Source organism: Acaryochloris sp. IP29b_bin.148, from assembly GCF_028285565.1.
In the GTDB taxonomy this organism is placed as follows: domain Bacteria; phylum Cyanobacteriota; class Cyanobacteriia; order Thermosynechococcales; family Thermosynechococcaceae; genus Acaryochloris.
In genome coordinates this window covers 1-46,512 of the sequence record NZ_JANQOY010000083.1, presented here as the reverse complement: position 1 = coordinate 46,512, position 46,512 = coordinate 1, and the positions used below count along the sequence as shown (strand labels likewise).

The window sequence follows — 46,512 nt, the reverse complement described above, 5'->3', positions numbered from 1 at the left end:
TTCTCAAAGTTGCTTAATACGGATGTGGGTAAGTCTGTCTGGGCGGCTCCCTTGCCGCCTCTTCCTCGTACAGATGCTGTCACAACTGTTGTCCTCTTTTCTCTTGTGTTAACTGAAAAATAATTGTTTATGACGACAAAAATTTCTTGAAAGACTCAAGCCAGAAACATCATGGAAAGACCAAAATGATGAGGCTGAGATACGGATATTAACTGTTTAAGAACCTGGACTAGGAGGATCCGCAACCATTAGTGGTCAACTTGGTTTAGGCATCAACCTAGTCCAACAGATCAATAGAATCCTTAAAACCAAGCTGGCTCAAAAGAGCCAAGCCTGGATGGAACTACACTTCAGCATCGATCTCGATTGGGTCGGGTGTGAAGAACCGTTGAAGAACACGGAAGTCAAAACCTGAAGCACGCAAACAGTGGAACAGATGACCTTGTAGGCAATAGAAGGCCCAGAAGTAGTGGATGTTAGAAATCCAGAACCGAGTTGTATGGCCACTTGCTGCGACATCTAAAGTATCCGCGAAGTTGGGAAGGAATCCTAAGTTAGGTTGTAAGACAGGGCCAAAAAACTCAACAGGGAAAACAACGTCATTAACGGAACAGAAGTAAGCAGCATTAAAGCCAGCAAATGCAAGTCCACCTAAGGCATAGGCGAGCAAGGCTTCTGCGTTTTTAACGTAGATTCGATCTGTGTAGGGCCAAGGCTTAACAAGAATGTGGAAAATTCCACCAAATGTATAAAGTGAACCCACAAATAAGTGTCCGCCAATCACATCTTCGAGATTGTCGACGAAATAAGGGTTGAAGCCAGGTGTTGCCCAACCATACTTGAAGAATCTAACAACGTTAAGAGTTGGAGAAATGGCTCTAACTTGTCCGGCGTTGGGGTCGTAAACACCATGAGTCATTGCCCAGCCAGCAAATAAGAATGTGGCTAAACCGAGGAAAATGAGATGGTGGCCAAGGATTCGACCTTGAGTTTCAAAATCATCCCACTCGAAATGAAACCGTCGGCCTGCGTCTGAGTCGCTATCAGCAAAGCTCTTAGGACCTGTCAAAATATGAAACAAAGCGCCAGAGCCAAAAATTGCTGCGGCAACTAAGTGGATCATGCCCACTGCAAAAGCAGGGTAAGTGTCTAGAAGGACGCCACCTTCACCAATTCCAAAGCCTTCACGGGCTAATTGGGGTAAACAAACAAAGTTTTGAGCGTATAAAGGAATATCAGGGTTGTATCGGGATAATTCAAATAATGTAAAAGAACCAGCAAAAAAGCACATAGAGGCAATTTGGCCGATGTGGGCTGCTAGAAATTGAGCGCTATAGTCTGTGTAGCGCGAGTTGCCCGCCCACCACTTATATTCAACGTTTGGATTTCCATAAGTTTGCATTGTTAAGCTATCTCCTCCTCTGTTATCGGTGCCACCTTAACTTTAATTATCAAACTTAATACAAAATACTATCAGACCTCGCCCTCCAAGTAATACTTTTGGCCCTACAGAGTAGATGTCTCTAGCTCATAAGACGAGTCTTAGTATCTTCTATATCCTATCACTGGTAAGCTTTTCATCCATTCGCGATTAGATTGGCTTGAAATTGATGCTCAATGAATAGGAATTTCGTTCTATACCCTGCGATAAGTTTGAGGGTATTTATTTTGAACCGTACTATTTGTTCCCTTCTTTACTATACTTGACACGTTGACCGGACCAACCCGGATTTGAGATTTTGTCTGAGTCAAAAATTTGGGCTTGCAGCCCGTGAGGAGACTCGCTAACTGGGTTGGTATGCACGAGCTAATATGAGTTAATCAAGGTTTAGCGAACTCTCTCAAGCTGCTATGAGTTAGGCCAATCTATTTTTAACGGATTGAACGTAGCATCAACTTTTTAACCTTCGTCACCTCACTTTTCCCACCCCTGTGCTGACCACTTTTGATGAATTTCTATGGGCGATCATCGGACTCTTATTAACGATCAATGGTGTTTTTATCGAGGTTGCAGTTCCTTTCCCTTCGGACTGGCCAATTGACTGGAATCAACTCGATCTCTATTCACTGGGCACAACCTTACAGGTCGGTGCTGTGTTGTTAGTGAGCTGTTTAGGAGGTAAAAATGCCGGGGCGCTCTCTCAAATTGCCTATCTGGTCTTGGGATTGAGCGGAGTGCAAGTTTTTTCCCAAGGGGGTGGATTAAGCTACGTGCAAGAGCCGACGTTTGGATATTTACTGGGTTTTTTGCCAGGTGCCTGGATCTGTGGCTACTTGGCCTTTCGCAAGCCGCGTCGCCTAGAGATTCTCTTGCTCAGTTGTCTATGTGGGTTGCTCGCCATTCATGTTGTGGGAGTCCTGTATCTAACAGGGTTATCGCTTCTTCAACTGTCATCTTTGAGTTGGGGCGCATCCATCTGGCAGTATTCCATTTTGCCATTACCAGGGCAGTTGATGGTGGTCTTTGCTGCTACGCTAATGGCGTTTGTTCTGAGATTAATCCTGTTCTATTAAACTATGCGCTGGAAGAAACGGCTGTTTTGGGTATCCGCCCTGTTAGGTTTAGGAGCCGATCAGCTCACCAAGTTTTGGGTCCTACGAAATTTTGAACTCGCAGAAACCCGTCCCTTTATCAGCCGAGTGCTGAACTTAACCTATGTCCAAAATCGTGGGGCGGCCTTTGGTTTGTGTGAGGATTGTCTCTGGTTGCCTTGGCTATCTGCCTTGGTTTGTATTGCTCTGCTGAGTCTAGGGATTTGGGGACCCCGCTTAACCCGATGGGAACAAGCTGGATATGGTTTCCTTTTGGGAGGGGCGGCGGGGAATGGCCTCGATCGCATTCTTTTGGCGTATGTGGTTGATTTCTTACAGCTACCTTGGCTGTACTTCCCCAAGTTTATGTTTACAGGGGGTTCGATTCAGCTTCGGTGGCAGTTATTCCCAGTGTTTAATATTGCGGATATTTGTATCAATGTGGGTCTCATCTGTCTATTAATCGCAACGTGGCAGAGTAGTCGTAAAAAGCCTCGCAAACCGTTGGTCTGATGTGGATAAGGCTATTGGGTGAGGCGGTTACACTGCTTCGATCTGGATCAAGGACTTGAGGCGATCGCCAGTGGTGCGCAATAGAACGATAGGAAGAAGAGCGATACCAACTAAGAGTAAACTAGCTAGTCCAAACATCTGAGATGGATTCGCGATGCCGCCCATGTAGGTCAAAAGTAGGGTGGATGGAATCATGCCCACGAGTGTGGCAACGGCATAAATAGGAAAGGATAATCCTGCCATGCCAGCGCCATAGCTGACTAAATCGAAGGATAGGACCGGCAGTAAGCGACTGATAAAGATAAACCAACCCATCAGGTTCGTGGCTAAATCAGGTGAAAGAGTGATCTTTTTACCTGTGAAGGTTTCGAAGAAGGATTGTCCTAAATACTTGCCCAAGCCATAAGCGAGTAATGCGCCTAAGAATCCGCCGATGATGGTATAGATGCCTGCCGTTAACGGTCCCCATAAGGCACCCGCTGCGATCGCAAGCGGTGCACCGGGAATTTGACTGGCCACCACCGAAATAATCAGCAGCCCGATGTAAGCAATCGGTCCCCAGGGTCCTATTCGGCCCACTAGGTTCTGAAAGCCCTCAACCGTGAATATATGTAGGTCAAAGGTGGGGAAGTGATTGGTCATCGCCAAGACACCTAAGCTTCCTAGCGTTGCCATTACAGCCCAGAACCAGGGAGAGGTGAGTCCATACCGTTTCTGGTTCAGATTTGATTTCAAGGCCAAGGTGCATCCGTTCATGAGGGGTTGCCAGGGATTAACTTACAGTCCTTAGCTTCGCTAAGGGGACTGAGGAAACCCCGATACCTATCTGAGGAAACGATAAGAACTCTGTGAACGGTTCTCAGAAAAAGTATCCTTTAGCCCTATACCGACGACCAATACTGATCGCGCACCTGTGACATCGCCATCGCCCAACCCTGAGCGCCTGGGGCAGGGGCAATCTGCCAGCCTTGGTGAGCTAAGCCGGGATGGGGACCCTTTGTACCTGGAATTACAATCGGGATATCGACGACTTCCAACATGGCTAAATCATTGGGGCTATTGCCGAGTCCCACGGTCTTAATGGGGGGCTGAAGAGTCTGGTAGCACTGAACCAGCAGGTTGACGGCTTTACCCTTGCCCGCCCCCAATCCGATTAAATGGCAAAATCGATCGCCCACTAAGATCTGGAATCCCATCTCAGCCACCTGCTGTGCCAATGCTGAAGCTGCTAAGCCAGGATTGACAAAGGGCTCTGTAAACTCGCGAGTTTGGGCTTTGAGGGCATCTTCTGAGTTGAGTCCTGTTAAAGCCATCAGCTCATCTACACTCATATCTCCAAAGCCCTGTAGTGGTTGACTCAGCCGTTGGGATAGGGTTTGCAATCCTATTCTGGCTTGATTATAGGTGCAACCTAAACAGAGACGCTGATGCTGATTCCATACCTGCTGAGAGACCTCTGTTTGGGTGAGATCAAATCGCTGATCGTTAGCAGGGATAAATACGCCGCTGCCATTTTCGACGACAAAAGGTTCTTCAAACGATAGCGCTTGCAGGAGTTCTTCCACCTCGACTCGCGTTTTACTGGTGACAGCAATAACGGGGATCTGATGTGCTTTTAGCCACGCTAGCATCGGTAAGGCGGCATCATATCGATAATCATCATGATTTAAGAGGGTGCCATCTAAGTCCGTAAAGACTAAATAAGAGGCTGGATTAGTCATTGTCTCCTTCGACTCCTAGGCTGCAGGCTTGCCCCTCGACTTCGATGCCCTCAAATTTATTGGTAATCCATAGGGATTGGTAAGGTTGCAAGATTACGGTGTCGTAAATGCCACGGATACAAGACCCGCTAATCAGGTCATACCATGGATCGATGGTCACCAAGTTAAGGTCAGAAAGTCTTAGTTTCTGCTTGCGATCGCTCAAGTTATGGATCGAGAAAATGCTTTGATCCCGGGCCATGCTTTGCCGCCAAAACGCAAAGAGCGCCTTATTGGGCAAATGTAGGGTGTATTGGGTGGCGTTGGGATGAAAGGCATCTTGCTGGCGGCGAATTTTAATTAGCCGGGTCAGCTCTTTCAGAACAACAGCATGGGGGGACGTTTCGTCCTTTAACTGCTGCTCTAGCTCTACTAGAGGCCATTGATGGCGATTAATCGACCGTTTACGTCCCGTGCGATGAACGTTCTCCCAGTCATTATGGGTGGCCAGCAGGCTGTGGATATAAAAGGCTGGAATCCCTTCCAAGGACATCATGATCGTTTGTGAGCAGATAAAGCGCTCAATTTGCCACTGATCTTTGCCTTTGGCCGTCCCTTGCAGGGCGTCAAAGAAGGAAATATTGATTTCATAGGGTGAATCAATCCCTTCAGCATTGGTGCGCATACTGATAGTGCCACCAAAGTCCTCCATACATTGGAGCAAGGTTTGATATTCTGTATCAGTTAACAGTCCCTCTGTGGGACGTAAACCGATGCCATCGTGGGAGGCCGTGAAGTTGAAGTAAGCGCACCCTAAGGGAGCTGGGGGCATACTCATCATCCAGGTTTGTAAATGTTCAGCCTTGCCTTGCAGTAAGGCGTTCAAAATCAGCGGTGGCAAACTAAAGTTGTAGATTAAGTGGGCTTCGTTGCGATTGCCAAAGTAACTGAGATTCTCGCGATTCGGCACATTGGTCTCGGTAATGAGCGCCACTGACGGATCGACCATTTCCAGGATTTCTCGGAAGAGGCGGACCATCGCATGGGTTTCAGGCAAGTGGATGCAGGGCGTCCCTAATCGTTTCCATAGGTAACCAATGGCATCTAAACGAATATACTTGGCACCCATCTGGACATAAAACAGCAGAATTTTGACAAATTCTAGAAACACCTCTGGATTAGCAAAATTGAGATCAATTTGATCTTCACTAAAGGTGGCCCAAACATGCTTGGGGCCTAAGGATGTCTCCACTTCTACGAGTAAAGGGGAACTGCGGGGACGAACAACACTGGAGATATCCGTGGTGGGATCAACTTCGACAAAATAGCCATGCCCCGGTTTAGCACCTTGAAGATAATTCTGAAACCATTGACTTTGGCTGGAGACATGGTTCAGTACCAAATCAGCCATCAGTTCAAAGGATTGAGCAATGTGTTGAATATCTTCCCAGGTCCCTAACTCGTCATTCACCGCTCTATAGTCAATGACCGAAAAACCATCGTCCGAGCTGAAGGGACAAAAGGGCAGGATATGCACTCCGGTCACGACATCTTGGAGATGCGTCGTCAGGAAATGGTTTAAGGTGACTAAGGGCGGGGTAGCATTCAGCGGGCGTATGGTATCTCCATAGGTGATTAAGAGAATGTTGTTTTGGCTCCATTTGTACAAATTCTCAGAAATAGAATCTGCAAAATGAGGCTGTAACAATTCAAAGAGCTTGGCCAACAGGGATTCCAGTTGGTCTGGGCCATAAATCCTTTCGAGCAGCGTTTTGACTTTAATCGTGAAGGCTTGATGCTGTTGAGCTGGATCAATCATACGCATCCCAAGTGAGGACAGTTGTGGTTACGGCTGGGAATGATGGAGTTAGCCTGATCTAAATTAGAGTGGATAATTGTATCGCATTAATCAGTTTTTAACGTCGGCTATGATTGGGGTACTGATTGTTCCTAGATCATCTGGAGAGTCTCTGGTGATGAGCAACATCTGCAATATCGGAGAGAGGATTGTTTGGCGTTTTGTAGCAAAACTGACATTGACATCCAGCAAAAAATTTAACAATGTGTTTATAAGCATTTACCGCCCAAGGACTCAGGTCATTGCATGGACTATAAGCAAGACTTAATCACGACCATTCACGATTTTGACTGTGATTTGGAGTTTTTGGAGACTCGACTCACTGAACTGACCCAGACGAACCCCACGGCTGTCCTGATTCCCGCCCTTTACTCAGAATTGGAACGACCCGCTTTAGGTCAGATTTGCGATCACCTTAAGGACTGTGCATTTGTCCAAACGGTGGTTATCTGTCTCTACGCTGATAGTCTGCAGCAATATGCCCAGGCGGTTCGCTTCTTTAGCATTCTGCCGCAAAAGACTTACGTCGTTTGGGAAAATGGCCCTGCGATTAGCCAGGTCTTAGAGAACCTGAAAGAAAAAGGCTTAGATTTACTGAAATACAAAGGTAAAGGTCGAGCAGTATGGCTGGGCTTAGGAGTTGCCTCTTTGGAAGCCCATGCGATCGCACTGCACGATGCCGACATTACCACCTACGACCGCTCCTACCCTCTGAAGCTTCTCTATCCCCTCCTAGAGAAGGAATTCGGCATTTCCTTTAATAAGGCCTACTATGCCCGCTTAGGCCACTATCCTCGCAGCTTATATGGCCGTGTCACCCGTCTCTTTGTTGCTCCGCTGCTCACATCATTAACGGCGTTACTGGGTGATAGAGATTATCTCCGATACCTCCATGCGTTTCGCTATCCCCTGTCTGGCGAGTTTGCTCTCACCCATGATCTGGCCTTACAAACCCGCATCCCCGGCAATTGGGGTTTAGAAATTGGTCTGTTGTCTGAGGTTTATCGGAATCTGGCCCACCGCCGCATTTCCCAAATTGACTTGGGCATATTCGAGCATAAACATCAGCAAATTGGCACGTCGGATCAGTCAGGTTTGCAAAAAATGTGTCGCGATATTTTGGGGTCTGTCCTTCGTACCCTTACAGAAACGGAACAGGTGGTCCTAACCAAAGATCATATCCATGCGCTACAGGTCAAATTTCGCCGCTCTGCTCAAGATTTTGCCCATCAATATTTTATTGATGCTAGCTTTAACAACCTCCACTTTGATCGCCATCAAGAAGAAGTCACGATTGAGACCTTCGAGAAGATCATCCTAGAGGGAGGCGAAGCGTACGTCACCGATCCCAGAAACTCGCAAATTCCGGCTTGGACGAGAGCATTGGCGGTGATGCCTGATTTGCGTGAGCAGCTCCGAGAAGCTGCCATCCTTGATGCGGCTGAGGTGAATGCCTTGCCCCTTCCTGTGACTGTTCCTCATTCGGTCTGATAAGGAACCTGAGTTTTGAAGCACAATTGCCGAGGCTCTTTCACGCACGTTAACTATCGATGCTAGTCTCAATTAGGACGGTGGCAGTTCCGAATTCCCGAACCAAAGGGAAGAATGGAATAGGTCCCCACTAAATTATTCGAGCATTGATCTGGGTTATGCATAACTTCTTGCCAACTGCCTACTTTGAGCACCAGTTCGTTCCCTTCAAAGAGGCGAATATCTCCATTGCCACCCATGCGCTTCACTATGGCACGGGTGCTTTTGGTGGACTGCGTGGCATTCCCGATCCACAAAATCCCAATCAAATTCTGCTCTTTCGGCTGGATCGACATTGCCACCGCCTTAGTCAAAGTGCTCGTTTACTTCACTTCGATTTACCCGCAGATAAAATCGAGCAAGTAATCAAGGAATTTGTGCAGAAGAACCACCCACAGACCTCCTTTTATATCCGCCCCTTTGTCTATACCTCCGACCTAGGAATTGCGCCCCGACTCCATAACATCGAAAAAAACTTTTTCGTTTACGGCATCGAACTGGGCGATTATCTCTCGCCTGAAGGGGTGAGCTGCCGCCTTAGTTCTTGGTGCCGTCAGGAAGACCGCAGCTTACCGTTGCGAGGCAAGATCAGTGGGGCTTATATCACTTCGTCATTGGCTAAAACAGAAGCCGTTGAATCGGGGTTTGATGAGGCGATTTTGATGAATGCCCAGGGCAAGGTGAGCGAAGCCTCCGGCATGAATATTTTTATTGTCCGGCATGGCAAAATTATCACCCCAGGCTTTGAACAAGATATTTTGGAAGGCATTACCCGTGATAGCGTCTTGCAACTTGCCCGTGACTTGGGCATCACTGTCATTGAGCGTCCAGTCGATAAGTCAGAATTGTTTATTGCGGATGAGGTTTTCTTGAGTGGAACAGCAGCCAAGATCACCCCAGTGAAGCGAATCGAAAACTATACGACGCCTAGCGACCGACCGATTACTGAAAAGCTCCGGGATAAGTTGACAGCCATTACCGAAAATCGCGACTCTCAATATCAGCAATGGGTTTTCCCCATTCCTCTCAAGTAACCCGTGGAAAAGGTTCCTTCTGACTTTATACCTATTAATTTTTTTAGGTGTATAACTGCTTGGCTTTAAGGAGCGGGCCGTTAGCATAGGAAGAAAGGGTGTTCCTTGCATGATCGCGTGCCTCAATCCAGCTTGTCATCACAGCAATCCTGAAGCTGCAACGGTTTGTGAGCACTGCCAGATAACGTTGCGATTGTGCGATCGCTACCGCCCTACTCAACTCCTCGGTCAAGGCGGATTTGGCCGTACCTTTCTCGCCGTTGATGAAGGCCAAGTGAATCATCCCGCCTGCGTCATTAAACAGGTGTGGCCCACCCAATTCCCGGATCCAGATAAGATTATTGAGTTATTCCATCAGGAAGCGCAACTGCTCAAAGAACTGGGATGCCATCCCCAAATTCCTCAACTGTTGGCCTCCGTTGAACAAGATGACAAGCTTTATGTGGTCCAAGAGTATATTGACGGCCAAAACTTGGCTCAAGAACGCACCGAAGTAGAGCGTTTTAGCCCCAAACAAATTCAGCAGTTACTCGCTGAGTTATTGCCCGTCTTGGGCTTTATCCATCAACATCAGTTGCTCCATCGTGATATTAAGCCTGCCAATATCATTCGACGGTCAACCGACCAGCAGCTTGTCCTAGTCGATTTTGGGGCAGCTAAACGGCTGACGGGTACTGCCATCGCTAAAACAGGCACTAGCATCGGCAGTGCAGAATATATCGCGCCCGAACAAGCCCGTGGCAAAGCTCAGTTTGCCAGTGATATTTATGGTTTAGGCGTGACTTGCATCCATCTACTGACGGGACTTTCGCCCTTTGATTTGATGGATGGTGATGGTCAATGGATCTGGGAATCGCTTTGTGACCAGCCGATTAAACCCGATTTAGCGACCGTTTTGAATAAGATGATTGCCCCGGCTGTAAGCCAGAGGTATGGGAGTGTGGAGGATGCGATCGCGGATCTCCACACTCCTGCAGAACTCAAACGGTCTCGCCTTCATCAGCTAGTCTATGGTGTTGGTCTTATAATCAAATTGTTTCTGGCGAGCTTGTTAGTATCAGGAGGATTCGGTATTCTTCTGCTCCTTCCTAAAACATCTTCCCCTCCCTCTATCCCTACCGCCATAAACACTCCGCAACCTTCTCCACTGATCCCTATTCCCGAATCTCCATTACCAAAGATCCCCACCCCTGTACCTGCCACAAGTGCAGAATTAAAAGCGTTGGAAAACCTAATTCTTATTGCCAATGCTAGCGGCCAATACTATCAAGCTCATGGTCAGTTTTTAACTGACTTATCCCGCCCGCCTGCTCTAGATCAATACACGCTCCAAATTACAAAACTAGGCAAACAGGGCCTCCAGGTATCCGGTATACCAACCACAGAGAAGTTGCGGAGTTTTATCATTCTGTCGTGGGGTGGGCCTTCCTCCGCTTCCCAGAACCAACCTACTTCTGCAAAAATGCAACCTAGCAGCAATCCTCTGGATGATGTCGGTTTATTTCATTTACCTAATCGGAATCGAAGTGGAAAAGCGGCACCCCATCTCGTGATCGCGAACTATTGTGAGAGCTTACAACCGAGCCAAATGCCACCCCCAAAAGCGGATTTACCGATACGACAACCCAAAACCTACAAAGACTGGCCTTGTCCAGAGGGGTATACCTTTGCCTTCACTGCAACAGAAATCATTGGCAAATTAGCCGCAACTCAAAGTCCTAGCGTGCTGTTTCAAATCCCCCAATCAGATCAGCGTTGATTCGCCTCCCACTATTGACGGCTTTGAGCAGGGTTAATAATAGGTTGAAGATCGAGGTGGGCGGCAATGGCGTCAGTGACTTGATCTAACCGTTGGTCACGATAGACCTCGTAATCGGGAATATGAATGGGTAAAGGAGGTAGATTCTTCTGAGCGCGCAGCTGATTTAACCAAGCACGTCGCCACGGTCCATTGTTAAACAATCCATGCAAGTAGGTGCCTAGCGTATTTTGGCGGGCTATGCCGAGGGTTGGATCCTCAAACCAAGCTTGCACTGCCTCTGGATGGAGCACCTCGGTCTGTCCTTGGTGAATTTCATACCCTTTGATGGTTTTTGCTGCGGGCAGCAATGATGCATAGGTGGGCAAGATCATCTGAACTTGGCGCTGGCGAGTGATCTTGTCGCCCGTCATCGTGGTTTTAAGCGGCAATAAACCTAAGCCAGAGAACTCACCGGGTTGGCCTTCTGTACCCTCAGAGTCAATAAGGGTTTGTCCCAACATTTGGAGACCACCGCAAATCCCTAATACGGTTCCGCCTGTTTGACTATAGGCTTGAATCTGAGTGGCCATGCCCGAGGTGTGGAGCTGTTGTAAATCGGCAATGGTGGTTTTAGAGCCAGGAAGGATCACGGCATCTGGCTGTCCTAAGGACTGATAAGGCGCAAGAAACTGTAGACGGACAGAGGGTTCGGCTTCCAGAGGGTCAAAGTCGGTAAAGTTCGAAATTCGCGGTAGACGGATAACGGCAATAGTCAGCTCAGCATTGGGTTTAGTTCGACGCCGTTCAAATAGATCTAGGGAGTCTTCGGCAGGGAGGGTCTGCTCCAGCCAGGGAATAACACCAACCACAGGAATTCCAGTCCGTTCTTCTAGCCAGGTAATGCCGGATTCTAACAGCGATCGCTGGCCACGAAACTTATTAATCACAAATCCTTTAATCAGAGCGCGCTCATCCGGGTCCAGCAGTTCCAAGGTGCCGACGATATGGGCAAAAACACCGCCTCGATCAATATCCGCAACAAGCAGCGTCGCGGCATTTAGATGTTTAGCCACCCGCATATTGGTGAGATCTCGGTGCTTGAGATTAATCTCAGCGGGACTGCCTGCGCCTTCACAGACAATCCAGTCAAATTCCTGCTGGAGCGTGGCTAAGGCTGCCGTAATCGCCTGCCACCCCCGATCAAAATAATCCCGATAATAATCGGCGGCTTGGGTCCGGCCCACGGCTTTGCCATTAAGAATCACCTGGGAAGTCATATCCCCTTGGGGCTTGAGCAAAATGGGGTTCATTTCCACCCGCGGCTCCAGATCAGCGGCCCAGGCTTGGACGGCTTGGGCATGGCCAATCTCATCGCCGCTATGGGTGACGTAGGCATTCAATGCCATATTTTGTCCCTTAAAGGGAGTGACTCGATGACCTTGACGCTTAAGCATCCGACAGATGGCGGCGGCCATAATTGATTTTCCGGCATGGGAGGTGGTCCCCACCACCATAATGGCGCTCATTAAACGGGGATCCGAACCCAGCGCTGGATAAGGTTTTGGAATCGGTCTGAGAGAGAAGGCTTGGGCAGATCCTTGCCCTGGTGCTGCCATTGGTCCATGAGTTGGCGTCCCAAGGGGGTGAGGCGAAAACTATCTGTCAGCCCCTGCCCATCCACCTCTCGACGCAGAAGGCCCACTTGGATCAGCCATAGTAAGCTATCTTCGGCTTGTCGCTCAGATAGGGCCGTTTGGGTATAGCCGGCGGTGACCCCGCTGCGATCGCACATCTCTGGCAGCGATACACTTTGCGATCGCATCGTCGCTAATAAATGGATCGTAAACGGACTGCAGGCCACGGCCCGGACTGCTCGGTTAATCGTGGAACGGGGATAATGCATAAATAGCGTGAACAGACTATGTATCTAACTGTAATCTGAATTAGGGTGAAGAGAGTTCAGAACTGGTTGGATCGGCGGTGGGTGCGCTCGTTTCGGGGGCCACAAAGGCGGTCGGCAAACCTTCGGGCAGGACGGCTGCCTCCTTCTCGCCTGAGGTGGAGGAGGATTCCAACTGTTGTTTTGCCGCTTGCCATAGGGCTTCTAATTCTTCAAAAGAATGCTCGGCTAAGGGTTTGGTGGTTTGGGTCTCAATAGTGGCGATCCGGTCAATCAGCTTTTTATTAGTACTGCGCAGCGCAGAGGTCGGGTCCAGTTGGCACCAGCGAGCGACATTGACCAGCGTAAAAAAGAGATCGCCCAGTTCAGACAGTTGATGTTCCGTATCGCTCTGTAACAACGATTCCTGAAACTCGGCTAGCTCCTCATAGAATTTGGTCCAGACATCGTTGAGATCTTGCCATTCTAGACCCGCAGCGGCGGCCTTCTCAGATAGTTTTAACCCGGCCATCAGGGGTGGCAAGCTACGGGTATACCGCTGCAGCTTGTCGCTCAGGGCTTGGGGTTGCTCGGTCGATTCACCTTTTTCGGCCGCTTTGATGTCTTCCCAGTTGGCCCGCACTTCTTCGACACTGTTGGCTTCCACATCAGCAAATACGTGGGGATGGCGACGAATCAGCTTTTTGGTAATGCCTTGGGCAATTTCTTCTAGACTAAACTGGTCTTGTTCGCTGGCAATTTGCGCTTGCAGCACGACTTGCAGGAGTAAATCCCCTAACTCTTCGGTAATGGCCTCTGGGCTGCCGGATTGGATGGCATCAATGGTTTCGTAAGCTTCTTCAATAATGTAGGGGGTCAGGCTTTGAGGCGTTTGCTCTAGATCCCAAGGACAGCCACCATCGGGCGATCGCAATTTGGCTACCACTTCTACCAGTTGCTGAACTGCGATCGTCACTGCCGATACCTGAGCAGGCAAATACACATTGGCAGGGTAAGAGATGCCTTTCTTTTCGCCAATTTGCTCTAGGGTTGTTTGCGAGAGCTGGGGGGCTTCAGGGGTTAGCTCTCCTACAATGCTGACGGGATAATCTAAAGGAAATGCGGCCTGCAAAGCGGCATGTAAGGTCCGCATCATGGAGGCGGATTCCACTTGAGTAATCAGGACGGGAACGTGGAGCTGGACGCCTTCAGTCAAGACACTGGCTGCCGTGACAATTTGCAATCTGGCGGGGGCTTCAGGACTAGGCATGGCGTCACAATTGTGAGGGCTAACCATATGATGCGTTATTTACCAGCCATATAGCCAGTAATTCAAGGGAAGTGATCAAGATTGCTGATCTAGGGGCGCAGCATCTTAGAACTTCAACCGTTTGAAGGTTGATTTGCATAGCGAACTGAGGCCATCACTAAAGGAATGGCTCATGGCTCCTAATTCTAGTCCCAATAGAATAGCGAGTCCTTCAGGCAAATAGCGTTGGCGGTATTGTTCGACCTGTTGCAAAAGACTCTGGCTTTCAATCGAGATATCCCCAACTTGAGTGAGTAGGACGCCTGTCAGCGCAGCGCCCATTCCCAGCCAGAGACCCAAATAGAACAACCGTAGTAGGGTGCCGATAATGGGGCCATGAGAGAGCCAAGAACGGTGGTGCAGTAGCTTTTGGTAGGGCAACCAAATCCCTCTGAGCCATCCCCACCGTTTGTATTGAACGGAGTAAATATCAAGATCGGGGCCAAACATCAGCCCACTAAATAAAAAAGCGCTACTTAAACTTAGGGTCAAGCTGGCACTCCGACTGAGGACCAGGGTAATGATGGTAATACCGGGAAGCATCCCTAGGGTAATTTGGTCATGGGTGCGGCCAGAGGGCATGGGAGAGGTGAGGGAAAAGTTGCATCCATTATGCTGGATTTATTGATTTTGTGGGTAAACCTAGCAACGGTCTGCTACAATACATCTTCGATTGCTTCAATCGTAAGGGCGATTAGCTCAGTTGGTAGAGCGCTTCGTTTACACCGAAGATGTCGGCGGTTCGAGCCCGTCATCGCCCATTAGTTGTAAAACTTAATCTTGATAAGGCTTGAAGGCTTTTATAACTAGCTTTCAGGTCTATTTTTGAGTGAATCGCCACATCGAATTTATGTTTGTTAAAGCTGGTTAGTTTGTAACAAGTGACCGGAAAGGATTAACCCATGAGAGAAAAGAAGACCTCTTGCAATATTCATTTCATGATGTGCTACTTACGCAAAGAATGTCGCGATCTGACTCGAATTTTAAGTCCTCTACCAAATCGTTAGTTGAATTATGCAAGAGGTCTAGAATAGAGATAAAGTCCAGGTTGTGTATGACCGAGGATAAATTAGGCTACGTTGGACCTAACCTGTCAGTAAATGAACAAGCCTTAATCTAGGTATGAACTATTACAGGCGATCATGGACCCAAGCCAGAATAGGCTCTTTATGTTTGGTTGTTTTAGAGGATGTTCGAAGAGGCCAGTCAGTAGTCTGTGATCTCTCGTTGGGATACAGAGCCTAAAATGCATGTTTTTCGTAGAAGATAGGTTTTAAAAACAGCCTTTTAGAGAAATGAATTCCCAAAAAGCATTCACTAATATGAATAGGTTAGAGTAGCTATCGTTTTATCTTTGGATATGCATCATATATCGAAGAATAATGGACTCAAAAATTAAAATTTTTGGCGATACAGCTGAAAACCAACCAAAGAACTGAAACAACACTGAATTTGAATCCATGCCAATCCACCCAGTATCAGGTTGATTCTTTGAATTAATTCTTTGATATGCTCCTTTCCCATCTCCAAAGTTAATAGCCCATCCTCTATTGAGGACAAATACAGCATCAATTAGTTCATATCTGCATTTGTTTTTCAATTAATAAAAATTTTTCTTTAAGCATATACTTCCTCAAAAAACATGTATATAACTTAAAAAATACATCAAAAATAGAAAAAATAAGAAAATACTGCAAATTTCTATGCTGGTATTGAAAATGCCATCTCTCATTGGTTTAAGTGAAAATTAATTGTAACTTTCTAACAGAAAGAAAAATCAAAAATATTTTTTGTAATGGTAAGTTTTTGTAGCCTGATTCTGTCTGTTCTTTTGTTTTGGCAAAAATAAAGGGCAGCATTGATTTTTTTGTGAGCTAATATTTTTTATAAAGAAAAAGCTAATTTCTGCAAGCTTCAAAGATGCTATATTGTTGTATACAATAGTTTGTAGCTTATGGGCAATCCAAACCCAAACCCTAACCCTAACAACCTCAAGTCGATACCTCGCATGGACGATACAACAGAGCCATTAGGAGCGACGGCTCTAATGGCGAGAGTACCTGTGGATGTAGATGCTGCCGTTCGTGCCCTTCCTAATCGTTCTGCTTGGCTTCGTCGTGTGATTACTGAAGCAGCCAAGAAGGAACTTATGGGAGGTCGTGAATGACGACTCGGCTTGACCGCATTGAGGCTGTTGTAGAGGCTAATGCTAAAGCTATCCAGGCCAATCGGCAGGCCAACCAGCAATCCCTCACGGAAATGCAACAAGCCATTGCTGAGACCCAGCGGCAATATCGAGGTATGGTTCAGGCCGTTGCTGCTATGGTTGATGCACACCGAGAGTTCATGCAACGCCCAACTGATCGCTTGGATCGCATTGAAAAGATTGTTGAATCTAATGCAAAGTCGATTCAATCGTTATCTGATTAGTGGCTGAATGAGATAGGACTATACCCCAACCACTCAAACAATATGGAAGGTGATGGATGGCTAGCGAATTGGATTGGCAACGGCGTGTGGCTGCGATAGAGCGCCGAGTTGCAAAGTTAGAGTCGGGACTTCAAGAGATAGATCATGTTGTTGATCCACAGGGTTGGATCGGTGAAGCATTTGAGACATTAGAAAATCATTTTGACTCCCGAATGGATGTGCTGGAGTCAAAATTGGATACGATGTTGCAGCACTTAACGGGTTATAAGGATTAGAATTGAGTGCAGGACAAAACTCTTTTAAGTTCGCTAGGGGTAGATTTTTAAGGAAACCACGATTTCTCAGAACTAGATACAATGCTCATGCTATTTTTCTAGTCAATAGTCACAATTATGCTGCATTAGCCCCCTAAATCCCCCAAAATGGGGGACTTTGAGATTTTTGATTATCTTAGATGTGAGACAGGGTTAGGGGTAACAAGATGCGAGAGAAGCAACGGCAACACTACCGCATTCGCGGCACGACCCCAGCAATCATTGCCGCCGCACGACGACTGAGACTAAATCTAACAACCGCCGAACAAAAGCTGTGGAAAGCACTGCAAAAACGTCAACTCAGCGGTCTGAAATTCCGCTGTCAACATCCCATCAGTTCGTTCATTGTCGATTTTTACTGTCCCCAATGCCGATTAGTGATTGAACTAGACGGCGACATCCACAATCAGCAGGTAGAGTACGACGAAGCCCGTACCGAGCAACTTAACCAGCTTGGTTACCGAGTGATCCGATTCCACAACTCAGACGTTATGCACCACCTAGAGCATGTACTTCAGCAAATCCGACATGCGAGTGAGCAAAGCATTGCTCTACAGTCAAAGTCCCCCAGAATGGGGGATTTAGGGGGCTAATGCAGAATTAACTGGAGCTTCTCAAGCCCATAATAACGACAGAGGGTGGGGGCTTCAATTTTCGTCTTATATTGAGGGATTAGAGTAGCATCAGTTGGTTTACTCCAGTGCTTTATTGGGAACGCTCAAAAGCTTTGTTGGCTCCTATAAAAAACCCAGGGAAAGATTCCCCTGGGCAGACTCCTTGGTGTGAGAAGTTAATCTCCTTCGATTGTAAAGATGGAATCTGAATGCTGAATGATGGGATTCTGAGAATAGAGCAAGGATTCACTGGGAATTTGGGATTAGCCCAACAGGTTTAGCTTTCTGGGGCTTCAGTCTCTTCAGAGGTCTCAGCTTCTACAGGAAAAAACTGCAACTGCTTATGGGATTTGACGCTTTTGTCCCCTTGTTGCCACTGCACCCGAGTAATTCTGATTCTGCCATCGGTGTTCAGCTCCTTTTGGAACGTCCCGACTTCCCCTGCGGGTAAGACCTTTGGCTCAATGGTGACGGTGCCTGCCTCGACGATTCGATCCGTCGTTTCCGAGTAAATTTCGTAATAGACCAGGGGCGTGAGGATGGTGGCCTCGGATTGATTCTTTAAACTTCCCCTCAGGGTATAAAACCAAGTGTCAGCAAGATTCTCTTTGAGGATTTCAACCTCTGTGACCAACGCATCTGGCGGCTTTTCTTCCTTCTTCGCTAGATGGAAGGATGGTTCAGATGTGGCTGGGCTGGCCGGAGCGATCGCACCTGTAACCAGGGTCGTAATCAGGAGGGGATAGAGTAAACGGTTTGGCATAGGGCAAGTGCTTAGATTAAAACCATCGACGCAGAGGGGGGAATAAAGAGTTCCGCTTTCAACTCACAAAACAGAACAATCCCGAACATTGCTAAGGGGATTAGCGCTGTTCAGGATCGCTGCAATAGGGGAGTACAAGGGTCGAGCACTCCCTGTGATTTGGAATTAAGCGAGACCCAGCCAGGAAAAAATGCCTTGACCTGTCACGGCTTCAAACACGATCGCTGCAATAAAAGCGAGCATGGCCGCACGACCACTAAACCGCTCTGCAAATTCATTGAATCCAATCTTTGGAGAATAGAGTTTAGGAACGCGGCTGGGTTCAATCATGGTTCGCAGGAAAATGTTAAGAAAGTTTACTTAAGACTCAGAATAAGAGTCTGAGGGTTTCTAAGTCAATTTTAACAAAAAGAACAGTACTGGAGTTGCAGTGATTACCTAACGCCAGATGGCATCGGCCACTTGGCAAACCTCTCGCATCGCCGCGCCATCGTGGATGCGAAGTAGGTCCGCTCCCCCTTGAATGGCTGCACAGCAGGCCGCAGCAGTCCCCCAAACCCGTTTCTGTGGGTCAGGTTGGTTCAGAATGTGACCAATAAAGCTTTTCCGCGATGGCCCTACCAGGATTGGGCAGTGCAAGCGCTGTAGTTGAGGTAGCTGGCGCAGGAGTTCTAGATTTTGGGGACCTGTTTTCGCAAAGCCAATGCCTGGATCAATGGCTAGGTGATCTGGGGAAATACCTGCTGCTAGCGCCGCGTGAATTTGCTGATCTAAAAAGCGAATAATCTCTTCAAGTAAATTGTCGTAGTCGGTCAGCTGCTGCATGGTTTGGGGTGTGCCTCGCCGATGCATCAAAATGATGGGCACCTTCAGTTTCGCCACGATGGGGAGCATCTTTGGATCGTCTATACCGCCTGAAACGTCATTGACGAGATCGGCTCCGGCTGCGATCGCAGCCTCTGCTACTGAGGCGCGAGTAGTATCCACCGAGATGGGAATGGACAGCTGAGTCCGAATCGCCTGGATTACCGGAATCACCCGTTCTCGTTCTTCCGCTTCCGGGACTTCTACGGCTTGGGGGCGGGTGGATTGACCGCCAATATCGAGAATATCCATGCCCGCTTGCACTAGATGATGGGCCTGCTCGACTGCCGCTTGCCGCGAGTTAAACTGGCCACCATCACTAAAACTGTCGGGCGTAACATTCAAAATCCCCATTAAATAGGTGCGAGTACCCCAGTGAAAGGTGTGTTCACGCAGGGTCCAGGGAGGGGCAGGGGCAACAGAGGTCATCAGGGTCGTGTTCTGGTCGAGAGGGGCATCATATCCAGGTCTCTGGGCAGCTGCCCTGTGGATTGACCCAGATGTTTTCTTAGAATAGCAATCGGCCTAGCTGGCTTAGCTCGACTGTGATTTAGAAGGATTGCAAGAACTGTTTTAAGGTCTTTTGCAATGGATCCAGGGGCGAGTCATTCAAAATCAAGACGAAGGGTTCCACGGCTTGATGGTTTGGCTGGGTGGAGATTTTCCAATACAGAATGCCCTGCAACAGATGGGGATAGTGCGCTTTAACGGTCTTGTAGAGAGCTTGCACGGCTAAGACGCGTTCTTGAGGATTCGTCGGTTGCATCGTCCACAGGATCACCTTTTGTTGGCCAGGTTTTCCCACCAAAGAAAAACCGCTATAGCTCCAGGGGGCGAGGGTGTTTTGCTCCCAACGGGTGTATCCTAATTCCGTGAAAATCACGGGCTTGTCCGTAATCGACTGAGCTTGGCGAAAGGTCTCTATATCGCTGAGAACTTGATGCCAACCGGTGGTTAACGCCTGTTGCAGTTGCCGCTGGTTTTGAGAATAGGGCTGCGATCGCAACGGGAAATAGGCATTCACACCAATAAAATCCAAGGCATCCCAAAATCCGATGGACTGATACTGATCAAAATTAGCTGCATAGGTAAGCTTGCCCCGATAGACCTGACGCGTTTGCTGAATCAACTGTCGCCAGTGGTGGTCTAAGCGTTGACGGCGACGATTAATGTTGGCAATGGCGGCCGATCGGTCTCTGTTCTGTCGACAGCAAACAACAGCCGTCGCCTCTGAGTCCAAATAACTGACCTGTTTGGCCCATGTCTGCCAAGCTTGTAAGCGTTGTTCTAAAAACGCTTCTAAGCTGGCAAATCGATGGCCGTCTTTTAGCTGAAGTTCAGAAAAGGGAATCCGTTCCTTGTGTTTTAGCAGGTTATGGATCAGTGCGCGCTGCTGAATCGGATCGAGATAGTAGCGTTCTAGGTCGGGTAGATCTGTGACCGGCTGTGTCGAGGTGAGGGCATTCATTTCACTCCCAAGCCCGAGAATATCAACGCCCTCAGCCTCCGCAATCACGGCCCATTGGTGGACAAAGGCCGTATATTGCTCGAACCACTCGGTCAGTTGTTGATCGGTGTGGGGCAGAATCAGCCCATGCCAGAGGAAATGGTTGCGAGGATAGGCATGATCTAAGGCAATGCGCAGAATTAACACCACGTTCAGCCCTGCTGCTTTGGCGGCCCGAATTTCCTGGATAATCCCCTGATCCTCAGCCTCAAATTTCAACTGGGCTGAATCCCATTCTGCTTGCGTGGCATAGACGGTGACTTCCACGGTATTCATATCGGCGGTCTTTAATGCCTGAACCCAGCGGGAGGGATTGGGTTCATTGACCTGAATCCCTCCCAAGTAAAAGGGCCACACAGGGCTGGCTTGATTCAGAATTATCAAAATAGGTAACAGAAACGCCAGAATGACCCACCGCGATCGCATTTTCATTTAATTAATTGACCGATTATTTTAGACTGACCCTTGATCCAGTTTGCCACCCAACGCTGCTGTGTTTAAATCAGACTCAGCAAGCGTTTTAGAGTTTTTAAATTCCCCCGCTCTGGGTGTGAATCCTCGTTTGCCTCCGTAGATCTGCGGACTAATCACAAATCGAGGATGCTGATATTCCCGTATTTTAACGATGGTTTTCCTCAGCCAGTGTCAGCATAATGATTTTCAGATACAGGCAAACAGGACTAAATACAACGATGGCTTATCAAACTTCTCTTCAATCGCAAACCATGGAATTGCTGGTCGCTTATCGCCAGAAGCCCTCTGTACAATTACGAAACCGCCTCGTGCGATTGAATATGGGGCTAGTCCGCAAAGTTGCTCATCGTCTGACTCACCAATGTGCTGAGCCCTATGAAGATTTGGAGCAATGTGGATTCCTAGGTTTGATTACCGCCATTGAACGATTTGACCCCTCTCAAGGCTATGCCTTCAGCTCCTTTGCCGTCCCCTATATCCGAGGCGAAATTCTCCACTTTCTCCGCGATCGCGCCAATACCGTCCGCATTCCCCGCCGCTGGCAGCAGCTCAGCCGCGATGGTGCCAAGGCTCGCCAAGCGTTGACGATGGAACTGGGTCGTCAGCCCAGCGATCAAGAGATTGCCGATGCCCTCGACTTATCCATGCAAGAATGGCGCTCGGTCAAGCTTGCCACCACCAATCGTGTTCCCCTTAGCCTCAATGCTCGGGTTTCCTCTGGTCATCAGTCTGATTCAGCGATGACTCTGGGCGACACCCTGATGGATGTACACAGCCAAATTCTCCAAGCCAACCAAGAAGATCGAATTGAACTGCAGCAAGCCTTAAATCAACTCGAAGATCGCACTCGCATCATGATTGAGTCTGTCTTCTTCCATCAGCTCTCCCGCCAGGAAGTCGCCAAGCGAATTGGGGTTAGCTCGGTTACCGTCACCCGCAATATGAAAAAAGGAATTGATAAATTAGTGGACTTGCTCCAGCAGCAGCCCAACGCCTTGCAAACAGAGCACTAAACGGTTTCTTCTCCACAGTAGGACATGCAACGCCCCTACATGCTTAAAGCGTGTAGGGGTTTACTTTTTAATGGGGTTTGATCACTTAGAGCGCTAGCCCTGCGTATAGACTGAAAAATAAGACGTCTTACCAGGGGTTTATATGTTGAGGCGAACGCTCAATCGAACGGCGACTGGTTTTCAGGCCGGTTATGTATCTAGACCAAGGGATGGGACAGCAAAACAGTCTGTCTCGGGCTGGCGACGGATGGTGATATTGACCAGCCTTTGGATGGGACTGGGGGGCCTCTGGCCGAGTGCTGTGCCAGCAGCAAAGCCTGTTTTGAGTGCCTCCCAGCGGTTTTTGGCGATGGAGCGGAGCTTTGAGGAAGAGTTTGAAGACTTTTTTGAAGACGATATGGCTGAGGTCACCCAGGACCCCAAAGCAGTGGCCCAAACTCTAACGCGCATTAGCCAAGAATCAGGGACGAACCCTGGCGTCATCTGGGTGATCCCCCGTGAAGATCATTTACATCTCGTGTTGCTGCTGCCGGGTGGCAAACCCATTGTCAGGGATTTATATGATGTGTCCCGTGCCAAGTTGCTGAAAACCGTTGCCGCCTTCCAGACGCAAATTGATAATCCTGACGAGCCGTGGAATCTAGACCTCGCCCAGCAATTGCATCAATGGTTGATTGAGCCATTTGAGAAAAAACACCTGCAAGCTGGGGATATTGATACCCTCCTGTTTTGTCTGGGCAATGGTCTGCGAGGATTGCCCTTAGCCGCTTTACATGATGGCGAACGCTATTTGGTCGAAAAGTACAGTTCCAGCAATATTCCTGCCTTCAATCTGATTCAAACGGACTACAAGCGCCATCAACAAGGAAAAATTCTAGCTGCGGGTGCTTCCGAGTTTCTACTACAGGATCCCTTGCCCTCCGTGCCCACAGAAATTTCAGCAATTCTCAACTTTTTTAGAACCCAACGCTTAGGGCAAGCCCAGTGGCAAGGGCAATTGTTGCTCAATGGCAACTTTACCCTCCAAAACTTAAAGTCTCAGTTGGAGGACCAAACCTATAACATCGTCCATTTGGCAACTCATGCTGAGTTTAAGCCGGGGCGGCCTCGCCAATCGTATATTCAATTGACCGATACTCGCCTCCGTTTAGACGAGATGGGCTCAATCAACTGGTCTAATCCTAGTCTGGATCTATTGGTGCTCAGTGCCTGTAAAACCGCGCTGGGCGATCGCACTGCTGAATTAGGTTTTGCAGGTATTGCGCTGCGGGCTGGGGTGAAAACGGCGCTGGGAAGCCTATGGTATGTCAGCGATGTGGGCACCCTGGCGATTATGAGTGAGTTTTACCAGCAGTTACCTCAGCGTAAAACCAAAGCGGAAGCCTTGCGTCAATCGCAACTGCAAATGCTCCGAGGCCAGACTCGGATTGAACAGGGCCAGTTAATCTTGTCTGGTTCACCCATTGTGTTACCCCGTGAAGTGGCTGAAGGGGCCGATATTGATTTTTCCCATCCTTTTTATTGGTCAGGTTTTACGATGCTCAGTAGTCCTTGGTAATGTCTAATTCAACTCAGGAGACGCCAATTCAAGAGCGGCTAGCGCTGCATTTAGCTCACTTAGTGCGGGAGCGAGATCCTTATTTGGCCACTGAGGGGCATTTCTATGCCAAAACCTATATTGCCCAAGAGCTGAGCCAGTTCGGTACGGTCCACAAGCATCCGTTTCAAACCCTGAAAAAATATGCAAATAGCATCCATGAAAACTTGATCTTGTCGCTCCCCGGAACTCAGCCATTACCGCCGATTTTGATCGGTGCCCATTTTGATACGGTTCCTGGATCGCCGGGGGCGGATGATAATGCCTCCGGCCTTGTGGTTCTCCTGGAGCTGGCGCGATATTTTTATCACCATCCTGCTCGTTATCCGCTGCAAATAATTGCCTTTGATCTAGAAGAGTATGGATGTCTGGGAAGTCAGGCCTATGCCCAAGATCTCAAGCGGAATCAGACTCGGATTACAACCATGATGAGTCTGGAAATGTTGGGTTATACCGATCAAACGCCCCATTCTCAGAACTATCCCGCTGGATTGGAGTATTTGTATCCATCCACAGGCAACTTTATTGCTTTGTTAGGGAATTTGCGGTCTATCCCCACCATGTTTAAACTATCCCATCATCTGAAACAGCAGGGAGCCCCTTGTGAATGGCTACCTGTACCGTTTCGAGGTACGATTCTTCCCGATACTCGCCGTAGCGATCATGCTTCATTTTGGGACCAAGGGTATGCTGCGCTGATGGTGACCGATACCGCCAACTTAAGAAATCCGCACTATCATCAACCCAGTGACACCCTTGATACGCTCGATTTAGACTTTCTGGAGGCCGTTTATAGGGGGCTTGTGCAAGCCCTGCGTTGGTTCTAACGGTTAGTGCTCAAGGATTGAAAACGTTGGTCCCCCGCATGGTGATGTATTGACTGCTTACCACCTCAAGCTCTTGGCTGTCGGTCTGATGCTCATTGATCATGTGGGACGGCTGTTTTTCCCCCAAGCTCACTTTATGGTGGCGATGGGACGCTCTAGTTTTCCGTTATTTGCCTTCTTAGCAGCAACGGGCGAGAAATATTCTAAAAACATTAAGGGGTATCTGCTGCGGTTAATTCTGCTGGGTCTTTTGACTCAGCCTATTTATGCCCATTTCTTCCAGCTGCTGTTTGAGAAGGACGCACCCTTGAACATTTTATTTGGTTTAGCCCTGGGGGTGGTAACGCTGCGCCTGGCCAAACGATTGGGCAGGCCGCTGCAAAAGCTAGCCATTATTCTTCTTTTTTCAGGTATTGCGGCCTTGGTGCCTGTTGAAGGGGGATTAACCACCATCCCCACCATTGTGGTGATGTCTCTGTTTCAAAACACCTTAGGATGGTGGCTGAGCTATGCCCTCTTGGAAATGGCGAGTGTCTGGATCTTGTCCTATTCCCCCATCTCGTTGTTTAGCCTTTGTGCTCCCCTGTTCCTGATTGCATACAATGGCAAACAAGGCCCCAAAACGCGTCTCTTTTATGGGGTTTACCCCCTTCATTTTCTAGTCCTGATCGGTATCTATCGATTGTTGTAAAACCAGGCGTACTGTCCCCTACCGATTCGTTCACGGTTGAGCAAGGCGATTTGGCCTCGGGCCTAGCCTTTGCGCGTTACGATCATCAACTGGTCTGGGTTGCTGATAATCCAACCTTGGATGCGATCGCTACTAAATTCCGCGGTGCGGGTTTGGCTTTTTTGATCCATCAGACGTTTTAAGGTTGCTTGAGAGTCCTGGATAGCGCTCTGAGGACTCCCTTGCAGAATGTGGTTGAGGCGAGCAGCGATAAACTTATCGTCAATATCGCCGCGACGATAGATTTCTGCCGTTTGTAAGACGAGATTGGACTGGCACCCATACATCACTTCCAAGGTCATGCCAGGGGCAATTTGATAGCGCTCAAACCAGGGGTCATACCAAGATTTGGGATCTGCTGCATAATCTGCATCGGTGGGCTGCCGATAGATAGGCCAATCTGCGCTATACACTTGAATCGGGGAGTAACCGAACTTCGTTTGGATTTGTTGGGCTGTGGTTTTCGTCTCTACGTCTGCTAAAGATATGGCCCCAATGCCCGCTAAGCTACGCTTGGGTTTACCGGGAGGTTTTTCCAAATTGATGGCATCAAGTTCCTGATCCATGGTTTGGCCCAACTCGATATGAGTGAGAGCTGCAAATTTCTGCCGAGCTTCCTGTGCATGTTCAGAGGTGGCGGGGACGCTCAATAGGGTTTGAATGGCATCTCGTTCTTTGCCTTGAGCTGTAAAGGTATTGGCTGCTTGGACTAGGGATTGGCCGGTATCTGTATCATGGGTGGCTTTCACCGCTTTTAGGTCCAATCCTTGGGAGCTGATTGCGATCGCAACCCCAATCCCTCCGACTAACATTGCAGTCATGGCGGCAGTGGTTGAGACCTTGACTTTTCTGAAGCCCCTCTCAGAAACTTGGGTCACCGCTGCTGGGTCGACGTTCAATGTGGCTTCTTCGGGTTCAGGCAGATCTAATAGGGTAGGCCGTTCATGAATTGACTGCTCTGAAATAACCGTTGCAACAGTACTTGTATTCTGTAAGGTCATTGCGTCTAGCATTTCGCTGGCCGTATGGAAGCGATCTTGAGGACTAAACTCAGTGGCCTTATTCAAAATAGTGGCCAGGTGATCATTGACGTGGGGGGCATATTGCCGCCAGTGGAGTTGGCCAGTATTGTAGTCTGCTTCCATCTCCCCTGGGAGTTTGGCCGTCAAGGCATAGATGGCTGACATGCCCAAGCTATAGAGATCGCTGGCATACACCGTGCGTTGGGCGGCTTGCTCAGGGGCCATAAACCCCTCAGTGCCGATCACAATCGAATCGATAACATTGCCGGAAAAGCTAATGCGAGTTTTAAGATGCTGCTTCATGGAGCCAAAGTCGATCAGCACAGGGCGACGGTCGGTTTGGCGCAAGATCAAATTGTCCGGTTTAATATCCCGATGGATGACTTTGAAGCTATGGAGATAGTTGATGACGGGCAATACCCGCAGTAATATTTGCTGGACTTCTTCAGCAGAGAGCTGCCCCAAGGTTCTGACTTTCTCTCCTAAGGTGGGGCCATCGACCCATTCCTGGATCAGGAACAAACGGCCATTCTGCTCAAAATAACCATAGAGTTGAGGAATTTGATCGTGCTTCAGCTGCTCTAGTAAGATGGCTTCCTCTTTGAATTGCTTGAGTGCGATCGCATAGCAGTCTTGGTTAGGAACGTCAGGCTGTAATTGCTTTACGACACAGTGACGCCGAGACAACATATGGGTGTCTTCCGCCAAGAAGGTCTCTCCAAACCCACCTTTGGCAAGCTGTTTAAGGATACGAAAGCGATTATTCAAGAGCATAGGGAGGAATCCTCCAGAGAATTCAAGCTGCGAGCCGTTGACTCGCGGAAAATTATGGTAGAAGGGGTGTGCCTATAAGATATACAGCCTTTCGCTTTTGCGCTCAGTGATGACCATCAAAGGGGGGGGTGATGACTGTCACTGGGGTACCCATCTGTATGGGGGTGTGTATGGGTTCGCGAATTCAGGAAGAGAACACCTGTCTGACTCTCCTCATCCAGCAAGATGACCCTCGTCGGTTATCTTCCCCAATCTTGATATACGTTCAACATCGTCTTGATATGCATTGAACAGTGCGGACTGATAGCTAGATCAATGCCAAGACAAGGTGTTGAGCCTTGGCATTGATCGGATTGCCAACAAAAAGGGGGGGACTAATGCTGGCTGGTCTATAAGTCTCGATAAATGGCAGCAATGTTCCCGTGATCGGGGTTGAATTTTTCGATAAATGTTCTAATGAAATATTAGGAAAAAGTTAAGACTCAGGTTTTTCCGTAGTTCTAAATAGCTAATTTGGACAGATGTAAAAACCAGAGGTGTTCTCTAGAAAGAATAAAAAATTTTCTTTGGCTCGTGATTCAAATAAAATAACTAACCTTCTATATTCCCTTTTGTAGAGGATTATAGGCTTATTTTTTGTTTAATAGAAAAGTATTTTTGCTCTAGGATCACTCTGTGAATCTCGAACTATCACGCTTTCTATGTGATCCAGGTTAGGGGGGATTGCAATATTTCTCGATACGTTACTGAAAGAAGGCGAAACAATAAATTATTAGCTTGTTGGATTTCTATTAATACAAAAATAGAACGATCAATAGCGATGAATTTGTTTTTTGTCTATATCAGTCAACGTTGTTTATCTCTCATTCTCTGTTGGAGGAATTTATTATGCTAAAGCCCATTAAAGTCACCCTATTGGGGGTAATGGCCGCAACCACCACTGCACTTGCGATCCCTCAGGCCAATGCCTATGTTGCCAATGTTGATCAACAACCAGAAGCCACTGAGCACGCTGAGAAGTTGTTAGTCACTTCTCGTCGTCGATGGTTCTGGCGCAAAAAGTGGATCTGCTATCGTCGCCCGGTTGTCATCTACCGTCGGCACCGCAAGATCGTCAAATATAAGCGTCACTGTCGCTGGCGTTGGGTTCGTGTTCATCGTCACTAAATCCATCTCTGTTGATAGCCACCTCGATCTCAGGTCTGAGACGGTTCCATAATGTCAACATTTTGCCAGGTCAGCTCTAGGGGTAACCCTACGCCTAGAGCTGTTGTTTCGATGGATGCAGCCTTAGAGCGCTTGCAAAAACTGGAGGACGGTATCTGAGAGGGTGCGATCGCCCGAACGATACCCCAAAGGTGTCAAATGTTCTCCCTTTAGTTCTGCTCTTTGGGCTGGTTTATGAGGTAAATTCGCCGTCAACCAGTCAACGGTCTCACGCGCAATCTGATCGCGATCAAACGAAATCAGTCCCATCAAGCCAAATAATCCACTGCCCTTGATCAGGCAATGGGTTTCTTCCACACTGGGTTTTACATCTAGACCCAGACGTTTGACAAACTTTGCCACGGCTGGCACAGGTATCGCACTTTCAATACCCGTAATCGCTGGGGCCATCAGGATCGAAGGCTGATTTAAAAGGGAAATATCCTTAAAATCAACATTCTGGAGGCGATCTTCAATTTCCTGGTACTGATCAGCGCCAACACAATCGCCCAAAACATCTTGCTCAGATTTAGTTTCTAAGTCTGTTAAAAGTTCTAGTAAGGCAATATATTTGTTGCCCAGACTATGGCCAATCCAAACGTAATTTTTATCCGCTGAGGTGGGATCTTCTTCATAAATTTTGTAAGCATAGCCTCGACGTTGGGCTTCATCCCGAATGGTCACCCGGAGCGCTCGTTGTTCCCTCACTAAACCGATCGCAACCGACCAGTGGCGAAACGTAAATCGATAGGGCAAGGCAATGATGGTGTAGCCTTGGTCATAAACCTTCTGGAGGAGATATCGGTAAAAGACGGTAGGAAATGTGCCAAAAAAGGCTCCTCCAATAAATTGAACCACCCCAATCGGTTGAGGATGAATCGCGACCCAACTAGACTGCAGCGGTAAGAATTTAAATGTTGATTGCATAAATAATCCTCGTCAATATTTGAGTTCAAAGGGACTGACGGTGGCTATTGCTGTTTTTAATAGACAGACATGGTCGTTTTTCTGGGGACTAAAGACAATCCGTAGACTGGGATAACGGTTAAGTGGTTCAGTCTGAACCATTCACAAAAACTAGTATGACCCTACTGTGTCTATTCCGGCTGATTCTGTTAGGAATGTTGAAAAAAAGAGTGTTATTGTCGGCTTCTGACGGTTCGCTTTAGGGTTTGCTTTCTACGAGAAAATCACGTATGGCTCCACAAAAAGATTCGCAAAGTTATCTAGCCTTTGCCCGTCTAGGGAAGGGAGAGGGGTGGCGCTATATCCTCGGTGTGTTAGCCATTGCTTGGACATGGTGGAATGTCTGTGGCTACGTTGGTTGGATTGGCCAAACCCTATTCTTCCGGATCTTTGAGTCCACGCTACTGAGTACCATCGTTGGGGCACTCGTTACGTTTGTGCCGTTGCTGTTGCTCCTGTGCTTTATTGTTTACGAGATTCATCAACGCCCATTGCAGACCTTAGTTAATGCCGAGCTATCCATTCACTACAGGCGTATTTGGCTGGGTTTTGGCGTCTGGTGGGCACTTTTAACCCTATTCTTTATCCCCAATCTATGGATATCGCCACAGGACTATACCTTGAGTTTTCAACCAGGGGTATGGTTTGCCATGCTGCCGATTGTCCTCATCCTCACGCCTATTCAGACCTCAGTAGAAGAACTCTTCTATCGTGGTTACCTGATGCAAGGGCTGAGCTTACTCACTAGAAATCCAGTGGTGCTAACCATTGCCACTAGTCTTGCCTTTGCAATTCCTCATTTCAATAATCCTGAAATGCAACGAGGATTTCTCCTGGGGGCGCTTAACTATTTCCTTTGGGGCGTCTTTGCTGCCGTGATCACCCTGAAGGACAATGGCTTGGAATTAGCATTGGGCGTCCATGCCGCGAATAACCTTTTTATTGTTCTAATTCTCAATCTACCGGATTCTGTCTTGCCGACGCCGTCGATATGGACCTATGTGGGCCCCATTCATGCAGGTGAGGACTTGATGGGGACACTTTTGTATGCCTCGCTTTTCTACCTCATCTTTTTCGGCGGTGTTTTTCGACGTCATCCACCTGCGACAGACTAGACCGCTGGAATGAAAACATTGAACGGATTCAATCGCGTTGCAGGACTCAAAACGGTATCCGTACAAGCAGTTTTATGCATTGTGTACTTCGAGAATGAGGTGTTAGTGATCTGGCTTTTTCAGAATCCTGACAATAATTTATAGAATTTAGCCGAGCTTAAGCCTATTTTCTAAAAGAGTGATCTATCATCTGACAGGAAAATCTTCCAACTTGATCTAAATCCTCACTATCACAAGGATTACGCCTTTATGATTGCAACTGCACCATCGCCAAATGCTCATCAAGATGATCTTCAGTCTTTGTTGCCCAATCTCGCAGGTCGGGAAGCGGAACTTGCCACCTTGGTCAATCATTCTGATCCCGTTTACTTACCGACCACTGATTTGCGGTTAGAGAACATCAACGCTAGCTTTGCTTGTGCCCTACATATGCATCAGCCCACTATCCCTGCGGGCTCACAGGGCGCACTCATTAGCAACCTGCAACATATGTTTGAAAATCCTGGCGATGGCGATAACCATAATGCCTCGGTATTTGCTTGGTGCTATAGCCGTATGGGCGATTTTATCCCCGAGTTGGTGAGTGCGGGCTGCTCTCCTCGAATCATGTTGGATTATTCCGGCAATCTGTTGTGGGGACTTCAACAGATGGGACGGGACGATATTTTAGACAACCTCAAGCAGCTGACGTGCAATCCCCAATATCAACCCTATGTCGAGTGGTTGGGCACCATGTGGAGCCATGCGGTGGTCCCCTCTACCCCGATTCCTGATTTAAAACTGCAGATTCAGGCTTGGCAACAATATTTTGCCAGCCTATTTGGTGATGAGGCCCTCAAGCGGGTGAAAGGATTTTCTCCCCCAGAAATGCACTTGCCCAACCATCCTGACACCCTGTTTGAATACATTAAGGCCCTCAAAGAATGTGGCTATCGTTGGCTGATGGTGCAGGAACATTCGGTGGAGCGTCTCGATGGTTCAGGGCTATGGCATGACGACAAATATATTCCCAATCGGCTAGTGGCTCGCAATTCCAAAGGGGAAACGATTAGTATTACGGCTTTGATCAAAACGCAAGGGTCTGATACCAAACTCGTTGCCCAAATGCAGCCCTACCACGAAGCTAAAGGCCGTGGCCGCCAGGATATTGGTGGTATCTCCGTTCCCTCTTGTGTCACCCAAATCGCTGATGGTGAGAATGGGGGCGTGATGATGAATGAGTTTGCCCGCGATTATCAGCCCGTTTGGCAGGAGTTAAAAGATCAAGGGTCTGGCGTCGCCGGTATCCATGGTACGGAATATTTAGAGCTATTAGATGCGGCGGGCGTCAATCCCGAAGATTACCCTACGTGCCAGGCTGTGGGCCAGCATAAGATCTGGAACAAGATTGGCACTGACGCTGTTACTCCAGAAAAAGTGGAAACAGCCATTCAAGAGCTGCAAGCCACCGACCACCAATTCCATATGGATGGAGCCTCTTGGACCGATGACTTGAGCTGGGTGAAAGGGTATGAGAATGTTCTTGAACCGATGAACCAGCTCAGTGCGATGTTTCATCAGAAATATGATCCCCTGGTTCAGGCGGATCCAACCACGACCCAACGGGCAGACTATCAGGAAGCGCTCCTCTACGTTCTCCTAGTGGAAACGAGCTGCTTCCGATATTGGGGCCAAGGGACTTGGACGGACTATGCTCGTGAATTATTCCGTCGGGGAGAAAACTTGCTGAAATAAGTTATTTTCTCTCGACTTGCCTGAAGCTGGACTAACTGAGAGTGGTCTGGCTTCAGGCTCCCAAACAAAATTGAGCGAATTAATACATGTTGTCGATTAATGAGCTGGAAAGGGTATTCGCGCCTCTCCCATAACCGCTGACCATCACAGTGACGCGCTTATTGGCCCGATAGCGTTTGGCAAATTGAGAACAATCGATGATGGCAGAGTAATCCTCACTGTCGGCAAATACAAAAGGGGTATTGTTGATGCGCACTTCCGGTTCACGAACGCTTAGCCCTTCTCGTCGCAGGGAAACAGCGGCTTTTCGCATACATTCCCATTGATTTAAGCGGATTGTGCTGTAGCGGTAAAAAAGGGCGGGACCCGCAAAGGCACCAAAGGTGCTGACGGCTTGAACACCCACAGCGACAGTGGCCATCACCAGTGCTTTGGCAGAAATCTGATTGAACTTAGACATAATGTACTTCTCCTTTCTGTGACTCAGGCAGAAAGCATGAATCCTCTATTGTTTTCGCCTGCTTTAAATTGAGTCCTTTGATATATCTAATCTAGATTTCGCGGATTGACTTGCACGTGACAACTGTCACGGGTTGTCGTTGTCCTCCGTCATGCGGCTGCCGTCCATTGACAAAATTCGGCATTATAAAGAGGCAGCCACCTCCTCGACCTGATGACCGCTTTTGACCTCCATGCTCCCTTTGTGCCTACGGGCGATCAACCACAAGCCATTGAAAAATTAACGGCATTGCTTCAATCCGATCAGCCGCGACAAACCCTATTAGGGGCGACGGGGACCGGTAAAACCTTCACAATGGCCAAGGTAATTGAAGAGATTGGTAAACCCACGCTGATCCTGGCCCATAACAAAACCCTAGCGGCGCAGCTTTGCAATGAAATCCGCTCCTTCTTTCCCAATAATGCGGTGGAGTATTTCATTAGCTATTACGACTATTACCAGCCAGAAGCCTATATTCCCGTCACGGATACCTATATTGAAAAAACGGCTTCCATCAATGAAGAAATTGATATGTTGCGACATTCAGCAACGCGATCGCTCTTTGAGCGCCGCGATGTGATCGTGGTGGCTTCGATTAGCTGTATTTACGGGTTGGGGATTCCTTCTGAATATCTCAAGGCCTCGATTCCCCTGAAAGTGGGGGCTGAAGTGGATCAGCGCCAATTGCTGCGCAGTTTGGCTGCCGTGCAGTATACCCGCAATGATGTGGAGTTGGGACGGGGGCGGTTTCGAGTTAAAGGGGATGTGTTGGAGATTGGTCCTGCCTACGAGGACCGAATTATTCGCGTGGAGTTTTTTGGGGATGAGATTGATGCCATTCGCTATGTTGATCCGGTGACAGGAGCCACCTTACAGAGTTTGGACGGTCTGAATGTTTATCCTGCTCGCCACTTTGTCACCCCAACGGAACGATTGGAATTGGCCGTTGAAGCGATTGATACGGAGAGAAAAGCCCAAGTTGAACACCTAGAAGAAACGGGGAAACTCTTGGAGGCTCAGCGCTTAAATCAGCGCACTCGCTATGACTTGGAAATGTTGCGAGAAGTGGGCTATTGCAACGGCGTAGAAAATTATTCGCGGCATTTAGCGGGTCGGCAAGCAGGTGAACCACCCGAATGTCTGGTGGATTATTTTCCCAAGGACTGGCTGTTAATTGTCGATGAATCCCATGTGACGGTGCCCCAAATCCGAGGTATGTATAACGGTGATCAGGCCCGTAAGAAAGTTCTGATTGATCACGGGTTTCGGTTGCCCAGTGCGGCGGATAATCGGCCCCTGAAGTCAGATGAGTTTTGGCAAAAAGTAAGTCAGTGCGTGTTTGTGTCCGCAACGCCGGGTTTGTGGGAACTGGAACTATCGGAAGACCGAGTGGTTGAACAGGTGATTCGACCGACAGGAGTGGTTGATCCAGAGATCTTTGTGCGGCCAACCACGGGCCAAGTGGATGATTTATTGGCTGAAATTCAAGAGCGGGTAGGGCGGCAAGAACGAACTTTGATTACCACTTTAACCAAGCGGATGGCAGAGGACCTGACGGAATACTTTGAGGAGCGAGGGGTACGGGTGCGCTATCTGCATTCAGAGATTAATGCGATTCAGCGGATCGAAATTCTGCGAGATTTACGCCAGGGCGTATTTGATGTATTGATTGGGGTCAATCTATTGCGAGAGGGCTTGGATTTGCCTGAGGTGTCTCTGGTGGCGATCTTGGATGCGGATAAGGAGGGGTTCCTGAGAGCCGAGCGTTCCCTGATTCAAACCATTGGCCGGGCAGCTCGCCATGTGCGGGGACAAGCCATCCTCTATGCCGATAATTTGACGGACAGTATGGAGAAGGCCATTTCCGAAACAGAGCGTCGTCGTACGATTCAGCTGGCCTACAATCAAAAGCATGGCATCACGCCGCAACCCGTTAAAAAAGGCTCTGACAATGCCATTTTGGCTTTTCTGGAAGTCTCCCGCCGTCTTAATACTCAAGAACTGGAAGATGCCTACGAACAGGTCGATGATTTGCCGTTGGAGAGCGTGCCAGAGTTAATTACTCAGTTAGAGGCCCAGATGAAAGAAGCGGCAAAAAATTTGGAGTTTGAGGAGGCAGCGAAATATCGCGATCGCATCAAGCATCTCCGATCCAAACTGTTAGGTCAACAGTCATCTTAAATCCATCCCACATCTGGGGCACTCTCTCACCTGAGATTGTCGAGTGTCCACGCATGTGCTCTCGCGATGATCTTCCAAGAACTCGGGCAATCCGTGAAATAATAGGGGCAGAGTGATTCAGGATGTCCTTTTAATTTCTCTATTAAACGTTTTTAAGCCTCCCTTGTCGCTTCAATATCTGCATATTAGCCCTGAAATCTTCTTTTATATCTCTATATCAAGACCGATATTGGCAGATCTTTCGATCCGATCATGAATCGAGAATAGTCCTGTGTTATTTGAACAAACAACGGTTGGTGAGTTCTTGCAGCAGACGTTAGTCTGTGGTGCCCAAACTCCCATCCAGGAGATCCTAGATTTACTACAGCACCAAGATGCTGTATCGCCCTCTGCGCAGGATGATGGGGGGGGCGATGGGGGAGGGGTGGATTTATCCCAATTAGTGGTGGTTAATGCCCAGCAACAGCCCATTAGCTTGATTCCTGTGTCGCAATTTATCCATCTATTTTTTGCAGAACAACCCGCCACACATGCCGTGTCTCCTCAGCAGCCCATTACCGAATGGGAAGATTTGCATAATCACCCCTTGCAATGTGTCGCCGCAACGGACTCGCTGAAGCAATTTTGGCAATACTTGCAAACGTTTTCCCAAGATCTCAGCTTGTCTTGGGCCATTGTTGAAGCGGGCACAGGCCAATATTTAGGTTTATTAGATACACCTAAGTTAGTTCAGTTCCTGGCCCATCATGCGCCCTTAAGCGTTGCCATCAAGTTTTCTTCTGACTTAAAAAGTTCAGTGCCGCCAGCCTTGGCGTTGTCCGATTCCTCTTCCGCTTCAATCAATTCCTCTGCTCCGCCAGAACCACGACCGACGACACCCGTCTTGAGTGCTGAGCTGTTGGCAGAAATTAGTCATGAACTCAAATCCCCACTGACGGCAGTTCTGAGCTTATCCAACGTCCTCAGTCATCAGGGGATTCAGAATTTATCGGAACGTCAACTTCAATATGTGCAGTTAATTCATCAGAAAAGCCAGCAACTGATGGGTATCGTCAATACCTTACTGGATTTAACGCAGCTGCCCTCCCCAACTCAGCCTGGATCCTACTCTGCCGTTAACCTAGATCTGCTGTGTGCAGATGCGATCGCACAAGCGAAACGACATTACCTGCAAGCACAAGGCATATCCGATCCCGCTACTCTCTCGATTCAGTACACTCTCCCGGAACAACCGGGCCTGCTGGCCACCCATGAACGCAAGTTGCGTCAAATTCTGGTGCATCTGCTTTGTAATGCCCTCAATCTTACCCAGGGGGCATCCACCGTTCAATTGAGGATTAAGCAATGGCAAGGCTGGGTGATCTTTACGATTCAAGATCAGGGGGCCTGTATACCGGCTTCCCAACAGCCCTTTATCTTCCAACTTCCCCAAGCCTGGACCCATCCTGATCATGAACAGCTAGGCAAAACAGGACTTGGCTTGATTCTCGCTCAACGATTTGCGGAGCAGCTATTCGGTGATATTACCTTTATGTCGGGTCCAGAGCGAGGCAACCGCTTTTCGGTCTATGTGCCCACCGAGGCTGCCCGCCAGACCTCAACAGCCTGTACGAGAGGATTGATCCTGATTATCGCCACTGAGCCAGCCCTGATTGACCAATTACATCAGCACCTTTCCCATCGATCCCTACAGACGGTGATTGCTCGGTTGGATCAGGATGCCCTCCAAAAAATTGCACGCTTTAACCCCCAAGCCATCCTCTTGCAAACCACCTTAACGACGGGCGAGACATTGACGACGCTGAGGCAATGCGATCGCACGCCCCCTATCTTGTTAATGGGCAACGAAGCCGATGATCTGCAAGCTCTAAAGACAGAGGCTGATGGCTATTTAAACCAAGACGCTCTCACTCCCGGCTTGGATCAATGGTTAGATCAGTGGCTGGATATCTCCCTCACCTCTTATACGGACAAATCTAAGCCGATTGATCCGAGTCAGGGAGCCTCTTCTCCCATTGCCTTATCTACCCCGCAAAAGCTCACCGCACTTCATCTTGATGGCACTCCAGACCTAGCCGATAGCGCCTTGCCGATCGATATCAACTCGGTGTTTTACGATTATCAATGGCGAGTCGTATCCACCACTACTTTGGAAGAAGCAGAGTGGTTGGCGAGTATTTGGCAACCCAACATTATTCTCTATACGGCCCATGATCCTGATCCCTTATTGGCCATCGCTCCTGACTCACCTTTGGTCCGCTATCCCTTTGTGATTCTTTGTCCTGAGGTGCAACAGATGGTCCACCAACGGAGCGATCTAAACATTTTGACGAGTGCTACCCCTGCCCCACTCAAGGCGACGTCTAACGTCTCAAACATGACGTCTGGCTTATCAGAGGTTGCGTCTTTGCTACAGGTGTTGAATAATCTCACCATTGCCTCAGAGTAGCAGAGTAGCCCTAATGAGACTCATAAGCCGGACATTATTGATAATAATCAGGGGGTGGGTCTGCTGGTGGCGGAATCGTGATATCAGGCGTGGAAAAGGGATCAAAGGAGGAAGGACTCGTCTCGGAGGTCTCAGGATTTGGATCGGAGATCTCAGGATAGGGCTCCAACGGGGGTGGCACGGCAGGGCTCTCTGTGTCTAACGGATCAGGCTCGATCGCATCAGGGGCAAGGGGGGCCGGTTCGCGCAGGTCAGGAGGGGACTCGATACCGCCCTGGTCATAGCGAGGATTGAGGGTAGGATCCTCTGGGGTAGGAGAATCAGGGGATCCAACTTGTGTCTCCGCAGGGGGAGGGAACGTCTCTAACTCTGGATCCGTGGGTTGTGTCTTTGGCAAGAACAGTTCCTTCTGAATAGGAGGATTCTTCGCGGGGACCTGCGGATTTGTAAACTGATTTTGGTAATGGAACCGTAGCAACAGCCCAAAGGCAATCCCGACAACACCAGAGACCATTGAACAAATCATCAGAACCCGGAACGGGAAGCGAGGGGGGACTGGATAAGACTGAAGGCGAGTAGAAGACACCGTCTGGGCTTGCTCCTGAAGAAGGACAGTCATTTCTTCTGAAGAGGGTGTAGTCACGATCTCTTCAGTATTAGCGGTGGAGGGTGCCTGGTCGGGAGAAGCCTCTGAGGCTGGTGATGGCGAAGGAGGACCCTCGGATCGTGCGGGGGAAGTAGGGGAAGCTGGGCCTATGTTACCCGATTCGGCTGAAAAACGTGCAGCGTCTACGTGAGCTTTAGGCAGCAGGTTGATCCACTCAGCCACCGATGAGGGGCGGTGATGGGGCTGCATCGCCATGCCGCGAAGAATCGCCATTGCCGTAGCCTGACTTAAACTCGGATGCTGAGGGTCTAAGCGAATATGCTGTCGCTGGCTAGCCGCAATCGGTACCTGACCCGTTGCCAGCGTATAGAACGTGGCTGCTAATCCATAAATATCCGTTGTAGGTTGGCCTTGAGGTTTCTCAGGGGCAGCATAGGCGTGAGGGTTGGCATCGGCTGTACCCTTAGGTGTACCCCCAGGGGGACTGAAGTCCCAACGCATATTCACCAATATGGGGTGGTGAGTCTGAGGATGCACGACCACATTCTCAGGGTGAATATTGCCATGTAGGAGATGATGCTGATGGAGGACAGCCAAGCCATTGCCAATTTGGATGATCTGGGCAATCGCCTCTGCTTCTGATAACGGTTGATTACGGACTAGCGTGGCCCAAGTCTGCCCTGATATCTTCTCTTTCACTAGAAAAGGTAGAACCGACTCGACAAAAACATCTTGGATGGTCTCAAGATGAGGGTGTTGAAGGGATCGTTGTGCCTGGGCTTTGTGAAGAAAAGCCTGACGTTGACGTGCAATGGCACTCGGTTTCTGCCGAGAGGGATTGAGCGTTTTAAGGATGACAGTTTTCTGGCTAGGTAGATGAGTCCCTTCATAGGTCAATTCCCAGCCATGATGCGCCAGTAACTTCTCCAATCGATAATGACCGTTTCGAAGCAGGGTACCCAGCGGGAGCAGCATCATTGTCGGTAGAGATGGGCTCATGATTTATGCCTGCGGAGAAGAGCATCTAGCTTTTGAAGATGAGCAAAAAACGTTGAGGGTTCCCTAGCAAATATCATCTCTTCAAAGCTTAAAATAATTCCTTGGTCAGGTTCAAGGGCTGAAATATCCTAAAAATTTTCAAAACATCAGTTTCCGAAAGGACCTGAGGGTGTTTTCGATGGAAAAGTAGATGAGAACGTCTACTTTTCCATTTGTAGCATGGACGGTGAGGGCAGTTTGAGACCCAAACTTCTCTTCTAATCTGTGCCCATCCCAGTATGATGTAAGAATTGATATCGTCGCAGTGGCTATCTGCTAGCCTCACTTAGCGTCTTATCGTCCTTTTGGGGATGAGTCTGTCGGTCTTTAATTCCCGTAGATGCAGGAATATATTCATGGATACAAAAGCCTTTAAGCGATCACTGCATAAGTCTGAGCAGTACCACCGAACCGGATTTGGTCATGATCAAGCCGTAACCAGCCTGCTTCAATCTGAATATAATAGCCACCTCATCCAACAAATTCGAGACAATGGTTACCGTCTGCAACAAGGAGAGGTCACGATTCGTTTAGCGGAGGCCTTTGGATTCTGTTGGGGTGTTGAGCGAGCGATTGCATTGGCCTACGAAACCCGTCGCCAATTTCCACAAGAGCGCATTTGGATCACCAACGAAATTATTCATAACCCTTCTGTGAATCAAAATTTACGGGATATGGCCGTTGAATTTATTCCCGTTCAGTCGAGTGGACAGAAGGACTTTTCCGTGGTTGCGCAGAATGATGTAGTGATTTTGCCGGCCTTCGGGGCTAGCGTCCAGGAGATGCAGTTGCTTAATGATAAGGGCTGCACGATTATGGACACTACCTGCCCTTGGGTGTCTAAAGTTTGGAACTCAGTCGAAAAACATAAGAAAGGGGCATATACTTCAATTATTCACGGTAAATACAAACACGAAGAAACAATTGCGACTAGCTCCTTTGCAGGGACTTATTTAGTGGTTCTAAACCTGGAAGAAGCCGAATATGTGGCGGACTATATTCTGAATCCAGGTGATACGCCTCAAGAACGAGAAAGTCGCCGTACAGAGTTTATGACTCAGTTTGCAAATGCTTACTCTCCTGGGTTTGACCCAGAGACGGATTTAGTGCGTATTGGCATCGCTAATCAAACCACAATGCTCAAGGGAGAAACTGAGCAAATCGGTAAACTCTTTGAACGGACCATGATGCGTAAATATGGTCCGGCGAGCGTAAACCAGCATTTTCTCAGCTTCAACACCATTTGTGACGCCACGCAAGAGCGCCAGGATGCTATGTTCCAGCTGGTGGATGAACCCCTAGACTTAATGGTCGTGATTGGTGGATTTAATTCATCGAACACGACGCATCTACAGGAAATTTCCATTGAGAGGCAAATTCCCTCCTATCACATCGATAGCGCCGCCCGCATCGGTCCTGGCAATCAGGTTGAGCACAAGCCCCTCAATTGTGATCTGACAATTACGGAAGATTGGCTTCCGGCTGGCCCTCTTGTGGTGGGGATTACATCGGGTGCCTCTACCCCGGACAGAGTCGTATCTGATGTAGTGGCTAAAATCTTTGCAATTAAAAACGCACCAGTTGAAGCATTAGGCTCTTGCTAACCCATCCATAAGGCATTATGAGCGGGTCACAAACAAAATGACGGTAATGATAAAAAAGCAGCTTGCTCCAACAATGGTCATAATGTCGGTGACTCGTTTGACATGGTTGAGGCGTCGATCTAAATGTTGCAAGGCTGAGCGATCGGCATAAATTAAATTGCTCAAATCTTGCATGGAATTTTCTAGCCACTCTATCTTGTTATTATCTCCGCCAGGGGCTATACCCGAAGTCTGTTCTAGCTGCTTTAATTGGCCTCGGTCTTGATGCAGTTGATCTTGCAAATCATAAGTAGTTGCTTCAAAGCTATGTCTCAAGTCCAGCAGCTCTGAATGCAGTTGGGCATATTTAGTCTCAAACTGTTCTTCTAGCTGGGTGTATTGTTCGTGTAGTTGTCCAGGGGCTGAAGAGGTTTGTAAGCGATCTTTAGCCTGACTGAGAGATTGCTCTAATTCTTGTTGAGCTTGAGTGAGTTGCTCAAAATGGGTTTGGAGTTGAGAGAAGTCATCCAACACCTGAAAAGCCTGACTGAATCGGCCTCTTAAGTCTTCTAGTTCTTTCTCAATTTGATCGATTGCCTTCAAAACCCTTCTCCTCAAAGGCTATAAACTTTTTTCTGACTGCCGAGAGTCGCAAACCCAACCTTTAACTCATCAAGCTTTGACTTTAAGGGGTAACGTTCATCAAGTAAAGCCTGTAGCTTCTTGATTTGCCAGGTGATGGTTAGAAATTGAAGACATTCGGGTGATGAGCCAAACACTCGTTCCGCAGTTTGTCCGAGAAGGGTGGAGGAAATCTGTTCTCCTTGCATTTCGATCACTTGTTTGATGCCTGTATAGGCTTCGTCAGTGTTGACTAAATACATCGATCGACAAAACAATAACAGCCCTTCCAAGGATAGCTTCTGTGCCAGAGCTTGTTTAAATCCTTTCCGCCAACAGCTTTGAGCCACTTTATCCTGATGTTGATGCTCGTATAATAAGGTTCCCAAAATATAGTAGGCCAGAACATGATCGGGCTGCTGTTGCAGTTTTTGCTTGAGATGTGGCAGTAATTTTTTGGCCTCTGCGGGAGTTGAGGCAATTGCTTTCAGGGCGTTAACGGTTGAAATATCGAGTGACTGAGGCGCTTGCAAAAGTTCGAGTAATTGGTTCTCAATAGATGTGAGGTTTGCAGTGGTTGGGGCTGCACCTGTAGGGGAGGGATTGCGATTCATTACTTTTTTCAAGAGGCCAGGGCTAAGCTGGGTATACCCCTTATGAACAGAACGAATGGCATCTGCCACTTCCTCTGACGATGCGTTTTTGAGAAGATACCCCATTGCCCCTGCACTTAAGGCATCAGCGATACATTGGTCATCATCGGCACTACTTAGGAGCAATACCTTTGTATTTGGACAGCGCTGACAAATAATTTTTGTAGCAGCTGCACCGTCCACAATAGGCATATACATATCGACCAGAACGACGTCCGGTTGGAGCTGTTCTGCGATTTCAATACCGATTTTTCCATTTTCGGCCAAGCCCACGATTTGAAAGTCAGATTCTGCTTCTAATAAAGCTTTGAGACCCTGACGGATCACTTTTTGATCATCAACTAGGAGGATGCGGATCATTGTTGAAGTTTGGTTTATGCAGAGGGCGGTATATGATGGCTGGCTGAGTTCCTATAACAAGAACTGCCGGATTAAATCGTCATCATCTTAATCAAAATGAGGTTGAAGTCGTTGATCAAGGTGGTGATCTATTTAACTTCTCCCCAAGAAAATACTATCGATAAAAGCTATTTCATTCCAACATGATTGAGAGGTTTTTGGAATCTTGTCCTGTAATTTACTTTATCTCACAATCATAAGCCCCCAGCATTTTGCTGCTGGGGGCCACTCAAACCGTTACGGTCTCAAACACCGATAGAGGAGGCGTGGGCTTTGTTGCGTTGGGCGTACAGGTTGTTGTGGTATGGCATGACCTGGAGAATCTAGGCGGAACCCTGTGCCTTATGGTTCCTGTCGGCAATCTCGAAAACTCAGTTTTCCATCTGGCATGACGGTATTACAGAGGTTAGCACCATCTAAATTAGCGCCGTTGAGATTGGCTCCACTGAAATTGGCTGCCCGGAGCATTGCACCTCGCAGGTCGGCATTGGCGAAATTAGTTTTATTGAGCGTTGCGGCTCTCAGAATCGCTCCTTGCAAATTTACCCCGCTAAAGTCACAGCCGTTTAAGTTGGATACGGATAAATCAGCTTTAGAAAAGTTAGCCCCTGTGACAATGGTGTCTTCAATGCGAGCACTTTCGAGAATCGCCCCCTCTAAATCGGCATTGGTTAGATCCGTGAACTTGATGGTGGAATTGGTTAAGTCAGCATTTTTTAGGTTTGCTCCTTGTAATTCAAAACTACGGAGCGTTGCACCTGCTAAATCACACCCTTCACAGGTTTTGGTTGTGCGTAGTGCTGGAACATTCTTAATGGCTTCTTTAGACAGAGGCCCCATTCTCATTTGAGCTTGTGCAATATCTGGAGGGAGCACGCAGAACCATATCACAACAACAAGCGCGAAGAGCTTTACGACAGCTTTCAACATTCATAGACCTCTTTATAAAGTGGGGGGAGTATGCCAGACTGCGGCAGATTGACCGCCGTTTATTATAGGACTCTGTTGAGTGCTGCACCCTCACTAGGAGACAAATTGTAGGGTTTTGCAATGTAATCTCAACCGTTTAATCGAGTTCAATGAAACTGATGGAAGACTGGCAATCGTTCATTTCTCTCGAACTGGATCAAGGCCCAAAACCTATATTTGCTTATGGACGAAAGAATCAAGGGATAACTGGGGAATAATAGAGGGGAGCTGAGAAAAGGTATCTTGAAAAACATGGAAAATGAAACCGTTTTCCAGTCTGATTTCCAATCTGGTAGTCCTGATGAAGTATCAATCTTGCGTAAACAGCTGGCAATCAGCCTCAAATTCCATCATAGTGATACGTTAGCCAGGTTACCGATCGAAGTTGCGGTTCAGGTTATGGCGGAGGTTTGGGATGCTTGCCACCGCAATAATGGCGTTAAACAGTCAGCGCCTAGACGATGACACAGGCTGTTTTAGCAAGCGTCTTATCGGCTCTAGAGATCTTAGTCTTAGAACATCAGACTAAGCAATCCTTTAAGGTCATTGGCCAGATTCCTTCCTGGTATCAATCTTTAGTCAGGTCAGAGCCCTTTGACCCTGCGACGATCCAGATAACAAATACCTTTCCTTTTCTCACTTATTTTCTTGAGGATGCGTTGCAATTTTGGCAGGTGAGACAGTCAAGTCTCATTAAGTCTGGTTTGTGGATTGAGGTGGATGAGTCTGGAACGGAAATCCCGCTAGAGGCCTTGGCCATTAACATTGTTGATCGCAAGATCTTATTAATTTCTTTGTCTCAGACCACTTATACGGAAAAGTCTGTTCTGATTCAACAAGGTCGAGAGAATGCTCTGGCCCAAAGCGCTGAACGTAAGCGAGCTGCTGAACAGCTTCGTCACAGCATTTTCTATGATTGGCTCACAGAATTACCGAATCAGTCCTTTATTCGGTTGCGACTCGTCGATGCTCTAGCCCAGGTTCAAGAGGATTCAACGTATTCCTTTGCTCTGCTCTATATTGACATTAAGCATTTCAAAGCAATTAATACTCGATTGGGCTTGTGGGCAGGCGATCAACTCCTGATGCAGGTGGCTCAACGCCTATCTGATCAGATCCGATCAGAGGATATTGCTGCTCGGTTTGGAGGGGATGATTTTGTTGTTTTGCTCAAACCCATCGATGGGGAGCAAGAAACGCGACAAGTGACCGATCGCATTCGGCGTCAACTCCTAGCCCCTTATTTGATTCACTCTCAAGAGATTCGCATTCAGCTGGATATGGGAATTGCGATGGGTACCGCATTGTACCAACAACCTGAGGATGTGATTCGAGATGCCTGTACGGCCTTGGAATACGCGAAGGGAGCGGGTGCTGGGGACTATGCTATTTTTCATCAAACGATGCATCTACAGTCTCTGACTCGGATGCAGTTGGAGCATGATCTGTCGCGGGCGATTTGGCAGGATGAGTTGCGGGTTTGTTATCAGCCGATTATTTCTTTAGCGGATGGGTCTCTGCAAGCCTTTGAAGCGCTGGTGCGTTGGCAACACCCAACCTTAGGATTGCTCTCTCCTGATCAATTTATTGCGATCGCAGAAGATAGCGGTTTAATTATTCCCATTGGTGCTTGGATATTGCGAGAGGCCTGTAGACAGATCCAGTCTTGGCGAGAGCGAGTTAATGTGCCACTAACGATGCATGTCAATCTCTCCGCCAAGCAGCTCGATCAATTAGACCTATTCAAATCAATTCAAGCTATTTTGGCGGAAACCCATCTTGAGCCAGCGGGGTTAAAGCTAGAAATTACTGAGAGTATGGTGTTTAACAATCTTGAGTATGCTGCGGCTGTTCTCCGCCAAATCAAGAGCTTGGGCATACAACTGAGTATGGATGATTTTGGGACGGGGTATGCGTCCCTCAGCTATCTCCATCAATTACCCATCGATAATCTCAAAATTGATCGGTCATTTGTGGAGACGATTAATACTTCAGGCGCTGAATCAGAAATTATCCAAGCTGTGATTCAACTCGCTCATAGTTTACAGATTGATGTGGTTGCAGAAGGGGTAGAGACCGTCGAACAGGCCTATCATCTCAAGACCTTAGGCTGTGAATATGCTCAGGGATATTTATTCTCTAGACCTGTTGAGGCCAGCGAGGTAGAGAAATTCCTCGATCGCAATTATTCACCATTGCTAGAAGCGACCTGGATATAGCTCCATCGCCACGGGACCATTTAGGTGCTGGTTGATACCCTGAGTTCCCATTTGTAAACGGGTTGTCTTCGATACCGTTGTGCATTCGGGCCCGAGATCTAGAAATATAGGCTCTCAGAACTAATTATCCTGTGTGAATTGCCTTCCTATATTAGGGGGGTAAGTGGCCTTTTGTAACGAAATGCTTCATTGAATCTGGATAAGACATAGCTATTCGGTTTGTCTGCGTTTTTCCTTCGCATTTTTAGATCTCTTGCTTGCTGTAAATAAACGCATATTAGCGGCTTTTATAGCTGTAAAAGGATCTATTTGATGAATTATTTGATTCTTATCTTGTTTAATTGGTTTTTTTGCCTAATTTGGCTTGAAATAGAGTTTTCTAGAGTTCCGTTGATGTATATCACTATTTATTGATATACGCAATCAATGTTGACATTATGTTACAAAATAGTTAACATGTTTAACATAACGTTACACAAAGGAATCATTATGTTTGCCCCCCTCGTTGTGCTAGTCCGTACTATTGTTGGTCAACCCAAATTTATTAAACTCAGAGGGAAAGCGATTGCTCTGCATTCAAAAGCCATTACCCATTTTTGTCATCAAGTTGGTATTGACCGTAATCGCCGTCAGGGTTGGATTCGACTAGCACGCGATAATGGCAAACGTCTGGGCTTGCTTGCCTAACTGATAGGGAGCTAACGCGGGTTCAGCTGGATAGCAAGCGATGCCCTCGCGTAGACAAATTTTTCGCATCATTTCTAATACAAGCTGGTGTAAACCAAGAGATTAGCGCTCCATCTTGATTGCGCCACCGCTCCTCCCAGATTTCTGCTTTAGTACTAAACGCCTCTCTCTGGATTGCACTCTTCATTCATCTTCGCAACTTAGGATCTTTCCCATGCCTATAAACGATAAACCTCGACGCCCACGTCCAAGTTTTCTCAGTACTGCTTTGTTGTTACTCCCATTAGGACTCATCGTTCTAAATTTAGTCTTTACCTTCGGTAGTGGACAACGGGTTTCCAAAGTGCCCTATAGCTTCTTTCTTGAGCAAGTCCAGGATGAGCAGGTAGCGCGGGTCTCTGTTGGGCAGGATGTCATTCGCTATCAAATTAAGAATGCAGATGGTCAACCCGGCCAGGTGCAAGAAACCACGCCTATCTTCGACCTAGAACTCCCCAAACTACTGGAAGCTAAAGGAGTTGAATTCGCCGCCACCCCTCCCCCCAGCAATCGCTGGTTCAC

General features: G+C 48.0%; 42 protein-coding genes and 1 tRNA gene. 24 read left to right on the top strand and 19 right to left on the bottom strand.

Going from position 1 to position 46,512, the window contains the following annotated elements; translation table 11 throughout:
* Positions 1–343: 343 nt before the first annotated feature.
* Positions 344–1,402, bottom strand: a complete 1,059-nt coding sequence (locus Q0986_RS07965) for a chlorophyll a/b binding light-harvesting protein (protein ID WP_299407551.1) — start codon at positions 1,400–1,402, stop codon at positions 344–346.
* 530 nt (positions 1,403–1,932) lie between these two features.
* On the opposite strand from Q0986_RS07965, the gene Q0986_RS07960 reads away from it, so the two are divergent.
* Positions 1,933–2,514 (top strand): biotin transporter BioY, encoded by a 582-nt coding sequence (locus Q0986_RS07960; RefSeq protein WP_299407549.1) that lies wholly within the window; start codon positions 1,933–1,935, stop codon positions 2,512–2,514.
* A 3-nt stretch (positions 2,515–2,517) separates the two neighbouring features.
* A complete protein-coding gene (gene lspA, locus Q0986_RS07955; protein WP_299407547.1) occupies positions 2,518–3,045 on the top strand; it encodes a signal peptidase II in 528 nt (175 codons plus the stop codon).
* Between the two features lie 27 nt (positions 3,046–3,072).
* Here the strand turns inward: lspA and Q0986_RS07950 are convergent, their stop codons facing one another.
* From Q0986_RS07950 to Q0986_RS07940, 3 genes are all read right to left on the bottom strand, one after another.
* The gene (locus tag Q0986_RS07950) at positions 3,073–3,801 is read right to left on the bottom strand and encodes a TVP38/TMEM64 family protein (protein WP_299407544.1); all 729 of its coding nucleotides are present in this window, start codon (positions 3,799–3,801) and stop codon (positions 3,073–3,075) included.
* A gap of 125 nt (positions 3,802–3,926) precedes the next feature.
* Positions 3,927–4,766 (bottom strand): mannosyl-3-phosphoglycerate phosphatase, encoded by an 840-nt coding sequence (locus Q0986_RS07945; RefSeq protein ID WP_299407542.1) that lies wholly within the window; start codon positions 4,764–4,766, stop codon positions 3,927–3,929.
* The gene (locus Q0986_RS07940) at positions 4,759–6,564 is read right to left on the bottom strand and encodes a sugar phosphorylase (protein ID WP_299407540.1); all 1,806 of its coding nucleotides are present in this window, start codon (positions 6,562–6,564) and stop codon (positions 4,759–4,761) included. Before Q0986_RS07940 ends, Q0986_RS07945 begins: the two co-directional genes overlap by 8 nt.
* Positions 6,565–6,849: 285 nt before the next feature.
* On the opposite strand from Q0986_RS07940, the gene Q0986_RS07935 reads away from it, so the two are divergent.
* The 3 genes from Q0986_RS07935 to Q0986_RS07925 all read left to right on the top strand — a co-directional run bounded on the left by Q0986_RS07935 (position 6,850) and on the right by Q0986_RS07925 (position 10,926).
* Complete coding sequence (locus Q0986_RS07935; RefSeq protein WP_299407538.1) at positions 6,850–8,094, top strand: glucosyl-3-phosphoglycerate synthase; 1,245 nt, start codon at positions 6,850–6,852, stop codon at positions 8,092–8,094.
* Positions 8,095–8,252: 158 nt separating this feature from the next.
* Positions 8,253–9,167, top strand: a complete 915-nt coding sequence (locus tag Q0986_RS07930; RefSeq protein ID WP_299407535.1) for a branched-chain amino acid transaminase — start codon at positions 8,253–8,255, stop codon at positions 9,165–9,167.
* A 109-nt stretch (positions 9,168–9,276) separates the two neighbouring features.
* The gene (locus tag Q0986_RS07925) at positions 9,277–10,926 is read left to right on the top strand and encodes a serine/threonine-protein kinase (protein WP_299407533.1); all 1,650 of its coding nucleotides are present in this window, start codon (positions 9,277–9,279) and stop codon (positions 10,924–10,926) included.
* Positions 10,927–10,937: 11 nt separating this feature from the next.
* On the opposite strand, the gene Q0986_RS07920 is transcribed toward Q0986_RS07925, so the two are convergent.
* The 4 genes from Q0986_RS07920 to Q0986_RS07905 form a co-directional block, all read right to left on the bottom strand.
* A complete protein-coding gene (locus Q0986_RS07920) occupies positions 10,938–12,434 on the bottom strand; it encodes a cobyric acid synthase (RefSeq protein WP_299407528.1) in 1,497 nt (498 codons plus the stop codon).
* The gene (locus tag Q0986_RS07915; protein WP_299407523.1) at positions 12,434–12,811 is read right to left on the bottom strand and encodes an Npun_F0494 family protein; all 378 of its coding nucleotides are present in this window, start codon (positions 12,809–12,811) and stop codon (positions 12,434–12,436) included. Before Q0986_RS07915 ends, Q0986_RS07920 begins: the two co-directional genes overlap by 1 nt.
* A 40-nt stretch (positions 12,812–12,851) precedes the next feature.
* On the bottom strand, positions 12,852–14,057 hold the full coding sequence (gene mazG, locus Q0986_RS07910; protein ID WP_299407518.1) for a nucleoside triphosphate pyrophosphohydrolase: 1,206 nt from the start codon (positions 14,055–14,057) through the stop codon (positions 12,852–12,854).
* Positions 14,058–14,162: 105 nt separating this feature from the next.
* Positions 14,163–14,678 carry a metal-binding protein gene (locus Q0986_RS07905; protein WP_299407513.1) on the bottom strand — a complete coding sequence of 172 codons (516 nt, stop codon included), beginning with the start codon at positions 14,676–14,678 and terminating at the stop codon, positions 14,163–14,165.
* A gap of 106 nt (positions 14,679–14,784) precedes the next feature.
* Between Q0986_RS07905 and Q0986_RS07900 the strand changes: the two genes are divergently transcribed.
* From Q0986_RS07900 to Q0986_RS07880, 5 genes are all read left to right on the top strand, one after another.
* Positions 14,785–14,857, top strand: a tRNA-Val gene (locus tag Q0986_RS07900).
* A gap of 1,247 nt (positions 14,858–16,104) precedes the next feature.
* On the top strand, positions 16,105–16,263 hold the full coding sequence (locus Q0986_RS07895) for a hypothetical protein (protein ID WP_299407510.1): 159 nt from the start codon (positions 16,105–16,107) through the stop codon (positions 16,261–16,263).
* The gene (locus Q0986_RS07890; RefSeq protein ID WP_299407506.1) at positions 16,260–16,526 is read left to right on the top strand and encodes a hypothetical protein; all 267 of its coding nucleotides are present in this window, start codon (positions 16,260–16,262) and stop codon (positions 16,524–16,526) included. The genes Q0986_RS07895 and Q0986_RS07890 overlap by 4 nt, the downstream gene beginning before the upstream one ends.
* Positions 16,527–16,582: 56 nt before the next feature.
* Positions 16,583–16,801: a hypothetical protein gene (locus Q0986_RS07885; protein WP_299407503.1), complete on the top strand. Its 219-nt coding sequence runs from the start codon at positions 16,583–16,585 to the stop codon at positions 16,799–16,801.
* Positions 16,802–17,007: 206 nt separating this feature from the next.
* Complete coding sequence (locus tag Q0986_RS07880; RefSeq protein ID WP_299407498.1) at positions 17,008–17,433, top strand: endonuclease domain-containing protein; 426 nt, start codon at positions 17,008–17,010, stop codon at positions 17,431–17,433.
* Positions 17,434–17,731: 298 nt separating this feature from the next.
* Here Q0986_RS07880 and Q0986_RS07875 read toward each other — a convergent pair whose 3' ends face one another.
* The 4 genes from Q0986_RS07875 to Q0986_RS07860 form a co-directional block, all read right to left on the bottom strand.
* Positions 17,732–18,217, bottom strand: coding sequence for a hypothetical protein (locus Q0986_RS07875; protein ID WP_299407495.1), 486 nt, complete (start codon positions 18,215–18,217; stop codon positions 17,732–17,734).
* A gap of 165 nt (positions 18,218–18,382) precedes the next feature.
* Positions 18,383–18,547, bottom strand: a complete 165-nt coding sequence (locus Q0986_RS07870; RefSeq protein ID WP_299407490.1) for a hypothetical protein — start codon at positions 18,545–18,547, stop codon at positions 18,383–18,385.
* A gap of 108 nt (positions 18,548–18,655) precedes the next feature.
* Positions 18,656–19,510 carry a dihydropteroate synthase gene (gene folP / locus Q0986_RS07865; RefSeq protein ID WP_299407487.1) on the bottom strand — a complete coding sequence of 285 codons (855 nt, stop codon included), beginning with the start codon at positions 19,508–19,510 and terminating at the stop codon, positions 18,656–18,658.
* Positions 19,511–19,631: 121 nt separating this feature from the next.
* Positions 19,632–21,020, bottom strand: coding sequence for a hypothetical protein (locus Q0986_RS07860; RefSeq protein ID WP_299407482.1), 1,389 nt, complete (start codon positions 21,018–21,020; stop codon positions 19,632–19,634).
* 260 nt (positions 21,021–21,280) lie between these two features.
* On the opposite strand from Q0986_RS07860, the gene Q0986_RS07855 reads away from it, so the two are divergent.
* From Q0986_RS07855 to Q0986_RS07840, 4 genes are all read left to right on the top strand, one after another.
* Complete coding sequence (locus Q0986_RS07855; RefSeq protein WP_299407478.1) at positions 21,281–22,075, top strand: RNA polymerase sigma factor SigF; 795 nt, start codon at positions 21,281–21,283, stop codon at positions 22,073–22,075.
* 142 nt (positions 22,076–22,217) lie between these two features.
* Positions 22,218–23,633, top strand: coding sequence for a CHAT domain-containing protein (locus tag Q0986_RS07850; protein ID WP_299407474.1), 1,416 nt, complete (start codon positions 22,218–22,220; stop codon positions 23,631–23,633).
* The gene (locus Q0986_RS07845; RefSeq protein WP_299407470.1) at positions 23,633–24,499 is read left to right on the top strand and encodes a M28 family peptidase; all 867 of its coding nucleotides are present in this window, start codon (positions 23,633–23,635) and stop codon (positions 24,497–24,499) included. The genes Q0986_RS07850 and Q0986_RS07845 overlap by 1 nt, the downstream gene beginning before the upstream one ends.
* Before the next feature lie 49 nt (positions 24,500–24,548).
* Positions 24,549–25,190: a TraX family protein gene (locus Q0986_RS07840; RefSeq protein WP_299407465.1), complete on the top strand. Its 642-nt coding sequence runs from the start codon at positions 24,549–24,551 to the stop codon at positions 25,188–25,190.
* 62 nt (positions 25,191–25,252) lie between these two features.
* Here the strand turns inward: Q0986_RS07840 and Q0986_RS07835 are convergent, their stop codons facing one another.
* A complete protein-coding gene (locus tag Q0986_RS07835) occupies positions 25,253–27,025 on the bottom strand; it encodes a protein kinase (protein WP_299407461.1) in 1,773 nt (590 codons plus the stop codon).
* Between the two features lie 888 nt (positions 27,026–27,913).
* On the opposite strand from Q0986_RS07835, the gene Q0986_RS07830 reads away from it, so the two are divergent.
* Entirely contained in the window at positions 27,914–28,192 is a 279-nt protein-coding gene (locus Q0986_RS07830; protein ID WP_299407457.1) for a hypothetical protein, read from the top strand.
* Between the two features lie 123 nt (positions 28,193–28,315).
* Here the strand turns inward: Q0986_RS07830 and Q0986_RS07825 are convergent, their stop codons facing one another.
* Complete coding sequence (locus Q0986_RS07825) at positions 28,316–29,158, bottom strand: DUF1350 family protein (RefSeq protein WP_299407453.1); 843 nt, start codon at positions 29,156–29,158, stop codon at positions 28,316–28,318.
* A 269-nt stretch (positions 29,159–29,427) separates the two neighbouring features.
* Here Q0986_RS07825 and Q0986_RS07820 point away from each other — a divergent pair, with 269 nt between their 5' ends.
* Positions 29,428–30,312 (top strand): CPBP family intramembrane glutamic endopeptidase, encoded by an 885-nt coding sequence (locus Q0986_RS07820; RefSeq protein WP_299407450.1) that lies wholly within the window; start codon positions 29,428–29,430, stop codon positions 30,310–30,312.
* Positions 30,313–30,561: 249 nt separating this feature from the next.
* A complete protein-coding gene (locus tag Q0986_RS07815) occupies positions 30,562–32,046 on the top strand; it encodes a glycosyl hydrolase family 57 (protein ID WP_299407445.1) in 1,485 nt (494 codons plus the stop codon).
* A gap of 79 nt (positions 32,047–32,125) precedes the next feature.
* Here the strand turns inward: Q0986_RS07815 and Q0986_RS07810 are convergent, their stop codons facing one another.
* A complete protein-coding gene (locus Q0986_RS07810; protein ID WP_299407441.1) occupies positions 32,126–32,506 on the bottom strand; it encodes a hypothetical protein in 381 nt (126 codons plus the stop codon).
* Positions 32,507–32,719: 213 nt separating this feature from the next.
* Between Q0986_RS07810 and uvrB the strand changes: the two genes are divergently transcribed.
* Together uvrB and Q0986_RS07800 are read left to right on the top strand one after the other, a co-directional pair.
* On the top strand, positions 32,720–34,726 hold the full coding sequence (uvrB, locus tag Q0986_RS07805; protein ID WP_299407437.1) for an excinuclease ABC subunit UvrB: 2,007 nt from the start codon (positions 32,720–32,722) through the stop codon (positions 34,724–34,726).
* A gap of 271 nt (positions 34,727–34,997) precedes the next feature.
* The gene (locus Q0986_RS07800; RefSeq protein WP_299407432.1) at positions 34,998–37,175 is read left to right on the top strand and encodes a HAMP domain-containing sensor histidine kinase; all 2,178 of its coding nucleotides are present in this window, start codon (positions 34,998–35,000) and stop codon (positions 37,173–37,175) included.
* Between the two features lie 34 nt (positions 37,176–37,209).
* Here Q0986_RS07800 and Q0986_RS07795 read toward each other — a convergent pair whose 3' ends face one another.
* Positions 37,210–38,781, bottom strand: coding sequence for a serine/threonine protein kinase (locus Q0986_RS07795; protein WP_299407427.1), 1,572 nt, complete (start codon positions 38,779–38,781; stop codon positions 37,210–37,212).
* A gap of 395 nt (positions 38,782–39,176) precedes the next feature.
* On the opposite strand from Q0986_RS07795, the gene Q0986_RS07790 reads away from it, so the two are divergent.
* A complete protein-coding gene (locus Q0986_RS07790) occupies positions 39,177–40,424 on the top strand; it encodes a 4-hydroxy-3-methylbut-2-enyl diphosphate reductase (protein ID WP_299407422.1) in 1,248 nt (415 codons plus the stop codon).
* A gap of 15 nt (positions 40,425–40,439) precedes the next feature.
* On the opposite strand, the gene Q0986_RS07785 is transcribed toward Q0986_RS07790, so the two are convergent.
* The 3 genes from Q0986_RS07785 to Q0986_RS07775 all read right to left on the bottom strand — a co-directional run bounded on the left by Q0986_RS07785 (position 40,440) and on the right by Q0986_RS07775 (position 42,922).
* Positions 40,440–41,006: a hypothetical protein gene (locus tag Q0986_RS07785; RefSeq protein WP_299407417.1), complete on the bottom strand. Its 567-nt coding sequence runs from the start codon at positions 41,004–41,006 to the stop codon at positions 40,440–40,442.
* An 11-nt stretch (positions 41,007–41,017) separates the two neighbouring features.
* Entirely contained in the window at positions 41,018–42,037 is a 1,020-nt protein-coding gene (locus Q0986_RS07780; protein WP_299407414.1) for a response regulator transcription factor, read from the bottom strand.
* Between the two features lie 381 nt (positions 42,038–42,418).
* Complete coding sequence (locus Q0986_RS07775) at positions 42,419–42,922, bottom strand: pentapeptide repeat-containing protein (RefSeq protein ID WP_299407411.1); 504 nt, start codon at positions 42,920–42,922, stop codon at positions 42,419–42,421.
* A gap of 375 nt (positions 42,923–43,297) precedes the next feature.
* Here Q0986_RS07775 and Q0986_RS07770 point away from each other — a divergent pair, with 375 nt between their 5' ends.
* The 4 genes from Q0986_RS07770 to Q0986_RS07755 form a co-directional block, all read left to right on the top strand.
* A complete protein-coding gene (locus tag Q0986_RS07770) occupies positions 43,298–43,510 on the top strand; it encodes a hypothetical protein (protein WP_299407406.1) in 213 nt (70 codons plus the stop codon).
* On the top strand, positions 43,507–45,264 hold the full coding sequence (locus Q0986_RS07765) for a bifunctional diguanylate cyclase/phosphodiesterase (RefSeq protein ID WP_299407401.1): 1,758 nt from the start codon (positions 43,507–43,509) through the stop codon (positions 45,262–45,264). The genes Q0986_RS07770 and Q0986_RS07765 overlap by 4 nt, the downstream gene beginning before the upstream one ends.
* 489 nt (positions 45,265–45,753) lie before the next feature.
* Positions 45,754–45,951, top strand: coding sequence for an electron transporter (locus Q0986_RS07760; protein WP_299407396.1), 198 nt, complete (start codon positions 45,754–45,756; stop codon positions 45,949–45,951).
* 214 nt (positions 45,952–46,165) lie between these two features.
* Positions 46,166–46,512, top strand: a 347-nt coding sequence (locus Q0986_RS07755) for an ATP-dependent metallopeptidase FtsH/Yme1/Tma family protein (protein WP_299407392.1), incomplete at its 3' end; no start/stop codon positions are given.

Bases quoted from the DNA above. Each gene is read 5' to 3' on its own strand.
- Q0986_RS07775 (WP_299407411.1), bottom strand. From the start codon at position 42,922: ATGAGAATGGGGCCTCTGTCTAAAGAAGCCATTAAGAATGTTCCAGCA.
- Q0986_RS07930 (WP_299407535.1), top strand. From the start codon at position 8,253: ATGCATAACTTCTTGCCAACTGCCTACTTTGAGCACCAGTTCGTTCCC.
- uvrB (WP_299407437.1), top strand. From the start codon at position 32,720: ATGACCGCTTTTGACCTCCATGCTCCCTTTGTGCCTACGGGCGATCAA.
- Q0986_RS07880 (WP_299407498.1), top strand. From the start codon at position 17,008: ATGCGAGAGAAGCAACGGCAACACTACCGCATTCGCGGCACGACCCCA.
- Q0986_RS07850 (WP_299407474.1), top strand. From the start codon at position 22,218: ATGTTGAGGCGAACGCTCAATCGAACGGCGACTGGTTTTCAGGCCGGT.
- Q0986_RS07855 (WP_299407478.1), top strand. From the start codon at position 21,281: ATGGCTTATCAAACTTCTCTTCAATCGCAAACCATGGAATTGCTGGTC.
- Q0986_RS07895 (WP_299407510.1), top strand. From the start codon at position 16,105: ATGGACGATACAACAGAGCCATTAGGAGCGACGGCTCTAATGGCGAGA.
- Q0986_RS07790 (WP_299407422.1), top strand. From the start codon at position 39,177: ATGGATACAAAAGCCTTTAAGCGATCACTGCATAAGTCTGAGCAGTAC.
- Q0986_RS07875 (WP_299407495.1), bottom strand. From the start codon at position 18,217: ATGCCAAACCGTTTACTCTATCCCCTCCTGATTACGACCCTGGTTACA.
- Q0986_RS07965 (WP_299407551.1), bottom strand. From the start codon at position 1,402: ATGCAAACTTATGGAAATCCAAACGTTGAATATAAGTGGTGGGCGGGC.
- Q0986_RS07760 (WP_299407396.1), top strand. From the start codon at position 45,754: ATGTTTGCCCCCCTCGTTGTGCTAGTCCGTACTATTGTTGGTCAACCC.
- Q0986_RS07780 (WP_299407414.1), bottom strand. From the start codon at position 42,037: ATGATCCGCATCCTCCTAGTTGATGATCAAAAAGTGATCCGTCAGGGT.
- Q0986_RS07950 (WP_299407544.1), bottom strand. From the start codon at position 3,801: ATGAACGGATGCACCTTGGCCTTGAAATCAAATCTGAACCAGAAACGG.
- Q0986_RS07845 (WP_299407470.1), top strand. From the start codon at position 23,633: ATGTCTAATTCAACTCAGGAGACGCCAATTCAAGAGCGGCTAGCGCTG.
- mazG (WP_299407518.1), bottom strand. From the start codon at position 14,057: ATGCCTAGTCCTGAAGCCCCCGCCAGATTGCAAATTGTCACGGCAGCC.
- Q0986_RS07795 (WP_299407427.1), bottom strand. From the start codon at position 38,781: ATGAGCCCATCTCTACCGACAATGATGCTGCTCCCGCTGGGTACCCTG.
- Q0986_RS07890 (WP_299407506.1), top strand. From the start codon at position 16,260: ATGACGACTCGGCTTGACCGCATTGAGGCTGTTGTAGAGGCTAATGCT.
- folP (WP_299407487.1), bottom strand. From the start codon at position 19,510: ATGACCTCTGTTGCCCCTGCCCCTCCCTGGACCCTGCGTGAACACACC.
- Q0986_RS07810 (WP_299407441.1), bottom strand. From the start codon at position 32,506: ATGTCTAAGTTCAATCAGATTTCTGCCAAAGCACTGGTGATGGCCACT.
- Q0986_RS07830 (WP_299407457.1), top strand. From the start codon at position 27,914: ATGCTAAAGCCCATTAAAGTCACCCTATTGGGGGTAATGGCCGCAACC.
- Q0986_RS07820 (WP_299407450.1), top strand. From the start codon at position 29,428: ATGGCTCCACAAAAAGATTCGCAAAGTTATCTAGCCTTTGCCCGTCTA.
- Q0986_RS07905 (WP_299407513.1), bottom strand. From the start codon at position 14,678: ATGCCCTCTGGCCGCACCCATGACCAAATTACCCTAGGGATGCTTCCC.
- Q0986_RS07860 (WP_299407482.1), bottom strand. From the start codon at position 21,020: ATGAAAATGCGATCGCGGTGGGTCATTCTGGCGTTTCTGTTACCTATT.
- Q0986_RS07935 (WP_299407538.1), top strand. From the start codon at position 6,850: ATGGACTATAAGCAAGACTTAATCACGACCATTCACGATTTTGACTGT.
- Q0986_RS07945 (WP_299407542.1), bottom strand. From the start codon at position 4,766: ATGACTAATCCAGCCTCTTATTTAGTCTTTACGGACTTAGATGGCACC.
- Q0986_RS07835 (WP_299407461.1), bottom strand. From the start codon at position 27,025: ATGCTCTTGAATAATCGCTTTCGTATCCTTAAACAGCTTGCCAAAGGT.
- Q0986_RS07870 (WP_299407490.1), bottom strand. From the start codon at position 18,547: ATGATTGAACCCAGCCGCGTTCCTAAACTCTATTCTCCAAAGATTGGA.
- Q0986_RS07765 (WP_299407401.1), top strand. From the start codon at position 43,507: ATGACACAGGCTGTTTTAGCAAGCGTCTTATCGGCTCTAGAGATCTTA.
- Q0986_RS07825 (WP_299407453.1), bottom strand. From the start codon at position 29,158: ATGCAATCAACATTTAAATTCTTACCGCTGCAGTCTAGTTGGGTCGCG.
- Q0986_RS07925 (WP_299407533.1), top strand. From the start codon at position 9,277: ATGATCGCGTGCCTCAATCCAGCTTGTCATCACAGCAATCCTGAAGCT.
- Q0986_RS07885 (WP_299407503.1), top strand. From the start codon at position 16,583: ATGGCTAGCGAATTGGATTGGCAACGGCGTGTGGCTGCGATAGAGCGC.
- lspA (WP_299407547.1), top strand. From the start codon at position 2,518: ATGCGCTGGAAGAAACGGCTGTTTTGGGTATCCGCCCTGTTAGGTTTA.
- Q0986_RS07940 (WP_299407540.1), bottom strand. From the start codon at position 6,564: ATGATTGATCCAGCTCAACAGCATCAAGCCTTCACGATTAAAGTCAAA.
- Q0986_RS07815 (WP_299407445.1), top strand. From the start codon at position 30,562: ATGATTGCAACTGCACCATCGCCAAATGCTCATCAAGATGATCTTCAG.
- Q0986_RS07915 (WP_299407523.1), bottom strand. From the start codon at position 12,811: ATGCATTATCCCCGTTCCACGATTAACCGAGCAGTCCGGGCCGTGGCC.
- Q0986_RS07770 (WP_299407406.1), top strand. From the start codon at position 43,298: ATGGAAAATGAAACCGTTTTCCAGTCTGATTTCCAATCTGGTAGTCCT.
- Q0986_RS07920 (WP_299407528.1), bottom strand. From the start codon at position 12,434: ATGAGCGCCATTATGGTGGTGGGGACCACCTCCCATGCCGGAAAATCA.